The organism is Bacteroides cellulosilyticus DSM 14838 (genome assembly GCF_000158035.1).
In the GTDB taxonomy this organism is placed as follows: Bacteria; Bacteroidota; Bacteroidia; order Bacteroidales; family Bacteroidaceae; genus Bacteroides; species Bacteroides cellulosilyticus.
This window is the reverse complement of the sequence record NZ_EQ973490.1, coordinates 596,868-652,978: the sequence shown is the minus strand read 5'-3', so window position 1 is coordinate 652,978 and position 56,111 is coordinate 596,868. Positions and strand designations below refer to the sequence as shown.

Genomic DNA, 56,111 nt, shown 5'->3' with positions numbered 1-56,111 from the left:
GATTGAACACACCTTCGCTGGTGGTTCCTATCCACATGTGTCCTTTGTCTTCGAACATGCAGGATATTTCGATGTTTTCTCCTGCCATCTGGTAGTAAAGATCAAAGTTATCGGTTTGCTCATTATAGCGGTATATTTCATTCTTTTTCCCGATGAAAAGGCCGCTTTTATAATATATGCTATTGATGTTATCTTGCAGGAGGGTGGTGAAGCGTTGGGTAGTCAGGTCGAACTGGGCAACACCTTCGGTACAGAGCAGGTAGATTTTTCCGTTCTGGTCGCCTGCCATGCGGAGCACGGTGTTACAGAAAAGGCTGTAGGGATCGTTTTTGTTCAGTTTGTAAGTCTGTATATCGTTTCCATTGTAACGGTTCAAACCTTCGCGCGTAGCAATCCATAAGATACCATTTTCATCAATATACAAACTGTTGACACTAAACTGAGATAGGCCGTCGTCGGTGGTTAAATGATTGAAAGTGATATTCTGGCTGTGTACGTTTGCTGTAACTATGCTTACTAAAACAAGAAACAGCGTTCTGATAAACTTTTGCACTTTTCCTCCGGTATTTTAAGGTTTCAAACACAAATATAAGGCGTTTTGCTCAAAAGGGGGATGTTTATTGGCTGTTTTTTATGGTTATGTCTGTCGAAATGTATATTTTTGGGCGTTTGTCGGACGAATTTTGACTTTTGCTTTCATTCGGAAGGTGTATATTTGCATACCAATTTTAAATCTATTATAAAATATCATGAATAACCTCCAATCCATTGTATCCCATTTCAATACGAAGGGTACAGTTAACGAAATCCAGCCTTTGGGCAGCGGACTGATTAATGACACGTACAAAGTGACTACTTTGGAAGCCGACGCGCCCGACTATGTATTGCAACGTATCAACCACGCTATCTTCCAGAATGTGGAAATGTTGCAGACAAACATTGAAGCCGTTACCCGGCATATCCGCAAGAAACTTACGGAACAGGGAGCGGATGATATCGACCGCAAGGTACTTTCTTTTATTCCTGCCGATACGGGAAAAACGTATTGGTATGATGGCGAAAACTATTGGCGCATCATGACTTTCATTCCCAATGCAAAGACTTATGAAACGGTGGATGCGGAATATTCTTATTATGCCGGTGTTGCTTTTGGCAATTTCCAGGCGATGCTTGCGGATATTCCGGATACGCTGGGAGAGACGATTCCTGACTTCCATAATATGGAGTTTCGTCTGAAGCAGCTTCGGGATGCCGTAGCTGCGGATGCGGTGGGTCGGGTGAAAGAAGTGCAATATTATCTGGATGAGATTGAAAAGCGTGCAGACGAAATGTGTAAAGGTGAACGTTTGTATCGTGAGGGTAAATTGCCTAAACGTGTATGCCACTGCGATACGAAGGTGAACAATATGATGTTCGATGAAGAAGGGAAGGTGCTTTGCGTAATTGATCTCGATACCGTAATGCCCAATTTTATCTTTTCCGATTTCGGAGACTTCCTTCGTTCAGCAGCCAATACGGGCGCCGAGGATGATAAAGACCTGAATAATGTGAATTTCAATATGGCAATCTTTAAGGCGTTTGCAAAAGGCTATCTGGAGTCTGCAAAAGTCTTTTTGCTTCCAATAGAGATTGAGAACTTGCCGTATGCCGCTGCGTTGTTCCCCTACATGCAGTGTGTTCGTTTTCTGGCAGATTATATTAATGGTGATACTTATTATAAGATTAAATATCCGGAACACAACCTTGTACGTACAAAGGCGCAGTTCAAATTGCTTCAGAGTGCCGAGGAATATACACCGGAGATGAAGGAGTTTATAAAGGAATCATTGGTATAAGGTCTGTTTATAACAGGATGGAAAGGAATAAGACTCACCACAGATTACACAGATTCACACAAATTTATTAATCTAATAATCAGTAAAATAAAATCTGTGTCAATCTGTGTAATCTGTGGTGAATTAATTCATAACCGAAAAGAAATGAATTCTTTAATGCAATCAAAATATGAACAAAAGAACCCCTGCATACTTGGTGTTGAAATCAGCAGTCTTGTTTTTATCTCTGCTTTGTTTTTATCCCTTGTCTGCAACTAACCCCCAAAAGAAAGAAATGAAAGAGTTGAATGTAAAAAAAGTAAGTCTGGCTAATGTAGCAGTAGAGAATATTCCTGCTTTGTTGGATAAAGAAAAGGTGGCTTTTCAGTCGATCAATACGGTGAATTGGAAGGCATTCCCTTATCAGCCGGAGGTGCAGTTCCGTATAGCTCATACGGATGATGCGATTTTGGTTCATTACAAAGTAAAAGAAGCTAGTGTGCGTGCTGTAGCAACGGGAGATAACGGTGCTGTGTGGGAAGATGCTTGCGTAGAATTCTTTTCTATTCCTGCGGGAGATGGAATTTATTATAATGTAGAGTGTAACTGTGTGGGAACTTTGCTGATCGGTGCAGGTGGCGGACGTAGCAATCGCGAACATGCTCCACAAGAAGTAATGGATAAGGTGCAGCGTTGGTCTTCTCTGGGACGCGAATCTTTTGAAGAACGTGTAGGAGAGTGTAGCTGGGAATTGGCATTAGTCATTCCTTATTCTGCTTTCTTCAAACATCAAATCACCAGTCTTGACGGAAAGACGGTTCGTGCCAATTTCTACAAATGCGGAGATAAGTTGCAAACGCCTCATTTCCTCTCATGGAATCCCATTAATCTGGAAAAGCCTAATTTCCACTGTCCCGAATTCTTCGGCACATTGAATTTTGAGTAACTATTTCCAGTCTTTCAAATTATAGCTTGCTTCTACCGCCTTTTCTATATCATCGGGAAGGGCGGGGAAGAAGTCTATCCCTGTGATCCGCTCCACTTCGTCCACAGTGTTTACATAAGAGTCCAGCGGATTGTTCCCTTCATTATTTTTATAAATAAAGCCGATGGCTTTCGGTTTCTTGTGCAGAGAAAGTATCACTTTAAAGAAAGCATCCGGTACAGCTACTTTATGCTCACCTATAGTCTGTGGCTTTCGGTCATAGAAGATAGGGCCGGTTACAATGTAAAGACAACTGTCTTTTTTCACCCACTTGCGGCATTTCTGTTCCAGTTCGTTCCAGTCGCCCCGGTTTAGATTGTGGTGCTGGGGACAGATGTTGGTCATGTAGAAACTTTCTATCATGGCTTCACGGTCCCATTTGTTGTCACCTGCCGGACAAAGATGTCCGCGGTCCCAACCACTACCTTTATAGTCTTGTGTAGTGACGGCTTTACTTTTAGGCAGGTCAGGGTCAGGACGAAAGTTATTGATTCGCTCGGTATTTTCCTTTAAACGTTCGGGAGTCAGTTTCCAAGCTACCCAGTTGGCTATGCGGGTGTTAGAGTTATAGGATACGAGGTATCCGGTACGTTGCAGAAGAATTTCGGGAGTACCAGGGGTGGTCGTTTGCTTGATGTATATATCAGAATTCAGGGGAAGATTCTGAACGATGGTTTCTGTTTGCTCAGTACCAGTAACCTTTTCTTTAGAGTTCGTTGTTTGATAAGTGGTGACGATGCCGCATATGATCAGGATAATCAGGAGCGTCAGTTGTTTCTTGCTATTCGTTTGTTTTTTCTTCTTCTTTCTCATAACTGAATGGGTAAGGTGGTGCAAAGATAACAAAAAAGGCGGACGAGTAAACCCGACCGCCTTCCGAATAAGGAGTATTCTTTTATTTTACAATGCCTTTAGACTCGCGTACGAAGTTAAGGATATTGTGTATTTCGTCACTCATCGGCACTTGGTCTTCAATCTTTTGCAAAGCATCCTGTATGCTGAAGTTACCTTGGTAAATCAGACGGTAAGCATTTACAATATGACGCAGAATGCGGTCTGTTACCTGATGCTTGTGCTGTAGCACAACAGCATTAATGCCATGATAACCGGCCGGATTACCATTCATGATCACATAAGGAGGAACGTCTTTCGCAATGCGGCATCCTGACTGGATCAATACCCAGCTTCCGATGTGGCATTGTTGTTGCAAAATGACGTTACTGCTCAGAATGGTGCAGTCACTGATACGGCAATCACCGGCTACAATAGTCTTAAGTCCTAATACGCAGTGGTTACCTATCTGCACATCATGGCAAAGGTGTACACCATCCATCAGGAAGTTCTCGTTGCCGATACGTGTGGCATCTCCTTCATGTGTAGCACGGCTCACAACTACATTTTCGCGAATGTCGTTCTGGTCGCCGATGATCAGCAGACTCTTCTCGCCCGTATAATGGAAATCCTGCGGGACGGTACCGAGTACGGCGCCATGATGCACTTTGTTCCTTTGCCCCAAGCGTGTACCGTCGAGGATACGCGCACCGGACATGATAATACAATCATCTCCAATCTCTACATCGCCTTCGATATATGCAAAAGGCTGAACCGTTACATTCTTGCCGAGCTTTGCGGCAGGATCTACAAATGCTAATGGACTTATCATAGTAATTAGTTTTTAGTTATTACTTTCTGCCTCCTCCAAGCGCTTGGTACAGGCTGATAACAGCTTGCATGCGGTCGAAAGTGTCGGATACCTCGGAGGTTTGTGCACTGAGGTAAGATTGCTCAGCAGACAGAACTTCCAGATACGTTGACGTGCCTAAGTTAAACAATTCTTTTGTATCTTCCGCAGCTTTACGGGCTGAATTTACCTGAATCTCGCGAGAAATGGCTTTTTCGGAGGTCATTTGGTATTGATACAAGGCGTTGCTCACTTCATTTCCAGCTTTCAGCAAAGTGGTTTGGAACTGGATTTTGGATTGCTCTTCCTGTGCTTTGGCCTGTTTCAGACGGGCGATATTAGCACCGCGATAGAATAGCGGTTGTGTCAACGATCCTATGGCGGAAGCCAGTAATTTGCCTGGATTTACAATTGCAGAACCTGCACTGTTAGTCCATCCTGCCGAACCACTCAATGTAATTTGTGGATAGAAAGCTGCACGTGCGCTGTTGGTATCGTAATAACTTGCAGCAAGAGACATTTCGGCAGCTTTTACATCGGGACGGTTAGATAACAGTTGCAAAGGAATACCGGCAGAGAATTCTGTTGGTAATTGCTGGTTTTCCAATACCCCACGTTCTATTTCCTGTGCCGGTTGATTCAGCATCAGGCAAAGAGCATTTTCTGTTTCACGAATACTTTGACGCATACCGGGCAGAGAAGCCAGCACCTGTGCGTAGGCGGCACGGGTTTGTTCTACTCCGGCAGAAGTCGTATTGTATATGCCTGCGTCCTTCATTGCTTCTACGGTTTCCACATTCTTTTTAAGAATATCGGCAGTGGATTCTGTAATTTGCAACTGTCGGTCGAGCATCAACAATGTGTAGTACATATTGGCCACATTGGCAATTACCTGAGTTTGCACGGCTTGTTCATAGAACTGTGTCTGTTTCAGAGATACCTGTGCACCACGTTTCGGGTTCAGTATCTGACCGAAGAGGTCTATTTGCCAGCTTGCTGTGACAGGAAGCGAATAAGTTTGCGTAGCCTTTCCCTTATCCCAACTGCTTACAGTTCCCTGCGGAGACAGTGCAAGCGTGGGAGCATAAGCCAGGCGTGCAGACATCAGTGCAGCTTCCGCTTTCTTCACGTTCAGAGCGGCACTGCGCAAATCTGGATTATTGGCAAGTGCTTGTTCGATGAGCGCTTGCAACTGAGGGTCGGTAAATACTTCCCTCCAAGGCAGGTTACCGAAGTTTGCAGTATCCGCTGCCAGTGTATCGTTCACAGCTGTCGTGTCGCGATACAGTCCGGCAGCCGTAATATCTTCGGGTCTGTCGTATGATTTGTAGATATGGCAACTGCTTAAAAGAGCAGTTGCACACATCAGAGTTATAATTTGTTTCTTCATAATGATAAAAGTATTTATACCTAATACTTATTTAGTGTATTGCTCAATTTCAGGTTCTGCGTCAGAGTTATCCACATCTGTCCATTCCATCGGTTTAATCTTCTCCTGCAGGTATTGGAATGCAACGAACAGAGCCGGCACAATAAAGATCTGCAGAATCATACCGATTAACATACCACCGATGGCAGAAGTACCCAGCGTACGGTTACCATTAGCACCTGCACCGGATGCCAGCATTAACGGAATCAAACCGACAATCATGGCCAGTGATGTCATCAAGATAGGACGCAGACGGGCTGCGGCACCCAGTACGGCTGCCCACGTTATACTCATACCCATCTTACGACGGTCGAGAGCAAACTCAATAATCAAGATGGCATTCTTTGCCAACAGACCCATCAACATGATCAATGCAATCTGCATATAAATGTCGTTCGACATGGACCCCATTATCATCTTCAGAATGGAGATATTGCCGATAGCACTCATACCGTTGACGAACAAGAAGCTACCCAACAGACCGAACGGAATAGATAAAAGTACGGCAAGCGGCAGGATATAACTTTCATACTGTGCACTCAGCAACAGGTAAACGAATACGAAGCAGAGTACGAAGATTAATCCTGTGGTACTACCACTGGTTTCGGCCTCTTCACGTGCCATACCTCCCAATTCGTAAGCGAAACCGGCAGGCAGATTCTCTTTGGCAACCTCGGCGATAGCAGCCAGTGCCTGACCGGAAGTATATCCGGAAGCAGGAGCAACCATTACTTTCATAGAGGTATACAGGTTGAAACGACTGATAATATCAGGTCCGTATACCTTCTTGATGGAAACGAACTGAGTAATCGGGGCCATTTCATTGCCGTTGCGCACCTTGATGCTGGACAAAGATTCCAGATTCTTGGTTGCTTCGGGTTCTGCCTGAACCATAACACGGTACATCTTACCGAAACTGTTGAAGTTAGAAGCATACAGACCGCCGAAGTATCCCTGCATAGTGCTGAGGATGTCACTTGGACTGATTCCTGCTTTCTTACAAGCAGCAGCGTCAATGTCAAGCATGTACTGCGGGAAGTTCGGGTTGAAGCTCGTCTTTGCGGAGTTGATTTCCGGACGTGCTTCCAGTGCAGCATTGTAATCTTTTACTACGTCGAAGAAGTGGTTCAAGTCACCACCGGTCTTATCCTGCATGTTCAACTCGATATCGCTGGATGCAGAGTAACCCGGAATCATAGGAGGAGCAAAGAACAGTACCTGTGCTTCCTTGATAATCTTCTGTGCACGCATAAAGAGCGTGATATAAACAATGTTAGAGTTTTGCATTGTGGAACGTTCTTCCCAGTTCTTCAGCTTGATGATGATAGAACCGTAAGAAGGTCCTTGTCCACCGATGAAGCTATAACCGGAGATTACCGTACGTGATGCAACGGCTGGTTCAGCAGCTACCAGGCTGTCTACACGGTTTAATACTTCTTGCGCACGTTCCTGTGAAGTACCCGGAGGCAGAGTTACTACACCCATGATGGTACCTGTATCTTCATTAGGCACCATACCCGTCGGAGTGATCTTCATAAAGAAAATCAGCAATACGATAGAACCTGCTACAAGACCGAAACTCAACCATCTCTTCTGGATGAAGAACAATACATTATTCTTGTATTTCTTCAACATCTTGTCGTAAGCCACATTGAAGCCTGTATGGAAGCGACTGATAAATGTCGATTTCTTTTCACCATGTTCATCATGTGGTTTCAGGAAGATGGCACACAATGCCGGACTCAACGTCAAAGCGTTCAATGCGGAGAAACCGATAGCGATGGCCATTGTCAGACCGAACTGTCGGTAGAATGTACCTGCCGTACCACCCATGAAACTTACAGGGATAAATACAGACATCATGACCAGCGTAATAGAAACGATGGCACCACCCAATTCACTCATGGCATCGATGGAAGCGGCACGGGCGGACTTATACCCCTGGTCTAGCTTCGCATGGACACCCTCGACGACGACTATGGCGTCGTCGACCACTATCGCAATGGCAAGCACCATGGCCGAAAGGGTCAGCAAGTTGATACTAAAGCCGATTAGCTTCAGTACGAAGAATGTCGCAATCAATGCTACCGGAATAGCAATAGCGGGGATCAATGTGGAACGGAAATCCTGCAAGAAGATATATACCACAATGAACACAAGGATAAAGGCCTCGATCAAAGTCTTGATAACCTCATGGATAGAGGCGAACAAGAAGTCGTTGGCACTCTGTGCAATATTGATTTTCAGACCGGTAGGCAACTTTTCAGAGTATCCGTCCAATAGTGTTTCCAGGTCATTGATGGTTTGGGTAGCATTACTACCTGCCATCTGGAATACGATACAGCTGACGGCTTTATGTCCGTTTACGGTATTGTTGAAGCTGTAAGTCAAACGTCCCAATTCAAGTTCGGCAATGTCTTTCAGGCGGAGTATCTCTCCATTGTCAAGTGCCTTGATAACGATGTTCTCAAACTCCTCTGTTTGTTGCAGACGGCCTTTGTAACGTATCGTATATTGGAATGTCTGGTTACCACGTTCACCGAACTGTCCGGGAGCAGCCTCGATGTTTTGTTCAGACAGGGATGCTACTACATCGTTGGGGATTAATTTGTACTGTGCCATGACATCAGGCTTCAGCCAGATACGCATAGAATAGTCCACACCCATCACCATCGCATCACCTACACCGGCAACACGTTTTACTTCAGGGATAAGGTTGATGTTGGCATAGTTTTCCAGGAACTCGATGTTGTATTGGTCTGTCTCATCATAAATAGAGAATACCATCAACATGGAAGTCTGTCTCTTTTGTGTGGTCACACCTACCTTGGTTACTTCGGCGGGCAGCAGACCTTGTGCCATAGATACACGGTTCTGTACGTTTACGGCAGCCATATCCGGGTCGGTTCCCTGCTTGAAGTAAACGGAAATATCGGCAGAACCACTGTTGGTGGCATTGGAAGTCATGTACATCATGTTTTCTACACCATTGATCTGGTCTTCCAGCGGTGCAATAACGGAGTTCAACACCGTTTGAGCGTTGGCACCCGTATAGGTGGCACGCACCGATACGGTTGGTGGTGCAATGTCCGGGTATTGGGTGATAGGCAAGGTTGCCAGACCAATAAGCCCCAGGATTACTATCAGCACGGAGATTACCGTGGATAGTACCGGACGATTAATAAATCTATCTAATTTCATGTTATTTAGTGATTAGGGGTTGGTGATTAGTGATAAGTACCTGCGGCATAATAGCGCAGCCGCTGATCACTAATCATTAACCGTTAAACGTTAATTGAACGCAGTTTGGATATTGCCTTCTTTCTGGTCTTTCAGTGCTTTCTGATATTCAGCTTCTTTCTCGGCAGGAGTGATAGGAGTGATAGCTGCTCCATCTCTCAGGTTCTGCACACCTTCCATTACTACTTTGTCACCGGCTTTCAAGCCTTCGGTTACGTAGTAATACTTGCCGTCGTTCAGCTTAAACACCTTAATTTCCGTATTCTTCAGGGTGTTGTCAGGCTGCACTACGAATACGAACTTCTTGTCCTGTATTTCTGTAGTGGCCGATTGCGGTATCATAATAACATCTGTCATCGGATTGGGGAATACTACATTACCGGTACTTCCGCTACGCAGCACATTGTGCTTGTTGGGGAAGAGGGCACGCATAGTTACCGAACCGGTAGCCTGATCGATAACACCGCTGATGGTTTCTACGCGGCCACTGTCGGCATACATGGTTCCGTCGATGAGTTGTAATTGTACATCGGGCATTCTTTCCAGAATTTCCTTGATGCTACCACCCTCGCGAATCTGAGACAGCAGTTGTCTTTCGGTCATGGAGAAGTAAGCATACATTTCAGAAATATCGGCTACAGTAGTCAGCGGGTTGGCAACGGAAGGGCTAACCAAACTACCTACACGGTAGGGGATATTACCTACTACACCATCGCTGGGGCTGGTTACACTGGTATACGACAGATTGTTCTTGGCGTTTACTAATTGTGCTTCAGCTTGTGCTAATTGTGCTTTTGTTTGTGCCAGTTGATTCTCTGCCATCTGCAAATCATAGTTGCTGATGATATTCTTTTTGTTCAACTCACGCTTGTTGTTTACGGTAAGTTCCTGCGTGTTCACGGCAGCTTTGGCTGTTTCAACAGCAGCTTTGGCTGAGTTCACAGCAGCTTGATACTGTACGGGGTCAATGCTGAACAACACTTGTCCCTTGCGTACTACTGAACCTTCGTCTACATGCAGTTTGGTGATGAAACCGCTTACCATGGGGCGGATTTCTACATCTTGTTTACCTCTGATCGTAGCCGGATAGCTGTTCGTTAAGTTGGCAGTGGTTGTTTCCACTGTAATCACTGCAAATTCGGGTGCTTTACCCGTAGTTTTGTCACTTTGTCCGCAACTGAACAGTGACAGGCAACATGCCAATAAAATCAATCTACTCTTCATACTTGTAATTATTCTCTGTCTTTTGGTTTATTTTTTCATCTTGGTAAAAAAGGCTTTTTATGTTTTGTCATAGTTGGATAATACGGAGGACAAAGGGGAAAACTAAAAGCACTCTTCGGGTTTTCCGGCTGCAAAATTATCTATTTTTGAACAGATTAGTTCTATTTGCGTCTATTTTTAACTATGTTTCATACATATCTTATATATAAGTCTCCAATATGCCATTCTAATCAGCTTTTACCTCTCCGGTTTCTATATTACAGAAAGGAATAATATTCTCATTACGAGTGAAGCTATTTCCCATTACGACTGAAGCTAGCTCCCACTACGACTGAAGGTACTTCCCACTACGACTGAACTCGTGTTTCATTGCGACTGATTGTTGTGGAACACCCAGTGGATTGTCACACAGGTAGTTGCCCGCTTTCTCAGGGTCTTGCTAAAGTATCTTCTCTTTCATCCTCCCGATTGAACCTTTCCTTTGTTTTATCTGTTTTTACTGTCTTCTTGCTCTTTTTTGATTAAAATACTGTAAAGCATTCTGTTTATTAAGGGATAACCTTTATTTTTGCAGCATATTACGTAATAAATATTTAGATATGAAGTCTCTTTTCAATCGTCTGGCAGGTGTTGCCGTTGTTGGTGTCGTGCTTTATTCTTGCGCCAGCATCGGTCGTCCGGAAGGTGGTGCTATTGATGAAACCCCTCCACGCTTCGTAGGTAGTACGCCTGCGCCGGGCGCGCTTAATAATAACCGGAAGAAAGTTACGATTGAATTCGATGAATTCATCAAGCTTGAGAAACCCGGGGAGAAGATCGTGATTTCTCCACCTCAGGTGCAACAACCGGAGATAAAGGCGAATGGGAAGAAGGTGGTAATCACCTTAAAGGATACTCTCAAACCGAATACTACTTATTCGATAGACTTCTCGGATGCTATTCAGGACAATAATGAAGGTAATCCGTTGCCCGATTTCGGGTTTACTTTCTCCACGGGTTCCGTTATCGACTCGATGGTGGTTTCCGGTACCGTGTTGAATGCAGCCAATCTGGAACCGGTGAAAGGTATGCTGGTAGGTATGCATTCCAATTTAGCTGACTCGGCTTTTACTACGATACCTTTTGAACGTGTAGGTCGTACCGACAGTCGCGGACGTTTCACAATTCGGGGTGTTGCTCCGGGCGAATACCGCATCTACGGATTGCAAGATGCTGACCAAAACTTCTATTATAGTCAGCCCACTGAAATGATTGCTTTCGAAGACTCCCTGATTATTCCTGCCATGGATGAACGGACACGTCTTGATACACTTTGGAAAGATTCTCTGACGATAGATACGATCATGGAGAGAGCTTATACTCATTTTTCTCCGGATGACGTTATATTGCGCTGTTTTAAAGAACGGGTTTTGTCGCAACGTCTCATCAGGAGCGAACGTCCCGAATCCCGGAAATTCTCTTTCTATTTCTCTACTCAGGCTGACAGCCTGCCGTTGTTGAAGGGACTGAATTTCGATGAAACCAACGCTTTCATCGTGGAGAAGCCTACCGGACGCATTGATACGCTTCATTATTGGATAAGAGACTCTTTGATCTATAAGATGGATACTTTGAAGATGAGTCTCACTTACCTCTATACGGATACGCTCAACCAGTTGGTACCGCGTACGGATACTCTGAGACTTGTATCGAAAATTCGACCTAAGTCCGAGAAAGAACTTGAAAAGGAACGTGAGAAGAAAGAAAAGGAACTGGAAAAAGCCAAAAAGAAAGCGGAGAAAGAGGGTAAGGAGTATGTAGAACCGACGGTATTCTTACCTGTAGATGTATATGCACCGGGTACGATGGATATCTACGACTATATCTCTCTTACGTTTACTGAACCGTTGGCAACTGCTGCTGATGGTGCTATTCATCTGAAACAGAAAGTAGACAGTTTGTGGAATGATGTCCCTTACGATTTTGTTCCGGACTCTCTGAACCTGATGCGCTATAATGTTTATGCAGATTGGGTGCCCGGTGAAAGCTATGCTTTTGAAGTCGACTCGACGGCTTTCCATGGAATATATGGCCTTTTCACCGATAAGATAAAGAAAGAATTTAAGGTGAAGAAACCTGAAGAGTATGGGCAAATATTCTATAATGTGACGGGAGCGGATTCGATTGCTTTTGTAGAATTGCTGGACGCACAGGATAAAGTGGTACGTACAGTGCCGGTTATCGATGGTAAGGCAGATTTCTACTTCCTGAATCCCGGCAAATATAGTGCGCGCCTTATAAATGATACGAATGGAAACGGTGTGTGGGACACCGGAAAATACGAAGACAAACGGCAACCGGAGAAAGTGTATTACTATCCTCAGGTGATAGAACTGAAAGCTAATTTCGACTTGACCCAGGATTGGAACATACATGAAAAGCCGCTGGATAAACAGAAACCGGATGAACTCAAAAAACAAAAACCAGATGAAGACAAGAAAAAGAGAAACCAGAATAACCGCAGCTCCGGCAATAACCGGTAAGCGCGGATGGGTGTTCTGCCTGTTGGGAGCACTGTTACTTACGATGATGTCCACGCCTGCCAAGGCGCAATGTACTGCTCAAAATACCGCATTTCAGTCCGGCGAGCACGTGATGTACGATTTATATTTTAACTGGAAGTTTATCTGGAAGAAGGTGGGGCTGGCAAGTCTGACCACCTTCTCCACTACTTATCAGTCACAACCTGCCTACCGCTTCAACCTGCTTTCAGTAGGAAGTAAAAAGACCGATTTCTTCTTTAAGATGCGTGATACGCTGACTTGCTATGTCAGTGAAAAGCTGGAGCCGCTCTACTTCCGTAAAGCGGCCGAAGAGGGTGACCGCTATACGGTGGATGAAGCTTGGTTTTCATATAAGGATGGCGTATCCAACGTGAAACAGAGGCGTATCTGGCACAATCCGGTCCGCGATCCGCAAGAGATGGAATACAGTGACAGCCGTTGCATCTTCGATATGTTAAGTATCCTGGCGCAGGCGCGTTCTTACGATCCGGCAGATTATAAAATAGGCGACCGGATTCTTTTCCCTATGGCCACCGGACGTAAGGTAGAAGAACAGACGCTGATTTACCGGGGCAAAGAAGATGTAAAAGCCAATAATGATACGATTTATCGTTGCCTCGTATTCTCTTTTGTAGAATATAAGAAAGGAAAGGAAAAAGAAGTGATTACTTTCTTTATCTCAGATGATAAGAATCATCTCCCGATTCGTCTGGATATGTATCTTAACTTCGGGTCGGCAAAGGCTTTCCTGAAGAGCGTACAAGGAAATCGTTATCCGATGACGTCGGTAGTAAAGAAGAAATGAGATAGTTATAAGCTGAACGGCAGCGGATCCCCTTTTCTGAATACGCTGGACTCGAATGTAGCAATCAATTTTCCGTCTTGATTCGTGATATCTATCTGGTAATATCCGGTAGTACGTCCGATGTACCGTTCGCGTGCTTCGGCATACAGCGTGTCGCCCGGTCCGCTGGCGCGCAAAAAGGTGATATTGGAAGACAGGGAGAAAGCCAATGTACCATGTGAATTAGCAGCGGCGGCCAGTGCCAGGTCTGCAAGAGTGAAGATGGCTCCGCCTTGGGTGCGATGTCCTGCGTTAAGGTGATTCTCCGTGATAACGAGGCGTGCCTTACTATATCCTTCGCGTACTTCCAGTAGTTCTACACCGGTTTGTTCTGCAAAGAGATCTTTCTTGAAAAATTCTTGTGGAGTCATGTTTTCAATATGATTAAAAAGTTCAATCTGTATGATTTATGTGCAAATGTAACAATTTTGCTCTTTTCCTGTATAATTTAGGAGGGTCTTTTCTGTAAACCTGCGCTACTTTTGCTGACGAAAGAATACGAAACTTTAATAAACAAATCATTATTATGAAAACAATCCTCACGACATTGGGAATATCCCTCCTAGTTTTGGCGGGTTGCACAAGTCAGAAGCAGACCGAGAGCAACTTTATCCAAGAGAATATTGATAATGCGGTGGCGCAGGAGACCATTCAGACCGACATTATCGAAAAGTCAGGGAAAATTCTGAATCCAAGAACTATCAACAAAGACGGTAGCATTGTTTATGTACCCATTGATGACTGGTGTTCCGGTTTTTTCCCCGGTAATATCTGGCATATGTATGAGTTGACCGGTGATAAGAAATGGTTGCCGCTGGCTGAGAAGTATACAGAAGCGCTGGATTCCGTGCAATACCTGACCTGGCATCATGATGTGGGCTTTATGATTGGTTGCAGCTATCTGAACGGATATCGTTTTGCCGGTAAAGAAGAATACAAGCCTGTGATTATTCAGACGGCTAAGTCTCTTTCTACCCGTTTCCGTCCGGCGGCAGGCGTACTTCAGTCTTGGGATGCCGATAAAGGTTGGCAGGCAGAACGCGGTTGGAAATGCCCGGTTATTATAGATAATATGATGAACCTGGAACTATTGTTCGAAGCTTCCAAGCTTTCAGGCGATTCCACTTATTATAATGTTGCCGTGAAGCATGCCGATACCACCATGAAGAACCATTTCCGTGCCAATAACAGCTGTTATCACGTAGTGGATTATGATCCCGTAACCGGTGAGGTACGTAAGAAACAAACCGCACAGGGGTATGCTGACGAATCCGCCTGGGCACGCGGACAGGCATGGGCTATTTACGGATACACCATGTGTTACCGTTATACCCACGATCAGAAGTATCTTGATATGGCTGAAAAGATTTATAACTTTATCTTCAATAATCCGAACTTGCCGGAAGACCTTGTACCGTATTGGGACTTTAATGCTCCCAATATTCCGAACGAACCCCGTGACGTTTCGGCTGCTGCATGTACGGCATCTGCTTTGTACGAGTTGAGTACATACATTCCCGGCAAAAACTATAAGGAAACAGCAGATAAGATTATGGAAAATCTCGGTTCTCCGGCTTATCGTGCAGAAGTGGGCACAAACGGTAATTTCATTCTGATGCACTCTGTAGGCAGTATTCCTCATGGTGCTGAGATTGATGTTCCGTTGAATTATGCGGACTATTACTTCCTGGAAGGAATTATGCGCAAAAGAGACTTGGAATCAAACAAGAAGCTGTTTTAATTCACATGCTGAAGCTATAAATGATAATTTAGGGGCGTAGCGCCCCGGCAAAGTTTCCATTCGGTGTGATAGCAACAGTATCTCACCGATAAATTCCCATTTATAATTTCAACGTAATTTAATAAGAATAAAATGATAAATCGGTTTAGTTTGTTTTTGGGAGGCTTGGGTCTGTTTGCCCTGCAAGGCTGCAAAACTCAGCAGGGAGAGCAGGCACAACTTCCGAATGTAATTTATGTCTTCCCCGACCAGTACCGTAATCAGGCTATGGAGTTCTGGGGACAGGATGGGTTTCGCGACAAGGTGAACTTCCGCAATGATCCGGTGCATACTCCTAACTTGAATAGCTTTGCCCGTGAAGCGTTGGTGTTAAGTTCTGCCCAAAGTAACTGTCCGTTGAGTAGCCCTCATCGGGGTATGCTGTTGACGGGGATGTATCCCAATAAAAGCGGAATACCTTTGAACTGTAATTCAAACCGGCCTATCAGTTCCCTGCGTGCCGACGTGGATTGCATAGGTGACGTATTTAATAAATCCGGATATGACTGCGCTTATTTTGGTAAGTTACACGCTGACTTCCCTACACCGAACGATCCGCAACGTCCCGGTCACTATGTAGAAGATCGAATACCTGCCTGGGATGCCTATACGCCGAAAGAACGCCGTCACGGCTTTAATTACTGGTACTCCTACGGTACTTTTGATGAACATAAGAATCCCCGTTACTGGGATACGGACGGAAATCGTCACGATCCAAAAGAATGGTCACCGTTGCATGAATCCAAGATGGTGGTTTCTTATCTGAAGAACGAAGGGAATGTACGTGATCCGAAGAAACCTTTCTTTATAATGGTGGGTATGAATCCGCCCCACAGTCCGTACCGTTCATTGGATGATTGTATGGAAGAAGATTTCAATCTGTACAAAGATCAACCTCTGGACAGCCTTCTTATCCGTCCCAATGCAGATAAGAAGCGTGAAAAAGCAGAGAGCGTTCGCTACTACTTTGCCTCTGTTACCGGTGTAGACCGTGCTTTCGGACAGATCCTTGAAACACTGAAAGAGCAGGGTTTGGATAAGAATACGATTGTGATCTTTGCTTCCGACCATGGTGAAACAATGTGTAGCCAGTTCACGGATGATCCGAAGAATTCTCCTTATTCCGAATCTATGAATATACCGTTCCTGGTACGTTATCCCGGTCATATCCAGCCACGGGTGGACAATCTTCTGATGTCCGCGCCGGATATTATGCCGACTGTCCTGGGGCTGTGTGGTTTGGGCGATTCCATTCCGTCTAATGTGCAGGGACGCAACTGGGCACCTCTTTTCTTCGATGAAAAGGCGGAAATTGAACGTCCTGGTGGTGCTTTGTATATCCAGAATCTGGACGGAGAAAAGGATGCGGATGGTAAAGTGCAGACTTATTTCCCTTCTTCAAGAGGATATAAGACGGCACGCTATACTTTGGCTTTCTATATTGATAAGAAAGACCATAAGCTGAAGAAAAGCCTGTTGTTTGATGATGAGAAGGACCCTTATCAGATGAATAATCTTCCGTTGGAAGAAAATAAAGAAATCGTTGCAGAACTTTGCCGTGAGATGGGCAAGGAGTTGAAGGCGATAGATGATCCCTGGTATAAGGAACGTATTCTTTCCGACATGATACCTTACTAAAACTCTCTTTTCTAAATGAAACTGCCTCCCTCGATTCGCTTGGATCAGAGGGAGGCAGCTTTTTTATAGGGTAGTGGAGCTTATTTATTCAGCTTCCACTCGCAACCGTCTTTACCGTCTTTTATCTCAAAACCGAGTGCTGTAAGTTCATTGCGAATCTTATCACTGGTAGCCCAGTCTTTATTGGCTTTGGCCTTCATGCGCTCTTCCAGTAACATATCTACTACTTTACCGAAAGCAACTTCACGCTCTTCATTGGAATTGTTTTCTTCTTTCAGTCCCAGAATGTCGAAGCAGAAAAGATGGAAAGTTTCTTTCAGCTCTTTCAGATCATCGGCAGTGATGGTGTCGTTGCCTGCAATGATGTTGTTAATCATTCTGGCTCCGTCGAAAAGATGGGCAATGACTATCGGGGTATTCAAGTCATCATTCATGGCTTCATAGCACTTCTCACGCACTGCTTTTACATCTACGCTGGAAGTGGCGGACGGAGTGATCTTTTCCAGTCCGTTCACGGCATCCATCATTCGGGTTAATCCCTTTTCCGCTGCTTGCAAGGCTTCGTTACTGAAGTCTACCGTGCTGCGATAGTGAGCTTGCAGGATGAAGAAGCGGATGGTCATCGGACTGTATGCTTGTGTCAGCAACTTATGTGTGCCGTTGAAGAACTCGTCCAGATTGATGAAGTTACCGTAAGACTTACCCATCTTCTGTCCGTTGATGGTAATCATATTGTTGTGCATCCAGTAATGTACCATGTCATTGCCCTGTGATGCAACCGATTGAGCAATCTCACATTCGTGGTGAGGAAAGATAAGGTCCATACCACCACCGTGAATATCGAAATGTTCGCCGAGGTATTTCTTACCCATGGCCGTACATTCGGCATGCCATCCCGGGAAACCGTCGCTCCATGGAGAAGGCCAGCGCATGATATGCTCCGGTTGGGCACATTTCCATAAGGCGAAATCGGCGGGGTTATGCTTTTCAGCTTGTCCGTCCAGTTCGCGGGTGGTGTTCAGTACGTCATCCAAATTGCGGCCGGAGAGTTTTCCGTAATGGTAATCCTTATTGTATTTCTCTACGTCAAAGTAGACAGAGCCTTCACTGACATAAGCATAGCCATTCTTCAGGATCTCTTTCACCAGCTCTATCTGCTCGATGATGTGTCCCGAAGCGTGCGGTTCGATGCTGGGTGAAAGTACGTTCAGCGCTTCCATTGCCTTGTGGTAACGGTTGATGTAGTATTGCGCTACTTCCATCGGCTCCAATTGTTCCAGTCGTGCTTTCTTGGCTATTTTGTCTTCTCCGTCGTCAGCGTCATGTTCCAGATGGCCTACATCGGTGATGTTGCGGACATAACGTACCTTATATCCCAAATGGGTAAGGTAGCGGAAAAGCAAGTCGAAAGTAATGGCAGGACGTGCATGTCCCAAGTGCGCGTCACCGTAAACGGTAGGACCGCAGACATACATACCTACATGTGGAGCGTGCAGTGGCACGAATAGCTCCTTTTTCCTATCTAAGGTGTTGTAAATTGTCAGTTGATGTTCCATAACGTTTGAGTTTTAGTTTTTTAAAGAGCACAAAGTTACAACAAATAATTTATTAAACGGTTCTGTTGTCGGATTTAATGGCTTTTAGTACAGTAATGAAGAGGTTCTTTTCTTATTTCTTTCCAAGCCGGATACTGAGTCCGAACTTCAGGTTCAGATAGTTTCCCGGTCTCTCTTTTACTTCATATTGCTCTATGATTTCTTGGGTATATATATTGCTTCGCTGATAGTGGCCTGTGAACGTGCGTGGATATATGACTTGCTCCGTATCAAAGCCGTACTTTCTTCGGTCAGAGGTACTTCTGCATGGAGAACGTACGGAGCAAGTACGGCCCAGATACGTCTCGGATATGGATCGGATAAAAAAGTATCTGTAAAAAGGTTAACTTTAATAATAATATGTATCTTTGCCATTGATTATGGTGTCACCCGTCGCTTTCGTGGCGGGTGGTGAAAAGGGAATCAGGTGTAAATCCTGAACAGACCCGCTGCTGTAAGCTTCAAACAAAGTCTGAAGACGATACTCACGCCACTGTTTTCTGCATGAACGGGAAGGGAGTCATCAGATGAAGCAAGTCAGAAGACCTGCCATGATCTGGAATCAGGAGTTCTCTGGGATTAGAAATCCGGTCGTACTTATTTTTTATAGGGTTATCATTGATTACTCTTGGCAGAGGTTTGATACTCTCTTTAATACATGAAATCGAATGTATCATCGCATTTTATTGGCAGTGGTAATGCCATTAGTATGCTGTTGCGTGGATTTGTATGCTCAAACGGTAGACTCTACAAAGACTTATCATATAGAAGAAGTCTCTGTATCAGCGCAACGCATCCGTAAAGAAGTGATTCCGGTACAAATGCTTGCCGGAGAAGAACTTCAGAAATTGAGTGTCCATTCTGTGGCTGATGCAATCCGCTATTTTTCCGGAATCCAGATAAAGGATTATGGAGGAATCGGTGGTTTGAAAACCGTCAACATACGTGGACTTGGCACTCAACATGTGGGCGTATTCTATGACGGCGTTCAGTTGGGAAATGCTCAGAACGGACAAATCGATCTGGGACGTTTCTCGTTGGATAACATGGAGGCCGTTTCACTCTACAATGGCCAGAAGAGCGCTATCTTTCAATCGGCGAAGGACTTTGCTTCAGCCGGTTCTATCTACATGACAGCTCGTCATCCTTCTTTTGGCGAAGGACAGAACTATCGCCTGAAAGGAACTTTCAAAACCGGTTCTTTCGGTTTGGTCAATCCTTCCGTCCTGCTGGAGCATAGGCTGAGCAAGCAGGTGAGCGGTTCACTGAGTGCTGAGTATATGTACACCAGCGGGAAATATAAATTCCGTTACCGACAGAAAAACGGATATGATATAACAGAAACCCGTAAGAACGGTGATGTGGAGGCCATTCGTGCAGAGTATGGCTTATTCGGAGATATGCAAGGGGGAGAATGGAAAGCCAAAGCTTATTTATATAATTCCGAACGGGGATTGCCCGGTGCCGCTGTGCGTGAGACGGGTGACTTTGTGCATGAAGACCGCCAATGGGATACGAACTTCTTTTTGCAGGGCTCTTTCCGGAAACATTGGGGAAACTACAGTTTACAGACGAATGGTAAGTATGCTTACGATTATCTTCATTATCTGTCCGATCCGCGCTTGGATGTTACTACAATGTATGTGAACAATCATTACCGCCAGCATGAACTCTATTTTTCGGCAGCGAATATGCTGAATATTCTTCCTTTTTGGAGTGCGGACGTTTCGGTGGATTTTCAGTGGAATAAATTAAATGCCGACCTGGTGAACTTCGTCTATCCCTGCCGTTACACGGCACTTGTGGCGGCAGCTACGGCACTGCATTTTGAGCGATTCAAACTACAAGCCAGTCTGCTGGGGACATTTGTACACGAGACTACGAAGGTTCCCAACGCCGCAGCAGGTGATAAACATAAATATACGCCTACCGTCGTGGCATCTTGGCAACCTTTCAAGAACGAAGATCTGAATCTGCGTGCTTTTTACAAAAAGATATTCCGCATGCCGACGCTGAATGATCTTTACTATACCTTCATAGGAAACATTGACCTGAATCCGGAATATACCACACAATATGATATAGGTGTAACTTATTCCCGCAAATTCCGTGGAGGTTATCCTGCCCGGCTGGAGTTTCAGGCAGATGCTTACTATAACGAGGTCACCGACAAGATTGTAGCCATGCCTACTTCTAACCAGTTCCGTTGGACAATGGTAAATCTGGGCTATGTGGAGATGCGCGGGGTGGATGTGGCTCTGCAAACCGAATGGCATTTATTGAAAGACCTGAAGGCCAACCTGCGGGTGAACTATACGTATGAGAAAGCGCAGGATTTCACCGATGCAAAAAGTGACTATTACGGTGGACAGATACCTTATATTCCCTGGCACAGCGGTTCGGCTGTCCTTAATTTGAGTTATAGGGATTGGGACATGAATTACAGTTTTATCTATACCGGCGAGCGTTATGAATCGAGTGCCAACATTCCGGAGAATTATGCCAAGGAATGGTATACGAACGACCTTTCCCTTTCCCGCCGCTTGCATTGGAAAAAGATGTTGTGGAAACTGACCGCTGAAGTCAATAATGTCTTCAATCAGCAGTACGAGGTGGTACAATGGTATCCCATGCCGGGAATAAATTTCCGCTTTGTGATAAATGTAGAACTCTAAAAACCAAATACACGGCTTATGAAAAGAAGTAAATTATTACTGATGTGGCTTGCGAGCATGCTGATACTGTTGGTATCCTCGTGCCGTAGCGACGACGAAGAACTGGTACTTTCCAGTGTGACGAATGTGACACCGGGCGTACAGGTGACAGGTCCGGTCAAGGGATTTTTCCTGTTGAATGAGGGGAATATGGGAAGTAACAAGGCTTCTCTGGACTATTTCGATTACGCTTCGGGTAATTACTGTAAGAACATTTATCCGGAATTGAATCCTACCGTACAAAAAGCGCTGGGTGATGTGGGGAATGATATTCAGATAAATGGTGATAAACTGTTTGCTGTCATTAATGTATCCCACCTGGTGGAGGTGATGGATGTCAATACAGCAAGGCACTTGGCTGCCATCCCTATTCCTAACTGTCGCTATATCGTTTTCAACGGTCGCTATGCTTACGTCAGTTCTTATGCGGGTAAAGTGGTGATTGATCCCAATGCCAGACTGGGGTATGTGGCTAAAGTGGATCTGAATTCCCTGCAGGTGGTGGACACTTGTGATGTCGGCTATCAGCCGGAAGAGATGGTAGTGGTAGGGAATAAACTCTATGTAGCCAATTCCGGAGGTTATCGTGTACCCAATTACGATAATACCGTATCTGTGATAGACCTGAACACCTTTACCGAAATCAAAAAAATAACGGTAGGCATCAACCTTCATCGGATGGCAATTGATGCGCGTGGAAATATTTATGTTTCATCACGTGGTGATTATTACGACATACACTCCAAGGTATATGTCATAAACTCTCATAATGATATGGTGACTGATGTGCTGAACTTTCCGGCCAGTGAGTTTTGTCTGAGTGGGGACTCGCTCTTCTATTACAGTACGGAGTATAGTAAGTACACCGGGCAGAATACCATCAGTTATGGCATTTATGACACGCGGAAGAAACGTGTAGTGACTACGAACTTCATTACGGACGGTACGGAAAAGAGTATCGAGGTACCTTATGGATTGGCTGTGAATCCCGATACCAAAGAGATCTTCGTGACCGATGCCAAAAATTATGTTACCCCCGGAACACTCTATTGCTTCACGCCCGAGGGAAAAAAGAAGTGGAGCGTTACGACAGGGGACATCCCTGCGCACTTTGTATTTACAACGAAACGATTGCAAGTAACATTTTCTAATCAATAAATAGTATGTTTAAAAATCTGTATTTAAAACTATCGTTTGTCGGACTGTGCCTGTTTGCATTGGGTGCCTGTTCGGATGATGATGACGAAGCGGGGCTGGTTGGAGCTCCCGAGTGTTCGCTAAACTCCGATACCGGAGAGTATAAAGTAAAGATAGGACATGAGGTGACATTGCAGGTGACTGCGGAGAATGCCATCAATCCTGTGTATGCTTGGAAACGTGCAGGTAAGATTGTGTCTGAGCAGGAAACCTATCAGTTTAAAGGTGATCAGTTAGGAGAATTCTTTGTGAATTTCCGCCTGGATGCTGATAACGGAAGTGTGGAAAAGCAAGCCAAAATAACAGTCGTAGACCGTCTGCCGCCTGAAATTACGGTGAGTAGTTCGGCTGTGGGCTATTGCGATGTAGCTCTGAAGGTGGCTGCCGAAACCAAATACACGGACGAGAGTACCACTTTTGAGTGGAGCTATGGCGGACGTGTGGTAAGCCACGACTCCATCTATCAATTTAAAGAGAAGGAGATAGATGTTTATACGCTTGCTCTGAAAGTAACCAATGCCGATGGTGTGGATGTGAAGAACATTAATATCTCGGTGATACCGGAAGAAGAGCCGGTGTTGTTCTTTGATAACGGCCGCTATGTGGAACCTTCCACCATACATGATGTGCGAACTATGACTTGTCCTATTGGCAGAAGCCTTGTGTTGGCACCTGTAAGATTCTCAATCAGCGATGATGCGGTGTACGAATGGAGCGTGGACGGGAGTGTACAGAGCGAAACTTCCATTCATTTCAAGTTTACGCCTTCTGCTGAAGGCCAGATTTATGAAATAAAAGTGAAGGCTATCGACGGCGGTAAAACAGCCGAGGCTACCGTTAAAGTGGTATGTACTCCGCAAGAAGGTACCTATTTTAGGGCACCGACCGCAAAGAGTTATTGGATATCCAATCATTGCTTTGAGTTCACGCCTGCTCCGGGGCAGTTCGTTAATTTCTCTCAGGACAAGACCGCCGAAGATGCACGAATGACGATACAGAATGCACTGGATAATGGTGGTGGAACCGGTTGGATCGCTTCTCTTGGCGCATGGGGCGGTTATTTTATTTTGGGCTTTGACCACAGTGTAGAGGATGACGGTAAGGGTGAAGCAGACTTTGATATTGTTGGTAATCCGCTTGGTAAATATTGGTGTGAGTGTGGTGTCGTATGGGTAAGCCAGGATGAAAACGGAAACGGTATTGCTGATGATACTTGGTATGAACTTAAAGGTAGTGAAACAGGAAAGCCCGGAATCACTCAACGTTATGCTCTGAAGTATTATCGTCCTACGCAGGATAAGCAGGATGTACTTTCGATTGACAATGATGGTAACCTGACTTTCCTGAGACGAAATGCTTACCATCCGAATAGCGGTTATTTCCCTTGGTTCATGAAAGAGGAATACTATATCCTGACAGGAACTTGCTTGGGCGATCAGTTTAAAACGGAAGGTATTGAAACTAATTGGGGCTTTGACTGGGGATATGTGGACAATATAAATGATCCGACCGGATTCCGTATTGAGAACGCCATTCAGCAGGACGGCAGCCCGGCTAATCTGAAATACATCGACTTTGTGAAAGTTCATACGGCACAAATGGGACAAGGAGCAGCTGTAGGTGAGATTTCTACCGAATCTTCTGCTGCTATGGACTTGCGATTGAAACCTTGATTTAGTAATTTAAAACAAATAGAATCATGAATAAATATATCCTTGGGAGCATTTTGTTCGTATTGGCCTGTCTCACGGGCTGCGATGACAGCAATGATCCTTTTGAGGGAACTGATAACTTTATCACTTCCTTTACCCTGAAACAGGGAGACCAATCTCTTGTAGCCTCTTTCCGGGGGGACACCATTGTGATGAACATTCCGGAAGAAGTGATACTCAGTGATGTTAAGGCTCAAGTGGTGTGCAGCGAGAACGCTACAATCAAGCCGGACCCCGCTACAGTGTATAACTGGGAGGAGGAAATGTTCTTTACCGTGACTTCCCTTTCAGGCCAGTCACGCAAATACCTCTATACGCCTCGCAGAAGCAGTGTACCCGAAACCGGTATCATCTTGCTGAATACGCAGGAAGAATTGGATGCTTTCGGTGCAAAAGGTATTTCGTATCTGGATGGTAGTTTGATTATCGGACAGCAGTTGGGTACAGATTCCATTAAGTCTCTGGCAGCATTGTCAACCTTGAAGCAGGTGTCCGGTAGTATCACCATTAATACCCGTTACCGTGGGCATGAATTTGCCGGGCTGGAGAATCTGGAAGAGATAGGTGGTTCTTTCCAGATTATTTCGGCTGACAGTTTGTGGACCGTGGATTTGAATAAGCTGACTCATATAGGGGGTGATCTGGACATAAAGAGCGCGGCTGTGGGTGATATTTCCTGTTCTTCACTGAAGAGTGTGGGCGGTAACCTCTCGATGGAAGCTCCTTTTGTCTCTACGGAATTTTCCGCATTGCAACAGGTGAGCGGTAACCTTTCGCTGAAAGGTAAATCATCGGTAGAGAAAATGTCTTTCCAGTCTTTGAAGCATGTAGGAGGAAGTATTGAAGTGAGTATGTCAGCCATTCGTCTGGACTTCAGCGAACTGTTGTCCTGCAAAGACTTGAATGTGACCGGAAAAACTCTTCTGTTGCTCTATTGCCCGAAGTTACAGGATATTTCGGGGAAACTCAGCATTGCAGATAACCCGCTGTATGAAGTTTCTTTCCCGGCGCTGACTCATTTAGGTGAATTATCGCTTAGTTGCCCGAAAGTGAATCAGATGAATATGCCTCTGTTGAAGGCGATAGACGGTAATGCCAGTATTTCCATTGCCGGATTCAATCCCGAGCAGTTGGCTTCGCTGGAAAGTATTGGCGGAACTCTGAGTCTGACAGCTACCGGTAGCGTGAAGATGCCGGCTAAATTGAAGAAGGTGGGAAAGATCTCTTTAGGTTCAGGTATGAGTGAGATTGATTTGCGCGGTGTAGAAATGGAAGAATTACTGTTGCAGGGTTCGGACATGAGTACAACTGTCGTGAAGGGTGATGATGTGTTTGCCGGAAGCATAGTCATGTCCGGTCTCTCTCCCCAATTCCAGGGTTTTAAGGAAATCGGTTCTCTAAAGCTCAACTATCTTAGCAATAATGGTGGAACAACGAATATAGCTGGTATCAACAAAATCACTGGTGACTTTTCTTATTGGAATAATTCGAATATTCAGGAGATCATTATGCCCGACTTGCAAGAAGTGGGTGGTATATTCGACCTTTACTCTAATATTAAAGAGTTCCATTTCCCCGAACTGAAAACAATTGGTGGAGATACTCGGATATGTGTCAATACCACTGATGAACGTTCGTTCCCCAAGCTGGAAAAGGTAGGTGGAAATCTGCTTATTCAGACAGGTTATGAGCAATATGGCAATGTTTATGAACCGGTTCTTTACTATCCGCTACTGAAAACGGTGGGCGGGACGTTGTATCTTCGCCCTTATGGTTATAATGAAACCCAGAATATGCAGAACACTAAACTGACGGACTTGAACTTCCTTGTATCTCTGGAGAGTATCGGTGGCTTCAAAATAGTGAACCACAAGGCTCTGGCCTCTTATGAGGGATTGAAGAAAGCCATCAAGAGTTGTCCTGAAACGAACTGGATTGTTGAGGATAACCTGTATAATCCAACGTACAAGCAGCTGGCAGAGGATGGACTATGGACCCTGCCTGCCGAAGAAGAATAATCAAGTATAAAATAAAGAAAATATGAAACTAAAAAGTTTAGCATACATATTGATGATAGGCTTCATTTCGCTGCTGGCCGGTTGCGATGACGAAGACTCTGCTTTCTCCGGAAGCGAAAACTATATCACTTCATTCAGCCTGAAATTACAGGATGGAAAGGCCTATGCGGCCACTATTACTGAAGATGAACTGACTCTGTCTGTGCCCGAAGGTGTTTCGGTGCAGGGAGCCAAAGCTGAGGTTTTGTGTAGTGAGCTTGCCACGATTACCCCGGATCCGTCGAATATAACAGATTGGGAAGGAAATCAGACGTTGACTGTAACCTCTTATAATGGTAAGGAACGTACGTATCATTACTCTCTGAGCCGCACATTGATTGTCGGTGAGGGGGATGTGCTGCTGGAAACGGCTGAAGACGTAGAAGCTTTTGCAGCACGTGGTATCAGCCGCATAGAAGGAAATCTGATTATCGGTAAGGAAACGGGAAGCGTAAAGGAAGATTCGTTACTTTCTTTCGCTGCGCTGAGTGGTGTGAAAGAAGTATCCGGAACAGTGCTTATCAATCCTACTTACAAAGGTACTTCAGTTGCAGGACTGGAGAATCTGGAAAGGGCAGGAGCACTGAAGATTGCAGGCCGTATCGGTACGAACGGAGCGTTTGGTAACAAGGAACTGGAACACATCGAACTGTCTCAACTGAAGATGGTAGGTGGCGATCTGTATCTTTCGGCTGATACGCTTCGCACACTGAATCTGCCAAAACTGGAAAGTGTGGGCGGTACGTTGACCTTACAGGCAATCCACTTCAAACAGTTGGAATTCCCGGCTTTGGAGATTATAGGAAAGGATATCACCTTTACCGGACGACAGAACGGAACGCTTGAACTGACGGAAGAAGTTAGTTTCCCGGCTCTGAAAACGCTGGGTAATCAGTTGACTCTGAAAAGCTACAAGAAGGTGAAGAAAATAAACTTCCCTGCCTTGGTTTCCGCGGCTACTATCTCGCTTGAGTCGCTTTCGGATTTGGAGGACGTGTTCTTTAGTTCGTTGGAAGAAATATCATACAGCTTCTCATTGCAATATCCAATGAACAATCTGAATGAAGTGAGTCTCCCTAAACTGACGAAAGCCAACAGTATGCGCATTTATAATAATGGTGTCAAAAAACTGGATTTAGGCTCGCTTGCTTATGTAGGTAAAAACGGACTGACCATAGAACACTGTCAAAGCCTTGGAGAACTTAATCTTTCTTCATTGACTACTGTAGACGGTGCCGCTACTATATCTTATCTTGCCATTCCTGATATGGAGCCGTTGAAAAAGTTGAAGAGTGTAGGAGGAGATCTGAAATTGACCACATTATCGAATGTGAAACAACTGGACAATGCCTGTCCCGAATTGGAGACCGTAGGTGGCGGATTCTCTTTGGGGGGCTATAGTGAAGAGGCTACTGTTTTATCTGGATTCAATGCATTGAAGACTATCGGAGGGACATTCTCTTTGTCATCCATGCCAGGGGTTACTGATATAACAGGTCTGGGCTCATTGACTTCTGTCAGTCGGGTTTCAATGGAACAGTTGCCTAAGCTGGAGAAAATATCTTTCCTGAAGAATCTGAAAGGAGCGCATTTCTCTTATTTATCTTTGGGAAATGTGGCTGCTCTGAAAGAAATGGATGTTACAGGCTTGACCATTGACGAACTGAAATTGAGCTCTGTTCCTGAAGGTCTGCTATTGAAAGGTGATGACACTTTCACGGGAAAAGTGTCAGTGTCAGGTAGTAAAGGAATGCGTTTCGAAGGACTTGAGAATGCAGAGATCTCATTGGAATTTGCAATTGTGAAAGAGGAGGCGAACTTTACCTTCCCAGGTCTGAAGAAGGCTAAAAAACTGACGGTTACTCAAGGTTATAATGCCAACCTTGCCATAATCAGTTTTGAAGATCTGGAAGAGGTAACGGGGGCTATGAGTCTTCAGGAAGGTTCTTATGTGAACAATGTAGTGCAACCTGTTCAGTTTCCGAAGCTGGCCAAAGTAGGTAGCTTTACTTATGGGGGAGTACTTAAAACTCTGAGTTTGCCTGCTTTGCAGGAAGTAACAGGCGTGTGCAGCATCGGTACTTGTTTTACAAATGGAGTTCCTGCTATGCTGGAAAGTATTAATCTGCCTGCTTTGAAGCGTGTGGGTACTCTGAAACTAACAATAGGTGGTGCTACCGGAAGCAATCCTAATACAGTGATTACCAATCTGGATTGCTTTGAAAACCTGGAATCTGCCGAGTCGGTGTATATTGAAAAACAGATGGGACTGATTTCTTATAAGGGATTGGCAAAAGTTATTGCGGGCCTGAACGATGCTGAAGCATGGGAAGTAATTGGCAATGCTTTCAATCCTACTTTTGAAGAAGTGAAAGCCGGAAAACTGGAAAAAGAAGAATAAGATAGAGATTCTCTTCATCATAAGCGGGAGATGTACTGGAAGGTTGAAAGACTGGAAAGAACATTCTCCCGCTTCTTTATTGTATAATAAGTGCGACAGCGGCTGAACTTATTTCATATTACTGATGGGTGTAAGTTCACCACAGATTCATATATATGTTTATTCTTTGCCAGAGAAATAATTCTTATTTTTGTACTCATGAAGTCTGCTAAGCGTGTATTATTAGGTATGAGTGGAGGTACGGATAGTTCTGTTGCCGCCATGCTGTTGCAAGAGGCCGGTTATGAAGTAACCGGTGTGACGTTTCGTTTCTATGATTCGGAAGGCTTTGAAGAATCTTTGGATGATGCCCGTAATCTCGCTTCCCGTCTGAATATCCCGCACATCATCTATGATGCCCGCGAATTATTCCGTGAACGCATTATCCGCTATTTCGTAGATGAATATCTTTCCGCCCATACCCCTGTTCCCTGTACTCTCTGCAACAATGAACTGAAATGGCCGTTGCTGGCAAAGATTGCCGATGAAATGGGCATTTATTGGATTTCTACCGGACACTACGTACGTAAAGTTTTCCGGGATGGCTATTACTTTATAGCCCCGGCTGCCGACCGTGATAAGGATCAGACTTTCTTCCTCTGGGGACTGCAACAGAACATTTTAGAACGTATGCTCCTTCCAATGGGTGACTGGACTAAAAATGAAGTGCGTGCCTATGCTGCTAAGCGGGGCTTTGAACGGACAGCAACCAAAAAGGATAGTCTTGGTGTATGTTTCTGCCCGATGGATTACCGCTCTTTCTTGCAGCGTGAAGTTCCGCAGGATGCTTTGCCGGGAAAAGGACAATTTCTCGATGAAAGCGGGACTTTTTTAGGTTGGCACGAAGGATATCCCTTCTATACGATTGGTCAGCGCAGAGGATTGGGTATTCATCTGAACCGTCCTGTTTTCGTAAAAGAGATACATAAAGAGAGGAACGAAGTGATACTTGCGCCTCTGGCTTCTCTTTACAAAGAGGAAATGCTGTTGAAAGACTGGAATATTGTGGATACTTCCCGTTTACTGAATTCCGAGGATGTCATTGTCAGGATTCGCTATCGGAAGCAAGCTAATCACTGCACTGTCAGTATAACGGATGAGAATCTCTTGCATGTGCTATTGCGCGAACCACTGGAATCCATTGCTTCCGGACAGGCTGCGGCATTTTACGATGAGGCAGGTCTGTTGCTGGGAGGAGGTATCATCCTGTAATTTCCGTACAATCATTCTTTTATTTGTTTCTGAACAAAAAAATAGTTTACTCTGTTTGAAATACAAAGACGTCTTTGTTTTGCGGAACAATTAAAACGAATAACAGTATGAAACGTATATATTTAATGATACTATTTGCCACTTTGGCAACAATCGTCTCTGCCCAAACGGACGATAAGGGATATAAAGAAGGAGCTTGGGTACTGAAGGGTGTGACAGGTATAAATATGTCGCAAACTGCAATGACAAACTGGTCGGCCGGTGGTGAGAATTCTATTGCCGGGAATGCTTACCTGAATGGGTCACTGACACATAAGAGCGGAAACTGGCTATGGGTGACGAACCTGGTGCTGGATTATGGTCTTTCGAAAACCAAATCGCAAGGGATGAGAAAGAGTTCTGATAAAATAGGATTATCTACCCAGTTGGGCTATGCAGCCACTAAAGTTTGGTATTATACGCTTATGGCTGACTTGAATACTCAATTTGCCAAAGGATATAATTATCCGGACAAGAGTCACTATATATCTAACTTCTTTGCTCCCGCCTATTCTAATGTGGCATTGGGTATGGAATATCGTCCGAAGAGTAATTATTCTATATTCCTTTCACCTGTCTCCACAAAGATGACCTTTGTGAGCGATGATTATCTTTCTGATTTAGGTTCTTTCGGTGTTGATCCGGGGGATCACTTTAAGATCGAAGCCGGAGCTTTCCTGAAAGCCCGTGCAGAGCTGCCTGTCATGGAAAATGTGAATCTGATTACTACAGCCGATTTCTTCACTCCTTATAATAAAGACTTTGGTAATGTGGATGTCAACTGGGATGTGCTCATCAGTATGAAGATCAATAAAGTGCTATCAGCAACCCTGAATATGACACTGAAGTATGATAATGATGTGAAAACCTTTAATGATGAGGGCGTTGAAAGAGGGCCGAAGGTACAGTTCAAGGAGATACTGGGCATCGGATTGGCTTATAATTTCTGATAGTCTGGGATGACTGTTAGTTTCTCGGTGTGAAACTACTGGTTTCTCGGCGTGAAACTCGCAGTTTCAAGGCATGAAACTGTTGGTTTCAAGTAATGAAACTGTGAGTTTCAAGGCATGGAACAAAAATGGAAAAGGCCGCATCGGTTTTGTCTGATGCGGCCTTTCTTATTTATTATCGTATTGTCCTATGCTATTGCAGGAATCAGTTGTTCAGCTCCAGCATTTCCTCGATATATTCCCTTGTATTGCTGAGACGCGGAACTTTGTGTTGTCCACCCAACTTTCCTTTTTGTGCCAGCCAGTCATGGAATAGGTCTTTGCGGGCAACAATCACCTCCAGAGGTTGCAGGGCAATGTTTTTCTGTCGTTTTGCTTCATAATCGGAATTCACTTCTTTCAGTGTATCATCCAGTATTTTGGCAAAATTCTCTATACTGTCCGGTGCCTGTACAAACTCAATCAACCATTGGTGACGGCATTTAGCATTGGCATCCATAAATACAGGAGCAGCCGAATAATCGGAAATCAATGCTCCGGTAGCCTCGCAAGCCCTTGCCAAACCTTTTTCCGCGTTATCCACAATCAATTCTTCACCGAAAGCATTGATGAAATGCTTGGTACGTCCGGTGATGACGAATTTATATGGATCCTTTTGCGTGAACTTCACGGTGTCTCCAATCATATAGCGCCACAAACCCGCAGAAGTAGAGATAACCAATGCATAATTCTTGTCCACTTCCACTTCTTCCAGGCAGTAGATGCGGGGATTCTCTTTACCTACATCTTCCAATGGGATGAACTCATAGAATATACCGTAGTCGATCATCAACAGCATGGACGGATCATTCGGATCGTTTTGCGTACCGAAATACCCTTCGGAGGCATTGTACGTTTCTACATAATGCATTTTGGGTGATCGGATCACTTCTTTATATTGTTCACGATAAGGGGTGAAAGCAACACCACCATGGAAGAAGACTTCCAGATTGGGCCATATTTCTTCCAGCGATTGTTTACCGGTCTTTTCAAGGATACGCTTAATGAGTACTAACATCCATGAAGGAACGCCCGAAAGGCTCGTTACATCTTTTGATATGGCACTGTTGGCGATTGCTTCTATCTTCTTTTCAAAGTCGCTCATAAGAGCAATTTTCTTGCTCGGAACACGGACGCAGTTCACTAACGGATGTATATTTTGTATCAGGATAGCAGAAAGATCGCCTACAAGCCCGTGCCTGGAGTTGAGGTTGGGGCTGTGGCTTCCACCTAAAATCAAACCTTGTCCGGAGAAAAAGCGGCTGTCAGGATTCTGACCCAGATAGAGGGCAACCGCATCTTTACCGCCTTGATAATGTGTGTCATTCAATGCTTCTTTGCTGACGGGCAGGAACTTACTTTTATCGTTCGTTGTGCCCGAGGACTTGGCAAACCAGCGTATCTCCGAAGGCCAAAGCAGGTTTTGTTCTCCTGCACGCAGTCGTTCCACATACGGCTTTACCTCTTCGTAAGTCTGTATGGGTAGTCTGTTTCTAAAGTCTTCATAAGTATGAATGCTTTTATAATCATATTTCTTTCCCCATTCTGTATTTTCTGCCATGCGCACTAAGCGGTCAAGAACTCGGTGTTGAAGTTCTCCTGCGCGGTTAGCATAGAAGTCGATTTTTTTCAGGCGAGGGGCAAAATACACCTTATCCAGCAATGTTGTGATATTCATCTCTCTTAGTTAAAACTATTTTGTTGCGCAAAAATAATCTTATTTATCGGCTTCTCTATCTTTTTTCTCTTTTTTTTCTATCTTTACGGACCTAAAGAACAATAATTCAAACAAAAGTGTCATGAGAATCGGTATTTTGACTTCGGGGGGCGATTGTCCCGGCATCAATGCCACCATTCGTGGAGTGTGCAAAACTGCAATCAATCATTACGGGATGGAAGTTGTGGGCATTCATAGTGGCTTTCAGGGGTTGCTTACCAAGGATGTGGAGTCGTTTACTGATAAATCTTTGTCCGGTTTGTTGAATCAGGGCGGCACAATGCTCGGCACTTCCCGCGAGAAACCTTTCAAGAAGAACGGTGTGATATCCGATGTCAATAAACCGGCATTGATAGAACAGAATATCAAGGAATTAGGATTGGATTGTGTGGTTTGTATCGGTGGTAACGGTACGCAGAAGACTGCTGCCAAACTGGCTGCCATGGGATTGAACATCGTGTCTGTGCCTAAGACTATTGACAATGATATCTGGGGAACGGATTTCTCCTTCGGATTTGATTCGGCTGTAAGTATTGCTACGGATGCCATTGACCGCCTGCACTCTACTGCCAGCTCGCACAAACGGGTGATGGTGATCGAGGTAATGGGGCATAAGGCCGGCTGGATTGCACTGTATTCAGGTATGGCAGGTGGCGGTGATGTTATCTTGATACCCGAGATTCCTTATAATATCCATAACATCGGTGAGACTATTCTGAACCGACTGAAGAAAGGAAAACCTTATTCCATCGTGGTGGTTGCCGAAGGCATACAGACGGATGGCCGGAAACGTGCCGCTGAATACATTGCCCAGGAGATAGAGTATGAAACTGGCATTGAAACCCGCGAAACTGTGCTTGGCTATATCCAGCGGGGAGGTTCGCCCACGCCTTTCGACCGGAACCTGTCTACCCGCATGGGTGGGCATGCTACGGAACTGATTGCAACAGAACAGTTTGGCCGGATGATTACGTTGAAAGGGGATGAGATTTCTTCTGCACCACTGGAGGAAATAGCCGGAAAGTTGAAACTGGTGACAGAAGATAATGATCTGGTTGTTCAAGGGCGCCGGATGGGAATTTGTTTCGGCTGATAATGATGTGGGCGAAGGCTATTCGCCCTTACATTCGTCCGTTTCAGGATTTTCTACAGGCAGAATCGTTTCAAGATTTTCTTCAATCAGAGTCTCCTCTGTGAGTTCATCTGTTTCTTCTGTATTCTCAGGCAAATGATTCTGCGCTTTTGTGGCTTCTATTTGTTCTTTGAATGAAGCATCATTCTTTATTTTCTTCAGGGCAGCTTGTGCGGCATTCTGCTGAGACTCCTTTTTAGAGTATCCGGTTCCTTTCCCGGCCGAAATACCTTCTATGCGGATTTCGGTATGAAACATGGGGTTATAATCTTCATCAAGGAACTGCTCGATCAGCTCAAATGAAACCTCAACTTTGCTTTTTTGGCTCCATTCAATCAGCTTTGATTTGAAGTTGACCTCTTTGCGCGACATCTTGTCGAGGTCAATGTAATTCTTGAATATCTTTTCTTCCATGAACCGCTTGCAGCGCTCGTAGCCCTGATCCAAATAGATGGCACCGATAAATGCTTCGAAAGCATTTCCGTACATATAACTATTGTGCGAGGAAGAACGGGTGGAATATTTTACCAGCTTGTCCAGGCCTATTTCTACTGCCAACTTATTCAGAGTTTCCCGTTGCACGATTTTGGAACGTGTATTTGTGAGAAAACCTTCGCGACGGCCTTCGAAATGCTTATAGACAATATCTCCCACGATGGCGTCAAGAATGGCGTCACCCAGGAACTCCAGTCGTTCATTATTCAAAGGGCGTCCCTTTTCAGAGCGGATGGAGGTGGATTTGTGCAACAAAGCCTGCTGGTAGAGCTGAATGTTGCGGGGATAGAACCCCAGAATCTTATAAAAACAAAAATAAGACTCTTTGTCCTTACGGAATAAGAGCCTTATTTTGTCTATTTGATTACGTAACACGACTGATTATTCTGCGTATTTCTTGAAAATAACACATGCATTATGACCGCCAAATCCAAATGTATTGGACAGAGCTACGTTCACTTCGCGTTTTTGAGCTTTGTTGAACGTAAGGTTAAGGTCATAGTCGATGTTTTCGTCGTTATCACCCTCTTCGTGGTTGATAGTCGGAGGTACGATGCCATTCTTGATCGCAAGAATACTTGCGATGGCTTCTACCGCACCGGCGGCGCCCAGCAAGTGACCAGTCATAGATTTTGTTGAACTGATGTTCAATTCAAATGCATGTTGACCAAATACTTCTTTAATAGCTTTAGCTTCCGATATATCACCTACAGGAGTAGAAGTACCGTGTACATTGATATAATCTACTTCCTCGGGGTTCATCTCGGCATCTTCCAACGCATTTCTCATCACTAACTTGGCTCCAAGTCCTTCCGGATGAGAAGCGGTCAGATGGTGAGCGTCGGCAGACATTCCTACACCGGCAACTTCTGCATAAATCTTAGCACCACGTGCTTTGGCGTGTTCCAGCTCTTCAAGAACCAGACAACCGCCACCTTCACCCATCACGAAACCGTCACGGCTTGCGCTGAACGGACGAGATGCAGTTGTAGGAGATTCATTGCGTGTTGATAATGCATGCATAGCATTGAAACCGCCTACACCGCCAACGGTGATTGCAGCTTCCGAACCACCACTCACAATAACGTTAGCCTTGCCCAGACGAATCAGGTTGAAGGCGTCAGCAATAGCGTTCGTGGAAGTAGCGCATGCAGAACAAGTTGCATAGTTGGGACCGTGAAAACCATACATAATAGAAATCTGTCCGGCAGCAATATCCGAGATCATCTTGGGGATGAAGAACGGATTGAACTTAGGACCGTTTTCTTTGCCGGTCAAGGCATAGTTACCTACCTCTTCCTCGAATGTACGGATACCACCGATACCGGCGCCAAAGATGACACCAATTCTGTTTAAATCCTCATTTTCGATGTCAAGACCGGAATCGGTGACCGCTTCTTTTGCGACGGCGATGGCATATTGTGTATACAAGTCCATCTTACGGGCTTCTTTGCGGTCGATATATTTGGTAGCTTCGAAGTTTTTCACTTCGCAGGCAAATTGGGTCTTGAAAAGGGAAGCATCGAAATGAGTAATAGGTCCTGCTCCACTAACCCCATTCACAAGGTTTTCCCAAAAATCGGAAACATTGTTGCCAATAGGGGTAATGGCGCCGAGACCTGTTACTACAACTCTTTTTAATTCCATATTAAATTGATGGATAGGATTACTTAGCGTGTTCTTCGATGTAAGAAACGGCGTCGCCTACAGTACCAATCTTTTCAGCTTGGTCATCCGGAATAGAGATACCGAATTCCTTTTCGAATTCCATGATAAGTTCTACAGTGTCAAGAGAATCAGCTCCTAAATCGTTAGTGAAGCTAGCTTCGTTAGTAACTTCTGATTCTTCAACGCCTAATTTGTCGACGATAATCGCTTTCACTCTTGATGCAATTTCAGACATAACTTTAAGTTTTTAATTAATAATTAGTTTTATTTCTTTAAATTTGCGGGGCAAAGGAATAAATATTTATCGTCACTCGCAAATATTTAGGGAATTAAATGCAATGTTTTGCACATTTTTCACGGTTTTGTGCACTAAAAGGAAGAAATATGAGGAAAAATATCGCAGTATTAGCATCGGGAAGCGGCACAAATGCCGAAAATATCATCCGTTATTTCCGGGAAAAAAGTTCGGCTTGTGTGGCTTTGGTTTTAACTAACCGTCAGAATGCGTTTGTTTTAGAGCGTTCATGCGGGCTGGAAGTGCCTTGTTTCTATTTTCCGAAGAGTGACTGGGAGAATGGAGAGGCGATTTTATCGGTGTTGCGGGAGCATGATATTGATTTTGTAGTGCTGGCCGGTTTTCTGGCGCGTGTGCCGGATCTTATTTTGCATGCTTATCCTAATAAAATGATAAATATACATCCTTCGTTGTTGCCAAAGTTCGGCGGAAAGGGCATGTATGGCGATCGCGTGCACGAAGCTGTGATTGCTGCCGGCGAGGAGGAAAGTGGCATTACTATTCATTATACGAATGAACATTATGATGAGGGTGCCATTATTTGCCAGGTGAAATGCCCGGTGTTGCCGGAAGATACTCCTGATGATCTGGCGCATCGTATTCATGCGCTGGAATATGACACTTATCCCAAAGTGATAGAAAAGTTGCTTGAATCCGAAGGCTAAGCTACGGGGTTATTACGGAGAATGCTGTCTTTTCTCTCCGTAGCGGATAATCTCCTCTTAACTTTTCAAATAGTTCGGGATGAGCTCTCAACGCTTCGCAGTCTTTCCGCGGATCATACATTTTTAAATAGGCTTCTGTAGGGGTAGATGCTATGATGATCGGATTTTCCGGTTCGGGTGGAGCAATGTGATAGTCAGCTTGTATGCCGAAGTGTCGGCACAGGGAGTCCAGAGACATTCGTGTAGCATTTGCTTTTCCGTCTGCCGAGTATCCGGCGATATGGGGGGTACCAATGAATACCTTATATAATAAGGAGAGATTAATGTCGGGTTCGTTTTCCCATACGTCAATGACGGCATCGGAAATCAGACCGGTCTGAAGAGCTTTCAATAAAGCTGCTGTTTCTATTACTTCTCCGCGGGAAGTATTGATGATGATAGGAGAACGTTTGAGGGAACGGAAGAATGCTTCATCGGCCAGGTGGAAAGTTTTATATTTCCCTTCCTTATATAAAGGTACGTGGAAAGTGATAACATCACATTCTTCGGCAAGAAACTGTAAAGAGCAGAAGTTAGTACTTCCTTCTTTCTCTTCTCGTGGCAAGTCGTTCAGCAATACCCGCATACCTAATTCGCGAGCCACTTTAGCCACTTTGATGCCTACGTTGCCTACTCCGACAATGCCAATGGTCATTTCTGATAAGTTTTTTCCTTTCAGGAGATTTATTAATAAGAGTGTGGATTGCAAGTACTGTGCTACGGAAGCGGAGTTGCATCCCGGTGCATTAGTCCAGGTTATGCCCGCTTCGTGGCAATACTCCGTATCTATATGATCGAAGCCGATTGTGGCTGTAGCAATGAATTGTACCCGGCTTCCTTGTAGTAATTCGCGGTTGCATTGAGTGCGTGTGCGGATTATTAGTGCATCTGCATCTTTCACTAAAGCAGGGGCGAAGTCTTTTCCGGGGACATATATTACTTCGTCGGCTATTTTCCCGATAGCTTCCTTTATAAAAGGTATTTTATTGTCAACAATAACTTTCATGGAATTCTGTTTTTTGAATACAGGCAAATTTAGAAATTAATTATATGTATGGGGTCATGTTATAGTAATAAAGTATAGCTGGTTTCTATTTTCTTATGAAAGTTGCTTTGATTTGTTAACGTATTCTTCATACGAACCCTTTGATCTTATCTTATTGAAGGTGTTATGGGGTAGTAAAAATATGAAATAAATAAGGAAGAGGATATTTTGCTTTTAGAGCAAGATGGGAATAAAAAGTGGGGAACGGTTGCTTGTGTGGGAAATATTGCATAACTTTGTATTATTGTATAACTGTAAAGTTCGTTAAGATTATGGCATTTAGTAACCTTTGCAACAGCATTTTTGAGAAGTCAGTCGCGGATTATCATGTAACGGATAGCGTGGATGCGCCGATGAACAATCCTTACGAGTTGAAGACGATTGAGTATTATCTATATTTGAAGAATTGGATTGATGCCGTACAATGGCATTTTGAAGATATTATACGTGATCCGCAGATTGAACCGAATGCGGCATTAACTTTGAAACGAAGAATAGACAAGTCTAATCAGGACAGAACAGACTTGGTAGAACTGATCGATAGCTATTTCCTGGATAAATATAAAGATGTGAAACCGATGGCGGAGGCTACCATTAATACGGAAAGTCCCGCATGGGCGATAGACCGTCTTTCTATTCTTGCATTAAAGATCTATCATATGCAAAAGGAGGTGGAACGTACGGATACTACTCCCGAACATCATGCTCAATGCAAGGCTAAACTGGATATCCTTCTGGAACAAAAGAAAGATCTTTCGTCGGCCATTGACCAATTGCTGGCTGATATTGAATCCGGAAAAAAATATATGAAAGTATATAAACAGATGAAGATGTATAATGACCCGGCCTTGAATCCGGTGCTTTATGCAAAAAGATAACGAATGGCACGTATCCTCATTATCCGTTTCTCTGCGCTTGGCGATGTAGCCATGACGGTTCCGGTAGTGCATTCGCTGGCAGCCGAATATCCTCAGCATGAAATCATAGTGCTGAGTCGTACTGCATTGCAACCTCTTTTTCTGAAGTTGCCGGAGAATGTAAGCTTTTACGGTGCCGATTTGTCGGGAAAACATAAAGGATTACGAGGATTAAACAGTCTGTATGCAGAACTAAAAGGGCTACATTTTGATTATGTGGCCGATTTTCATGATATACTTCGCGCGAAATACTTACGATGGCGTTTTCGGTTGGATGGCGTGCCTGTAGCTGCAATATGCAAGGGGCGGGCAGGTAAGAAGAAACTGGTTCGCCGTCATCATAAGGTTTTTGAAAAGCAGGAAAGTTCTTTCCGGCGCTATGCTGATGTACTGGAAAAGCTGGGGCTTCCGGTTCAATTGAAGTTCACTTCCATCTACGGAGAGGGGAAAGGTGACTTCTCGCAAATAGAACCGGTGGTAGGACCGAAAGGGAATAATAAATGGATAGGTATTGCTCCTTTTGCTAAACACAAAGGTAAGATTTATCCGATAGAACAGCAGGAACGGGTTGTTGCCTATTTTGCTGCAATGCCGGATGTGAAAGTTTTCCTTTTGGGTGGAGGGAAGAGTGAAAAGGAGGTATTCGACCGCTGGACCGCTAAGTATCCTTCCGTCCTATCGTTGATTGGTAAGCTGAAAATGGATACGGAATTGAATCTGATGAGTCATTTGGATGTGATTCTTTCCATGGACTCCGCTAATATGCATTTGGCATCTCTGGTCAATGTGCCTGTTGTTTCTGTATGGGGTGCTACGCATCCTTATGCCGGATTCATGGGCTGGAAACAGTTGCCGGCCAATACGGTGCAACTAGACTTATCCTGCCGTCCATGTTCGGTTTACGGGCAGAAGCCTTGCTGGCGTGGCGATTATGCCTGCTTGAGAGAGATAAAACCTGAAGAGATTATTGCGAAGATTGAAGAGAATATAAGGTAAATGATGGATAAATATTTTAGAATGACGGGACCGTCTAAAAAGGTGAAGGCAGAGTAAAATATGAAAATAATAGTAAATCCTGCATACGAGCATTTGCGGAAATTTGTAGAAAGCATTCCTGATATCTTTGAAAGTGAGGGGAGGGTGATCTACTCTGGAAGAAACCTCATCAAAGTGATGACGGTGGATGATGGATTGGAGATCAATATAAAACGTTATGGAGTTCCGGCTTTGGTAAATCGGATTGCTTATTCTTTTTTTCGTGCCCCGAAAGGAAGGCGCGCCTTTTCATATCCCAATATACTGCTTCAGAGAGGTTTTGAAACCCCGGTTCCTATCGCTTATATCGAAGAATGTAAGTGGGGCTTGATCAAGTACTCTTATTTTATCAGTCTTCAATCTTCCTATCGAAGAAATTTTTATGAATTCGGCAATGCCGATGTTAACGATTGCCGGGATGTTGTTATAGCCTTTGCCCGTTATACGGCTCGTCTGCATGAATCTGATATTATGCACCGGGATTATTCTCCCGGAAATATTCTGTTTGATAAGATAGATGGTGAGTATCATTTTATGTTAGTGGATATTAACCGCATGAGCTTCGGTAAGATCAGTATTGATATGGGTTGTGCCAATTTTGCCCGTTTATGGGGACAGAAAGCCTTTTTTGAATTACTTGCCAGAGAATATGCACGTGCACGCAATACTGATGAACAATACTGCGTTGATAAAGTGCTTGCACACCGGAAGAAGTTCTGGATTTATTTTGCAAAGAAACATCAAGTGAAGTATAAACTGGAGCTATAGAGAGAAGTATGCGTATTGTCTTATTCTGTGAAAATAAGTATGCTGTTGATATATTATTGCCTATATATCAGGAAGCGGTAAAGTCGGAGACGAATCATATCTTGTGGTATGTGCATCTTCCGAAGATCCCGGTTTTCCCACTGGACGGAAAGGTCGTTTACACCTATTCGATGCAGGAGGTTTATGATTTTTCTCCGGAAGCTATATTTGTGCCGGGCAATATTGTTCCCTATTATTTGCCGGGTGTGAAGATACAGGTTTTTCATGGCTATGCGGCAGAAAAGAAAGATCATTGGGCCATTCGTCGCTATTTTGATACCTATTTCACCCAAGGTCCTTTTTTTACGAAAAAGTTTAAGGAATTAGCTGCCGAATATAAAGATTTTGAGGTCGTGGAGACCGGTTGGCCCAAACAAGATTGGATAAAAAATCATTGGCATGATTTTGACCGGGAACGTGAAGAACTGTTGAAACTGCATGGAAAAAGTCAAATTGTATTATATGCACCTACTTTTTCACCAAGTTTAACATCTCTTCCTGCATTAAAAGAGGCTTTGCTGCATTTAGTAAAGATGAGGGATGTCGTTCTGTTGTTGAAGTTGCATCCGTTGACTAAAAAAGAGTGGGTGGATGAATATAAACAACTGGCAGAACAAGAAGAACACATTATATGGGAAGACGGCTTTAATGTTACGAAGTATCAGTTAATGTCCGATGTCATGATAAGTGACACTTCCTCAACAGTATATGAATTCTTGCTTCTGGGACGTCCGGTAATTACTTATCGCACCATAGCGAAGGACATTTACTGGACTGACATAACGGATACGTCCCAATTGACAGACGCCTTTGAAAGTGTGCAGCATGATGAAAACGCTATTGCGAAAAGACGATGGGTGGTTGATAACTACGATCCGTATCTGGATGGAAATGTAGCCAGGCGAATGCTGGAAGCGGCTGAAGATTATATTCGCCGTCATGGTGTTCCGAGAGAACGGAAGTTGAACCTTTGGAGAAAATATACGAGTATAAAGACGTTCGGAAGGATAAAGAAGTGATGAAAAGTAATGTAGAACTATTAAAAAGCAGGAATATGAAATCTTATGTTTTTCCGGGAAATATAGAAGAGCGGATTCTTCGAATCGCAGGAGAACCTTTTCCGTATATGCGCACTGCTTTGTTTTCTGAAATTGTGAAAGATTCAGAGCGTATGTTGCTGGAACTGATACATTGTCCAGGCGGGCGTGTTATCTTCTATACTGCTTCAGGAACCGGTGCGATGGATGCTGTGGTTACCAATTATGTTTCCCTGAAAAAGAAAGCTTTTATTATAGCCGGCGGTTCATTCGGCTACCGTTGGAAGAGTCTCTGCGAGTACTATCAGGTTCAGAATGAAGTTTTTGAAGTTCCTTTTGCTCGTGATATTGATTATGCCCAGCTGGAAAATGCTGTGGCTGCTTCGCGTCCGGATGTGTTTTTATGTCAACATCATGAAACCTCTACCGGTCAACTGTTTGATTTAAAGAAAATTTCTGCTATTTGCAGGAAACATAATGTTTCGCTGGTTGTTGATGCTATTAGTTCTTTCTTGTCCGATGATTTGGATATGGAAGAGTTGAATATCGACATCTGTATTACCAGCAGTCAGAAGGGGCTGAATATAGCTCCGGGTTTGTCGTTTCTGTTTCTTTCGCCTAGAATCCTGCAGACTGATTTTTTGCATAAATCTTATTATTTTGATTTTGCTGAGAATCTGAAGAATCTGGAACGCGGTCAGACACCTTACAGTCCGGCCACCAGTTTGTTTATGCAATTGCATGCCCGTTTAAAGGAGAATGTAGTCCTTGGGGTTGACAAAATCATTGCTTCCGTGCGTGCTAAAGCGCTGTATTTTCGTGAGCTGTGCAGGCAGAATGGTTGGGAAATTCCAGCGGAAGTGCCATCCAATTGCATTACGGGGTTCTTTGTTCGCCAGAATGGAGATATTCTCTTTAATGAATTGTTGAAGCAAGACATATTCATTATGCCGGGTGGTACTCCTTGTTATTTCAGGGTTTCCCATTTGGGAGTTCAAAGTGAAGAGGATCTGGATGATCTGGCAATGAGAATTAAAGAAATAGAATACCGATAAATCTATATAGCATGGAAAGAAAGAAAATCAGAGTATTCACATCCGGTAGTTTTGACCTGTTTCATATCGGTCATCTGAACATATTGGAACGTTCGGCGGCATTGGGCGATGAACTTATAGTCGGCGTAAGCACAGATGAGTTGATACAGCATTACAAGGGAATGCCGCCTATTATTCCCTTTGAACAACGTTTCCGGATTATTTCGTCTTTGAAGTGTGTGACTAAAGCTGTGAAGCAAGTGAAGCTTACTGAGGTGGCACAATTACAGAGAGAGGATATTGATATAGTAACCATAGGGGATGATTGGATAAATAAGTATCTGGAGGGGCTTGAGTGGATGAAGCAACAGCCCGGTAAGGAAGTGGTGTATTTTCCTTATACTCCCGATGTAAGCACTACAGGCATTAAGAAGAAAATAATAGAGAGTACAAGTGAGATTATCAGGGCAGCGCTACAACGTGAGGCTGAATTAGATTATAATTGGCCGGAAGATCAGAAAAAATGAAGTTGAATTAAAGAATTGATACATGTTAGTCTCATTAATGATATCTACATATAATTGGAAGGAGGCCTTGTCCCTATGTCTGTACAGCGCTTTTGCTCAGACCGTGAAGCCCTGTGAGATTCTGATTGCAGATGATGGCTCACGTGACGACACCAAACAGCTGATTGATAAGATGCGGACAAAGACCGATATTCCTATTGTGCATGTATGGCACGAGGACAAAGGTTTCCGTCTTTCTGCCATCCGTAATCGCTCTATTGAAAGGGCGAAGGGGGATTATATTATCCAGATTGATGGTGATATCCTCTTGGATAAGCATTTTATTGCGGACCATCTGGAATTGGCGGAAAAAGGTTACTTTGTGTGTGGGAGTCGTGTACTTTTAGGAAGAATGGCTACTGCCCGATTACTTAGAGGAGTGGAAACTCATCCTGCACTTTTTAAACAAGACCTTAGCTTTTTATTGAACGCTTTTCGTTCACACACTTTACGTTTGTATTTGGCAAATCGTTATGCAAAGAATAGCATGTTGCGAATCCGGGGCTGTAATATGGCTTTCTGGAAAGAAGACTTATTGCGCGTCAATGGTTATAATGAGTCTTTGGAGATGTGGGGGCAGGAAGATGTGGAAATTTCCTATCGCCTTATCCATGCAGGTATTCAAAAGAAACAATTGAAGATGGGTGGAGTGCAATTCCATCTTTATCATAAATTTGCTTCACGAGAGAATTTGGAATATCACGAACAGGTGTTGAGGCAGGTTATTGCAGAGAGGATAGTTTGGTGTGAAAATGGAATCGTGAAAGAAGGAAGAAAGGTATAAAGAAAATAATGGATGAAACGAAAGCATTACCTTTAATAAGCATTATAGTACCAGTCTATAATGTAAAAGATTATGTGGAGAAATGTCTTGATTCTATCTGTGGACAGAGTTATACCAATCTGGAGATAATTGTGATGGATGATGGTTCTACAGATGGATCTGGAGAGTTGTGTGATGCTTATGCCCTAAAAGATCAAAGAGTTAAAGTGATTCATCGTGATAATAGAGGCGTAAGTACTGTACGGAATGAGGGACTTGATATAGCTCAAGGAGAGTATATTGGTTTTGTGGACGGTGATGATTGGGTAGATGGAGATATGTACGAATTCTTGTATGAATTGTTGATTGTTAATGAAGCTGATATATCAGTATGTTCACATTATATAGAAAGACCGAACAGGAGAAAAATCAAATATGTTTCAGATGAAGTATTGAATTTGACACCTCGCGACGCTATTCGTCTTTTGGTTAAAGATGATATTGTTAGGAATTATCTTTGGGATAAACTTTTTAAGAGGGAGCTTTTTGATGGCTTGCGATTTCCGCAGAATACCTGCTTTGAGGATATGGCTGTTATGTACCGAGTATTTTATAGAGCACGGAAAGTAGTAATGAAAGGTCAACCCAAATACCATTATATGATGCGCACTGATAGCTTAATAGGAAGTAAATATGATCCTAAAAAGGAATATCAGATGTTTCTAGCTGTATATGAGCAAAATCGTTTCATATTAGAAAAGGGGATATGGGATGAGACTCCTGTATTTGTCATTCGCTGTGGTATCCATCTTATAGATCACATTATGCTTGTACATCCATCTTCTGTTACAGAGGAAATAATAAAAAATGTACTTGTTATAATACGTCAATATGACGAGATTAAGTGGAGACAGATTGGAATAGCCTGTGCTGTAAAGCGTTGGGCTATTTATAAAAATCTTCCGGTATATCGTTTAGTCTATCGTTTTGTAAGATCCATATTAAAATCGAGAAATCATCGTTTCTAAGATAGTATTCTGTTTAAAGATAAAATGTGATGAGTATAGCAAATAAAGCAAGAGTTATAGCGTTTTATTTACCTCAATTTCATCCGATCCCAGAAAATGATAAGTGGTGGATGAAAGGATTTACTGAATGGACGAATGTAGGAAAAGCTCGTCCTTTGTTTGCCGGACATTATCAGCCAAAAGTCCCTGCAGATTTGGGATATTATGATTTAAGAGTGCCTGAAACTCGTAAAGCTCAGGCTGATATGGCGAGAGAGTATGGAATAGAAGGCTTTTGTTATTGGCATTATTGGTTTGGTAATGGGAAAAGATTATTGGAACGTCCTTTTAATGAAGTGTTAGCTTCGGGTGAGCCGGATTTCCCCTTTTGTTTGGCTTGGGCTAATGAATCATGGAGAGGTTTTTTTCATGGAGTTAAGACTAAGGAAACTTTAATAACCCAATTGTATCCAGGTAAAGATGACTATATTGAACATTTTAATGAAGTGCTTCCGGCTTTGAAAGACCATCGATATATTACGGTAGAGGGAAAGCCTATATTTGTAATTTATCAACCTTTTGATCATCCAGAAATGAAAGAGTTTATTGAACTCTGGCAGAATCTAGCAAAACAAAATGGATTAAAAGGTATTCACTTTATAGGGCATACCTATAATTTGGCAAAGGACAGGATTGAACTGATGAGGATGGGGTTTGATGCCATTAATGTGGTACGGTTATTTGATTTTGAGAAAAAAGCAAGGTTTACTTATGAATGTGCTAAATGGCGACATAAAATTTTTCGTACTCCTAAGATTGTGGAATATAAAAAAGCCAGTTCTTTTTTTGTTGGAGAAGAAGAATATGATAAAGAAATTATACCTACTATAATTCCTAACTGGGATCATTCCCCTCGTTCTCTTGGTAAAGCTTTGGTTTTAAACCATGCAGAACCGAGGTATTTTGAAAAGCATGTGAAGAATGTAATGATCCATATAGAAAATAAGCCATTTGAATGCCGCCTTGCTTTTGTTAAATCTTGGAATGAATGGGCAGAAGGAAATTATTTAGAACCGGATTTACGATATGGAAAGCGTTATTTGGAAGTGATGAAAGAATGTATTTTAAAAGAATGAGTAAATGCATGATATAAAGAATCCATTAGTTAGTGTAATTGTTCCCAATTATAACTATGCAAAATACTTGCCTTTACGTATAGAGACTATTATAAAGCAGAGTTTTAACGATTTTGAGCTAATTCTGTTAGATGATGCTTCTTCTGATGATAGTGTAAAAATATTAAGACTGTATCAGGAAGTAGATAAGAGGGTTAGTTGTGTTATGGTAAATGACTATAATTCTGGTAGCCCTTTTAAACAATGGCAAAAGGGTATAGAACTTGCTCGCGGAAAATATATATGGATTGCAGAGAGTGATGATTATGCAGATTTTTCTTTTTTGGCCAAAACAGTTTCGCTGATGGAGCAACATCCCACAGCTGCATATTGTTTTACTGGATCTTATATAGTAGATGAAGTTGGTAATATGCTTGATAAGGATATGGATCGTTGGACAAAAAAACAACAGAATAATCTAATGAAGTATAAACTATTTTCAGGGACAAACTATGCGGCAAAAAATTTATATTGGACTAATTATGTCTATAATGCAAGTGGTGTTCTTTTTAGGAAGAGCTCTTCTTTGAAAATATTCAATACTAGATGGGCTACAATGCGTTACTGTGGTGATTGGTGGTTTTGGACTTTTATGGCGTTACAAGGGGATGTTATAGAAGTTTATGAGCGTTTGAATAACTTTAGACAGCATTCGCAAAGTGTGACTATAGATTCAAAACAGGATGACGAAGCATATGGTGCATGTATAAAGGAATGCATAGATTTAACATGGACCCTTGAGAATTATTTGCCACTTAGTATATATAAACGTTTGCTTTGTTATGGTAATTATTATAAGGATATTAAACGTAAAAATATTAGGAATGAGATTAAACAGAATTTGTTAAATGAATTGGAGGAGCGGTGTTATATGATAAAAACTGCTTATTATTTAGAACGTGTAAATAAGGCTTTATCTGGTGTATTTCCATTTTTATGTAGAATTAAAACAGAGAGATGCTGTTGAATAGAAGAAATTATGTTGTCAATTATTATTTGTTCTGTACTGCCGGAACGTTTGCGAAAAATAAGTCAAAATATAGATGAGACTATAGGGGTAGAATATGAAATAGTTACTATCGATAATAGGGAGAAATGTTGGTCTATAGCTCGAGCTTATAATGAAGGCGCACGTCAAGCTAAGTATCCAAATCTTTTTTTTGTACATGAGGATGTAATGTTTCATTCACGGAATTGGGGCGTAATAATAGAAAATAAATTGCGAGAACCGGATTGTGGAGTCATTGGCTTTGCTGGCAGTAAAGTTAAACTCAAATGCTATTCTGGCTGGTTTCATAATAATGAATGGGAATGTACTTTCTTATATCAAAAAAAAGGAAACAAAACAAAACTTGAAGCATGTAATGTTTTTCTAGAATGCCCTTTCGAGGAAGTAGTTACTCTGGATGGGCTGGGTTTGTTTGTGAGAAAAGAGGTATGGAATTTGTATCCTTTTGATGAGAAATTACTGATAGGATTTCATTGTTATGATTTAGATTTTTCATTGCAGATCGCAGCTAGTAAACAATATAAAAATTATGTGTGTTGTTCTCATGAAGTTTTGGTAGAACATTTCTCGACAGGTACTTATGATCAAAATTGGTATAGAGATACTATTCGTTTACATAATCTCAAATGGAATAAGATTCTTCCAATGAAAGTTCATGGTCTTAATCTAAGTAAAAAGAAAGAGAAAAAAAATGAAGAAAAGTATCTTAACATTTTTTTACGATGCTTATTAGATACTAATTATCCAGAGAAAAGAACTGTATTAAAGGAATTCTTATTTTATCCTTTTTCTTGGAAACATTTGGGACATTGTATTTCAAATTTATATAAGTATATAAAATAGTAGTTTTAAATGACTCATTTTTTGTTTTGTTCAGACCAATGTGTAGAAGTTTGCAGATGATTAATATAATATCTTTCTTCTTCGGACGGATTAGCACTATCTATATACCAAGGTAGATGTTTTACTGAATATGGAAATCCAGTGCGTAGATATAAATGAAAGAAATCTATTATCTCTCCTTTGAAGTAAGGCTTATATACTGCAAAGGTAGTATCTATAGGTGCCTTGAAAATATTAGGTTCTATTTCTTTCTTCCAAAATTGGCTTTCCCATTTTTGAACCTGTTCTTTGTTGATATAGCAGTCAGGTAAATCATCTATGCAAATAGAGAACCCTACTTTTAGTGCTTTGGGATATTTTTTGAGTAAAAGAATGAATTTTTCCATAAAATCGTCTGGGCAATCTGGGTGAATTTCTAAGTCTGAATCTGTGTATGCGAAATATGAGTCAGTAAACTGCTTGTAAATGCCAGTTTCCCATATGGCCAAATGACCTATATTTTTGTTTAACATGTATATAGGGTAAGAGCAATCTTTGTAATACTCTAGTAATGGGGGATAGGTGGAGTTGTTGTCAATAATATATATATTATTATATCCCCGAATTTCTAGTCCATGAATCAATGTTATTAGTGTATTTACGCGATTAAAGTTGTTAATTACGATTGGAACACTTTTATAGGGCACTTCTTCTGTTTTGCTAAAGCGTCTTTTTAATTCAGGAATTACCCATTTCTTAAATCTTTTATATTTTCGTACAAGCTTTCTTCTCATTTAATTTATTTTCTTAATAAGTTTATCCATTGTTCGCCAATTCTATTCAATGTGTATCTATTAGATTTGAGCCTAGCCTTTTCACTAAGTGAATGTAGATATTTATTGTTAATCAATTCTTGTAGCTTGAGAAACATTTCGTTTGAATTTCTGTTTTTTATGATAATACCACCGGAATTTGATACTATTGAACGAACTCCTGCACTTATATCAAAAGTTAACGGTATGACTCCAAATCTTAAAGCTTCAATTAAACACATTGGAAACCCTTCGAAACTTGAAGTTAAGAGGATAATCTTTGCAGATTTATAGTATTCTTCAGGATGGTTGACTTGCCCAGTAAAACTAACTCTTTGTATTTGTTTATCTCTGACAGTTTGCTCTAATTTTTGGCGAATACAACCATCACCAATGATAACTAGATCCCAGTTTGTTATTTTCCCTATTCTCTCCCATATATCAAGAATGATGTGTATTTGTTTTTCTTCGGACAAACGACCGACAAAAATTACTTGATTTTTCTTTTGTGTCCATTCAATATTTTTTTGCTCGGAAAAGAGTGGTGATAATGGATTTTCTATTGCAATAACTTTCTCTTGGTACTTTTTCAGATGGTATTCATTTATGAATGGCTTAATGTATTCATTACATAGTACAATGATTTGATCACCTTTGATGCATGCTTTGCGATATGAGTCATAGAATGACCTGATATATCGTTTATATTTGTAATTCAATCCAATGTGGAATAGAAATCTTCTTTTTATTTGCTTCAGTTTATTTGCTTTAAGAATATGTGGTAATTGCCAATATTGTGAATTTTCATATTTGGGCATACCATGTAGAACGGAGATTATTTTTACATCCTTCTTTCTATCGGGGTTGAATATTATATTGGTTATATGAGGGTAGATACCTTGATTGATGATATGGGTAATGTTTCTTTCTTCAATAATTTGGTTGAATGTTTGGATGTTTTCTTCTTCATTGTCTGTTTTAAATTGAAATATTTCCGTGATAGCTGGTGAAGTAGGGGCATTGTTTACTGCGTTAAAAGATAGTGTATAAATGGTAAAGTCTTTACCTATATAATCAATGATGTTGTTTGATACGGTTTCTAAGCCTCCAACACCAGGGAAAATATTGAATATAAAAAGTATATTGTTACTCATCTTTTTTCTTATTATATGCAATATTCGATAAAATTCTTATTATATGCAAATGTTTTGTTTGAAACATTGAAAATGCTTTTAGAATTTCTCATTTGAAGAATTTAGAAAATAGTAGAATAAGTTTCTTTACTCGTTTCTGCGAATGTCTTTTTTTTTGCATAAGTGTAGGAATAATACTTCCAATTTCAGAACTTCTGATTTTGTCTAGTTCCATAAGAGCATCGTAAATTAAAGTGGGGATATTGTCTTTTATCCATTTACTTCGTTCTGATAATCCTAATGCTCTGTTGTTGGAGCTGATTCCTGTGGTATCAAAATCCGAAATTAGCAAGTTGATGTGCTTATAGCTGCATCCTTTTAATACAATGTTCTCCACCATATGTATCCAGTCAGATATAATTTTGTAATCAATGTTGTATTTTTGTTTGTTAAATAGTGAATGATGAATAAAGGATGCAGGATGAGGCAGGTAGCTTTTGAATAAGAATAGTCCATCTATTTCATTTGGAGGCACGACTTCTTCATATTGAGTCTCTGAATGGATAATTCTCATATTACCACATATATATTTTGTGCCGTCAAATGAAATGGAAGATAGTACAGTCGGATTAGAAAGTATATCACCTGAGTTTAAAAGATATATATATTCTCCTTGTGCATGCTCTATTCCTTTATTCATGCCGTCATAAATCCCTTTATCTGGTTCTGATACCCAATATGTTAAATGGGCGGTGTTTTGGGAATATTCAAGTATGATTTCTTTACTTCCGTCAGTAGAGTTTGCATCTATAATTATATGCTCATAATCTGTATATGTTTGAGACTTAATACTTTGTATTGTTCTTTCTAAGCCATTTCTGTTGTTGAAATTGACTGTAATAATACTGAGGGTTGGTTTTTTCATTTTACACTGATTATAGTTTATTTTAGAAAATCATTTAGAACTTTTTGATAGACCATTTCTGTTTTTTTGGCAGCTTCTTCCCAAGAATATAGTTTAAGGCGTTCTTTACCTGCAATAATCAGTCTTGACCGTTCTTCTTTATTGTTTATGACGGCCGTGATGGTGTCTGTTATTGCTTCTACTGAATACGGATCAAAATAGGCACCTGCATTACCTGCAATCTCTGGAAAACAGCTGGTATTACTTAATGCTACAGGGCAATTACAAGCGTATGCCTCTAAAATAGGAATACCAAATCCTTCATATAGTGAGGGATATACAAATAATAATGCTCGGCTATATAGCTCACTTAAATCTTCATCATTGACAGAAAATTGTAATGTTTGATTTTCTACGTGTAGCTTGTGGATTTGTTGTAGCTCCTCTGGGGAGAAAGGTTTTCCTGTGCAAATTAAATATAAGTCTTTTATGTTTTTATAAATGTTTGCAAATGCTTCCAATAATCGTTGAAAATTTTTATAACTGGTTCTATCACCAACAAAAAGAAGATATTTATTGGGTAATAAAAGCTTTTGTCTTCCCAATGGAGGCTGTATGCTGGTTCCATGATGAATAACATCAATTTTGGTAGGAGCTATGTTGAGTATTTCTACAATATCTTTTTTGGTGTTTTCACTAATTGCAATGATCCTATTTGCCTTAGTAATAATTTCTTTTTTTAGTTGTATGGTTCCTTCTGCGCCACTGAAATATTCAGGGAGTCGTTCATATGTCATATCATGTACAGTAATGACAAAAGGATTATCACCTATGTACTTAAGGAAAGTAAGATCATAATAAGTTGGGTGAAAGAGATATGGGGATGAACTCAATAGTAACTTCTTTGTTAATTTTTGATTCTTACGATAGAACTTATATCTAAAATGTTTAAATAGAAATCCTGGAATATGTAGGTGGTGCTTACATATCTTACTTTGTGCTAAGTAGTAATTTTCTGTATAATATAATGAAATATCATACTTGACATTTAGTCTAGAGATTATTTCGCAGAAGTATCGTGAAATACCTCCGAACTTTTGTAAATCAAATATGAGAGAATCGTACAAAATATATGGTTGATTCATATTTTGGGATTACTTTTTTCTATAAATGTTAGTAATAGAGAGCGAAATTCATTCTCAAATCGTTTTAAATTCCAAGTATTTTTTGAATATGATATGTTTTCCTCTATAATTTTATGGAACTCTTCCCGGGGAAGTGTAACTCCCCATTCAATGGCTTTGCTTATAGCTTCAACGGATAACTCGGGTAGCAGATATCCGTAATGTTCTATTTGGTCTATTGCTCCCCATTGAGAGGTGATAGGGATGACACCCATTTGCATCAAAGTTATGACGGAGCCAGGGCAACCTTCACTACCAGATGGAAAGATATTGAAAGCACAAAGATAGGCTAAGTTCATGAATTCTTTGGAGCTGGTATCGAGAAAATTGTAAAATGTTATATTGAGGCATTTTTCTATTTGCTTTTGATAGAACCTTATGAATTCCTCATCAAGTGGTCCGACTATATGCAAATTGTATTGAGGGTTCTCTATGAAATACTCTAAAACTAAATCTAAACCTTTCAAAATACTTCCACTGGAGCCAAACCACATGAAATCCTTCATTGAGACACTTTGCAATTTATGTTTTAGGTCACACTCTTGAACAAAATTGCTAGACTGATTAATTATATTAATTTTACTCTGCAATTTGGAAGGATATGTTTGGATAGTAAATGAGCTGCCTATTTGAAAAATAACGTCAGCTATCTCGCAACTGTTATGCGCATCCACTAAACGCGAATATGGTAAATGTGTTCCATGTTTTGTATTAAATAGGTCTGTCCTGTTTTTTACCATTGTGAGTTGATGTTTCCAATAAGCTCCTGTCGCATAGTATATTTTAAGAGCTTGTGGATTTCTTTGGCTCATAGTTACGAAGTTTGGTTCTAAACCAAATATGATATCATACTTTCGAGTATCGCATTCTTCAGGGGCATTAAAAAGCGCAATTTTAACGTTATATCCTAAAGAGTAAAAAATATCTCCAATAACCAAAGCTTCTCTCTTGTTTTGGTGGGATAGCATGTATTTCGTATTCTTTTTATTGTAGTATACATCGGGAATATATGAAATATATACCCATTTTCTGTTAAATAAGGAGTAGAGAATGTGGCGTTTCTTATTTCTTCTGAATATTCTGAGTCTCATGGATAAATTTGTTTTTAGAATATTTTTATTTAGATAAAGCTGAAGCCTATGTCTTATAAAGATATTTACATACTATAAATAAAACAGATCTTATTATATCTGAAGAACAAAGGTATAAAAAATATCAAATGATAATAGTGTATTTGTGACCTAAATCTATGTTGATAAAAAGAGTTTTTAAAAAAGATAAGAGATATTCATTTTTTGAGAAGCGTAAATATTATATTTGCAATATATTAATGTAGAAATATGAATATTGTTTGTGCCGCTGATAGTGGTTATGTTCAACATTGCAGTGTGATGTTGATTTCCTTTTTTGAGAATAATCCGGGAGAAGAGCATGCAGTTTATTTACTCACTGAAGGATTGGATTTGGATGATTTAGATTTTATTCAAAAGATTGTTCATTCATATAATGGACATTTCTTTTATTGTCAGGTTGATTTTAAATTTTTGGAAAAGTGCCCTATAAAGTCAACTGATCATTTATCTATTGCTACTTATAATAGGTTATTTATGGCGGATCTTCTTCCTGCTGACGTGAATAAAGTTTTATATTTGGATTGTGATATCATTGTTAATCAGTCTATAAAAGAACTTTGGGAAACGCCTTTGAGAGACAATTTTGTTGTAGCGGCCTTTGAAGAAAGAGGATGTTGCGCAGAAGATGTGTATGAAAGACTTGATTACGACTCTAAATATGGATATTTTAATGCAGGTGTATTATTGGTGAACTTGGATTATTGGCGTACACATAATATGACTCAAGCTTTTATAGAGTACATTGAACATAATTTTGAAAAACTTAGAGCGCATGATCAAGATGTATTAAATGCTTTTTTTTATGATAAGTCTGTGCATATTTCTTTAGCATGGAATGTCGAATTTATCTTTTATTATTATGGAATAATCAAGAAGTTTGGTTTTGACCGCGATTTGAGATTTATTTTAAGGCATCCGAAAATTCTGCATTTTACTTGGAAGCCAAAACCTTGGGAAACTTCTTGCCAACATCCTTTTCGAATAAATTATTATCGCTATTTGAAAAAGATAAAAAAGAATCCGCTTTCTTTTAGAGATACGCTACGCGCTCTTTGGGATAAGTATTATTTTTGCTTTTTAATTAAATGGAAAATAAAGGGGCATAAGTATTATAAACTTGTGTAAGTTTAAAATCTGTTTTTAGAAAGTTTTTAGTTGAGATTCTGAAAATCTATGATGTGAAAAATAATGTTGTTTCTATGCATTATTTAGCTTGTTGTCTATGTTGTTATTTAAAAATGTGTTGTATCTGTGCTTAGCTCTAAGGTCATATAAGGTAGGTGGCTTCAAATACTATGTGCGATTGCCATGTTTATAAACATGCTTTTAAAATTGGATAAAATGATGACATTTCTTACATTTGGTAAATGTTAATCTTTTAATGTGTACTATTATGAAGAAATCTTATTATTTATTAGGCTTTTTGCCTCTTTTCTATTCTTGTTCAGAAATAGAGGATTTACCAAATGTTGAATCTTCGGTATCAAATGTAACAACAAGGGCAGCTGGAGATGGAGTGTATGATGTATTAGGTTATGGTTATGATATAACCGATGACTACATGGGTGAAAATTCAACAAGGTTGAAAATCTTAGATGTGGAAGCATTTGTGAAAGCAAATCCGAACAGATTTGATAAGCAATTTTCAGGGGTAATTGATCAGAGATGTTTTGCAGGAGCAGATGCGCAATCTTTTTTATCTCAGATAATAACCGATACGAATTTTAGTGGTTCTGTAGGATCTTTACCTGAGAAAAAGGATAAAGAGGGCTTTTTCTCAGGGACTATAACGACGGGATTCAAAACAAGCTCAAAATATTTCTATTCTTCAAAATACTCATTTGCAAGAGCGGAGGTTTTTAAAAAGCAAAGGAGATATTTGCTGAATACAGATATTGAAACCTTATCTAAATACTTGTTGTCTTCTTTTGTTGAAGATTTAAATAAATATTCTGCGGATAAAATTGTGGAAATGTATGGAACGCATGTTTTAACTAATATAACAGTTGGAGGGAAATATACTGCATATTATAAATCTGCTATAATAGAAGAGAATAGTAGTACGGAAAAGACAGAGATTGTCAGTGCAGGGGCAAAATATAATTTGAGCAATATTGGGCTTGATGCTCACGGTTCATGGAGCAAAACGGAAGTAGAGGAGCGCAATAAGAAAAATTCTAATTGGGAATGCTATATTAAGGCTCTTGGTGGTTCTACCTCGGGTACTACTATTACGCTCGCGCCTGAGCAAGGACCAAGTTTTAGTATTAATTTGGGAGCATGGACAGAGTCAGTTGATGACCAGCATTCTAGATTATTTGATGTCAACTGGAATGCTACGTATCCTATTTATGATCTAATTTCTGATCCTATAAAGAAACAAGAAATGAAGGAGGCTGTGTTTAGGTATATTGATAGTAAAAAGATTGATGTGCTGGATTTGCATCCTTTGTATCAATTTGCTAAAGGGAGTAGTTTTCACTATAATACGGATCTTTATTCATTAGGTTGGGAAAGACAAGGGGTTATGTGTTATGTGCTACTTCAAAAAGGTAATGAAGATGCTATCCCTTTATATCAATTT

Annotated in this window: 46 protein-coding genes and 1 riboswitch; of the genes, 28 read left to right on the top strand and 18 right to left on the bottom strand. The window is 41.7% G+C overall.

All coding sequences use genetic code 11. The features are described 5' to 3' along the window. On the bottom strand, positions 1-553 hold a 553-nt coding region (locus BACCELL_RS07250), incomplete at its 3' end, for a ligand-binding sensor domain-containing protein (RefSeq protein WP_007211009.1). A 196-nt stretch (positions 554-749) separates the two neighbouring features. On the opposite strand from BACCELL_RS07250, the gene BACCELL_RS07245 reads away from it, so the two are divergent. Further along, positions 750-1,835, top strand: coding sequence for a phosphotransferase enzyme family protein (locus BACCELL_RS07245; protein ID WP_007211007.1), 1,086 nt, complete (start codon positions 750-752; stop codon positions 1,833-1,835). 169 nt (positions 1,836-2,004) lie between these two features. Continuing rightward, positions 2,005-2,760 (top strand): carbohydrate-binding family 9-like protein, encoded by a 756-nt coding sequence (locus BACCELL_RS07240; protein ID WP_007211006.1) that lies wholly within the window; start codon positions 2,005-2,007, stop codon positions 2,758-2,760. Here the strand turns inward: BACCELL_RS07240 and BACCELL_RS07235 are convergent, their stop codons facing one another. The 5 genes from BACCELL_RS07235 to BACCELL_RS07215 all read right to left on the bottom strand — a co-directional run bounded on the left by BACCELL_RS07235 (position 2,761) and on the right by BACCELL_RS07215 (position 10,373). Next, positions 2,761-3,612, bottom strand: coding sequence for a DNA/RNA non-specific endonuclease (locus BACCELL_RS07235; RefSeq protein ID WP_007211005.1), 852 nt, complete (start codon positions 3,610-3,612; stop codon positions 2,761-2,763). Positions 3,613-3,694: 82 nt separating this feature from the next. Then, positions 3,695-4,462, bottom strand: a complete 768-nt coding sequence (gene lpxA / locus BACCELL_RS07230) for an acyl-ACP--UDP-N-acetylglucosamine O-acyltransferase (RefSeq protein ID WP_007211004.1) — start codon at positions 4,460-4,462, stop codon at positions 3,695-3,697. A gap of 19 nt (positions 4,463-4,481) precedes the next feature. Beyond that, complete coding sequence (locus tag BACCELL_RS07225) at positions 4,482-5,870, bottom strand: TolC family protein (protein ID WP_007211003.1); 1,389 nt, start codon at positions 5,868-5,870, stop codon at positions 4,482-4,484. A 27-nt stretch (positions 5,871-5,897) separates the two neighbouring features. Further along, the gene (locus BACCELL_RS07220) at positions 5,898-9,110 is read right to left on the bottom strand and encodes an efflux RND transporter permease subunit (RefSeq protein WP_007211002.1); all 3,213 of its coding nucleotides are present in this window, start codon (positions 9,108-9,110) and stop codon (positions 5,898-5,900) included. A gap of 90 nt (positions 9,111-9,200) precedes the next feature. Then, positions 9,201-10,373 (bottom strand): efflux RND transporter periplasmic adaptor subunit, encoded by a 1,173-nt coding sequence (locus BACCELL_RS07215; protein WP_007211001.1) that lies wholly within the window; start codon positions 10,371-10,373, stop codon positions 9,201-9,203. Between the two features lie 599 nt (positions 10,374-10,972). Here BACCELL_RS07215 and BACCELL_RS07210 point away from each other — a divergent pair. Then, complete coding sequence (locus BACCELL_RS07210) at positions 10,973-12,895, top strand: Ig-like domain-containing protein (protein ID WP_007210999.1); 1,923 nt, start codon at positions 10,973-10,975, stop codon at positions 12,893-12,895. Positions 12,896-12,938: 43 nt separating this feature from the next. After that, positions 12,939-13,721, top strand: a complete 783-nt coding sequence (locus tag BACCELL_RS07205) for a DUF3108 domain-containing protein (protein ID WP_007210998.1) — start codon at positions 12,939-12,941, stop codon at positions 13,719-13,721. Between the two features lie 5 nt (positions 13,722-13,726). Here BACCELL_RS07205 and BACCELL_RS07200 read toward each other — a convergent pair whose 3' ends face one another. Beyond that, positions 13,727-14,131: a PaaI family thioesterase gene (locus BACCELL_RS07200; protein ID WP_007210997.1), complete on the bottom strand. Its 405-nt coding sequence runs from the start codon at positions 14,129-14,131 to the stop codon at positions 13,727-13,729. A 155-nt stretch (positions 14,132-14,286) separates the two neighbouring features. Here BACCELL_RS07200 and BACCELL_RS07195 point away from each other — a divergent pair, with 155 nt between their 5' ends. Both BACCELL_RS07195 and BACCELL_RS07190 read left to right on the top strand, forming a co-directional pair. Then, the gene (locus BACCELL_RS07195) at positions 14,287-15,501 is read left to right on the top strand and encodes a glycoside hydrolase family 88 protein (RefSeq protein ID WP_007210996.1); all 1,215 of its coding nucleotides are present in this window, start codon (positions 14,287-14,289) and stop codon (positions 15,499-15,501) included. Positions 15,502-15,633: 132 nt separating this feature from the next. After that, positions 15,634-17,178, top strand: a complete 1,545-nt coding sequence (locus BACCELL_RS07190) for a sulfatase family protein (RefSeq protein WP_007210995.1) — start codon at positions 15,634-15,636, stop codon at positions 17,176-17,178. 80 nt (positions 17,179-17,258) lie between these two features. On the opposite strand, the gene cysS is transcribed toward BACCELL_RS07190, so the two are convergent. Then, a complete protein-coding gene (cysS, locus tag BACCELL_RS07185) occupies positions 17,259-18,734 on the bottom strand; it encodes a cysteine--tRNA ligase (RefSeq protein ID WP_007210994.1) in 1,476 nt (491 codons plus the stop codon). Positions 18,735-19,137: 403 nt separating this feature from the next. After that, a riboswitch (cobalamin riboswitch) is annotated at positions 19,138-19,341 on the top strand. A 130-nt stretch (positions 19,342-19,471) separates the two neighbouring features. Here cysS and BACCELL_RS07175 point away from each other — a divergent pair. From BACCELL_RS07175 to BACCELL_RS07145, 7 genes are all read left to right on the top strand, one after another. Beyond that, positions 19,472-21,448 carry a TonB-dependent receptor gene (locus BACCELL_RS07175; RefSeq protein WP_229093665.1) on the top strand — a complete coding sequence of 659 codons (1,977 nt, stop codon included), beginning with the start codon at positions 19,472-19,474 and terminating at the stop codon, positions 21,446-21,448. 18 nt (positions 21,449-21,466) lie between these two features. Beyond that, positions 21,467-22,645, top strand: a complete 1,179-nt coding sequence (locus tag BACCELL_RS07170; RefSeq protein WP_007210991.1) for a YncE family protein — start codon at positions 21,467-21,469, stop codon at positions 22,643-22,645. Positions 22,646-22,650: 5 nt separating this feature from the next. Beyond that, a complete protein-coding gene (locus BACCELL_RS07165; protein WP_007210990.1) occupies positions 22,651-24,357 on the top strand; it encodes a PKD-like domain-containing protein in 1,707 nt (568 codons plus the stop codon). A gap of 26 nt (positions 24,358-24,383) precedes the next feature. Beyond that, on the top strand, positions 24,384-26,414 hold the full coding sequence (locus BACCELL_RS07160; RefSeq protein ID WP_007210989.1) for a hypothetical protein: 2,031 nt from the start codon (positions 24,384-24,386) through the stop codon (positions 26,412-26,414). 22 nt (positions 26,415-26,436) lie between these two features. Further along, on the top strand, positions 26,437-28,854 hold the full coding sequence (locus BACCELL_RS07155) for a DUF5018 domain-containing protein (protein WP_007210988.1): 2,418 nt from the start codon (positions 26,437-26,439) through the stop codon (positions 28,852-28,854). Between the two features lie 198 nt (positions 28,855-29,052). Beyond that, positions 29,053-30,105, top strand: coding sequence for a tRNA 2-thiouridine(34) synthase MnmA (gene mnmA / locus BACCELL_RS07150; RefSeq protein WP_007210987.1), 1,053 nt, complete (start codon positions 29,053-29,055; stop codon positions 30,103-30,105). Between the two features lie 107 nt (positions 30,106-30,212). Further along, positions 30,213-31,094: a DUF3078 domain-containing protein gene (locus BACCELL_RS07145; protein WP_007210986.1), complete on the top strand. Its 882-nt coding sequence runs from the start codon at positions 30,213-30,215 to the stop codon at positions 31,092-31,094. A 205-nt stretch (positions 31,095-31,299) separates the two neighbouring features. Here BACCELL_RS07145 and BACCELL_RS07140 read toward each other — a convergent pair whose 3' ends face one another. Continuing rightward, positions 31,300-32,811 (bottom strand): GH3 auxin-responsive promoter family protein, encoded by a 1,512-nt coding sequence (locus tag BACCELL_RS07140; RefSeq protein ID WP_007210985.1) that lies wholly within the window; start codon positions 32,809-32,811, stop codon positions 31,300-31,302. A 121-nt stretch (positions 32,812-32,932) separates the two neighbouring features. Between BACCELL_RS07140 and BACCELL_RS07135 the strand changes: the two genes are divergently transcribed. After that, positions 32,933-33,943: an ATP-dependent 6-phosphofructokinase gene (locus tag BACCELL_RS07135; protein ID WP_007216812.1), complete on the top strand. Its 1,011-nt coding sequence runs from the start codon at positions 32,933-32,935 to the stop codon at positions 33,941-33,943. 18 nt (positions 33,944-33,961) lie between these two features. On the opposite strand, the gene rnc is transcribed toward BACCELL_RS07135, so the two are convergent. From rnc to BACCELL_RS07120, 3 genes are read right to left on the bottom strand one after another with little or no spacing between them, the layout of a single operon-like run. Further along, entirely contained in the window at positions 33,962-34,852 is an 891-nt protein-coding gene (rnc, locus tag BACCELL_RS07130) for a ribonuclease III (RefSeq protein WP_007210982.1), read from the bottom strand. 6 nt (positions 34,853-34,858) lie between these two features. Then, entirely contained in the window at positions 34,859-36,124 is a 1,266-nt protein-coding gene (gene fabF, locus BACCELL_RS07125) for a beta-ketoacyl-ACP synthase II (RefSeq protein ID WP_007210981.1), read from the bottom strand. Between the two features lie 19 nt (positions 36,125-36,143). Further along, positions 36,144-36,380: an acyl carrier protein gene (locus BACCELL_RS07120; protein ID WP_004291965.1), complete on the bottom strand. Its 237-nt coding sequence runs from the start codon at positions 36,378-36,380 to the stop codon at positions 36,144-36,146. A 149-nt stretch (positions 36,381-36,529) separates the two neighbouring features. On the opposite strand from BACCELL_RS07120, the gene purN reads away from it, so the two are divergent. Further along, on the top strand, positions 36,530-37,105 hold the full coding sequence (gene purN, locus BACCELL_RS07115) for a phosphoribosylglycinamide formyltransferase (RefSeq protein ID WP_007210980.1): 576 nt from the start codon (positions 36,530-36,532) through the stop codon (positions 37,103-37,105). A gap of 1 nt (position 37,106) precedes the next feature. Here the strand turns inward: purN and pdxB are convergent, their stop codons facing one another. Beyond that, positions 37,107-38,150 carry a 4-phosphoerythronate dehydrogenase PdxB gene (gene pdxB / locus BACCELL_RS07110; protein ID WP_007210979.1) on the bottom strand — a complete coding sequence of 348 codons (1,044 nt, stop codon included), beginning with the start codon at positions 38,148-38,150 and terminating at the stop codon, positions 37,107-37,109. Between the two features lie 311 nt (positions 38,151-38,461). Between pdxB and BACCELL_RS07105 the strand changes: the two genes are divergently transcribed. The 11 genes from BACCELL_RS07105 to BACCELL_RS07055 are packed head-to-tail and all read left to right on the top strand — an operon-like array spanning position 38,462 to position 48,382. Continuing rightward, positions 38,462-39,067 carry a DUF4254 domain-containing protein gene (locus BACCELL_RS07105; RefSeq protein WP_007210978.1) on the top strand — a complete coding sequence of 202 codons (606 nt, stop codon included), beginning with the start codon at positions 38,462-38,464 and terminating at the stop codon, positions 39,065-39,067. Positions 39,068-39,070: 3 nt separating this feature from the next. Next, the gene (locus tag BACCELL_RS07100; RefSeq protein ID WP_007210977.1) at positions 39,071-40,102 is read left to right on the top strand and encodes a glycosyltransferase family 9 protein; all 1,032 of its coding nucleotides are present in this window, start codon (positions 39,071-39,073) and stop codon (positions 40,100-40,102) included. A gap of 60 nt (positions 40,103-40,162) precedes the next feature. Beyond that, positions 40,163-40,909 (top strand): lipopolysaccharide kinase InaA family protein, encoded by a 747-nt coding sequence (locus tag BACCELL_RS07095; RefSeq protein WP_007210976.1) that lies wholly within the window; start codon positions 40,163-40,165, stop codon positions 40,907-40,909. A gap of 8 nt (positions 40,910-40,917) precedes the next feature. Then, positions 40,918-41,967 carry a CDP-glycerol glycerophosphotransferase family protein gene (locus BACCELL_RS07090; RefSeq protein WP_007210975.1) on the top strand — a complete coding sequence of 350 codons (1,050 nt, stop codon included), beginning with the start codon at positions 40,918-40,920 and terminating at the stop codon, positions 41,965-41,967. A gap of 35 nt (positions 41,968-42,002) precedes the next feature. Continuing rightward, a complete protein-coding gene (locus BACCELL_RS07085) occupies positions 42,003-43,040 on the top strand; it encodes a pyridoxal-phosphate-dependent aminotransferase family protein (protein ID WP_007216820.1) in 1,038 nt (345 codons plus the stop codon). 11 nt (positions 43,041-43,051) lie between these two features. Then, positions 43,052-43,546, top strand: coding sequence for an FAD synthase family protein (locus tag BACCELL_RS07080; RefSeq protein WP_007210973.1), 495 nt, complete (start codon positions 43,052-43,054; stop codon positions 43,544-43,546). 22 nt (positions 43,547-43,568) lie between these two features. Beyond that, positions 43,569-44,369, top strand: coding sequence for a glycosyltransferase family 2 protein (locus BACCELL_RS07075; RefSeq protein WP_029426139.1), 801 nt, complete (start codon positions 43,569-43,571; stop codon positions 44,367-44,369). A gap of 8 nt (positions 44,370-44,377) precedes the next feature. Then, positions 44,378-45,376, top strand: a complete 999-nt coding sequence (locus tag BACCELL_RS07070) for a glycosyltransferase family 2 protein (protein WP_007210971.1) — start codon at positions 44,378-44,380, stop codon at positions 45,374-45,376. Between the two features lie 29 nt (positions 45,377-45,405). Further along, complete coding sequence (locus tag BACCELL_RS07065) at positions 45,406-46,491, top strand: glycosyltransferase WbsX family protein (protein WP_007210970.1); 1,086 nt, start codon at positions 45,406-45,408, stop codon at positions 46,489-46,491. A 4-nt stretch (positions 46,492-46,495) separates the two neighbouring features. Beyond that, positions 46,496-47,497 (top strand): glycosyltransferase family 2 protein, encoded by a 1,002-nt coding sequence (locus BACCELL_RS07060; RefSeq protein WP_007210969.1) that lies wholly within the window; start codon positions 46,496-46,498, stop codon positions 47,495-47,497. Positions 47,498-47,509: 12 nt separating this feature from the next. Beyond that, positions 47,510-48,382, top strand: coding sequence for a glycosyltransferase (locus BACCELL_RS07055; RefSeq protein WP_007210968.1), 873 nt, complete (start codon positions 47,510-47,512; stop codon positions 48,380-48,382). 14 nt (positions 48,383-48,396) lie between these two features. On the opposite strand, the gene BACCELL_RS07050 is transcribed toward BACCELL_RS07055, so the two are convergent. The 5 genes from BACCELL_RS07050 to BACCELL_RS07030 form a co-directional block, all read right to left on the bottom strand. Further along, positions 48,397-49,155: a glycosyltransferase family 2 protein gene (locus BACCELL_RS07050; protein WP_007210967.1), complete on the bottom strand. Its 759-nt coding sequence runs from the start codon at positions 49,153-49,155 to the stop codon at positions 48,397-48,399. Between the two features lie 5 nt (positions 49,156-49,160). After that, positions 49,161-50,327, bottom strand: a complete 1,167-nt coding sequence (locus tag BACCELL_RS07045) for a glycosyltransferase (protein WP_007210966.1) — start codon at positions 50,325-50,327, stop codon at positions 49,161-49,163. Between the two features lie 88 nt (positions 50,328-50,415). Next, complete coding sequence (locus BACCELL_RS07040; RefSeq protein ID WP_007210965.1) at positions 50,416-51,231, bottom strand: glycosyltransferase family 2 protein; 816 nt, start codon at positions 51,229-51,231, stop codon at positions 50,416-50,418. 17 nt (positions 51,232-51,248) lie between these two features. Beyond that, positions 51,249-52,355, bottom strand: coding sequence for a glycosyltransferase family 4 protein (locus BACCELL_RS07035; RefSeq protein ID WP_007210964.1), 1,107 nt, complete (start codon positions 52,353-52,355; stop codon positions 51,249-51,251). Continuing rightward, a complete protein-coding gene (locus tag BACCELL_RS07030; protein WP_007210963.1) occupies positions 52,352-53,485 on the bottom strand; it encodes a glycosyltransferase in 1,134 nt (377 codons plus the stop codon). The genes BACCELL_RS07035 and BACCELL_RS07030 overlap by 4 nt, the downstream gene beginning before the upstream one ends. A gap of 249 nt (positions 53,486-53,734) precedes the next feature. On the opposite strand from BACCELL_RS07030, the gene BACCELL_RS07025 reads away from it, so the two are divergent. Next, positions 53,735-54,652, top strand: a complete 918-nt coding sequence (locus tag BACCELL_RS07025; RefSeq protein WP_007210962.1) for a glycosyltransferase family 8 protein — start codon at positions 53,735-53,737, stop codon at positions 54,650-54,652. A gap of 268 nt (positions 54,653-54,920) precedes the next feature. Further along, on the top strand, positions 54,921-56,111 hold a 1,191-nt coding region (locus tag BACCELL_RS07020; protein WP_007210961.1), incomplete at its 3' end, for an MAC/perforin domain-containing protein.

Excerpts from the sequence above, each read along its gene's own strand:
- BACCELL_RS07245 (WP_007211007.1), top strand. The coding sequence starts at position 750 with ATGAATAACCTCCAATCCATTGTATCCCATTTCAATACGAAGGGTACA.
- BACCELL_RS07240 (WP_007211006.1), top strand. The coding sequence starts at position 2,005 with ATGAACAAAAGAACCCCTGCATACTTGGTGTTGAAATCAGCAGTCTTG.
- BACCELL_RS07235 (WP_007211005.1), bottom strand. The coding sequence starts at position 3,612 with ATGAGAAAGAAGAAGAAAAAACAAACGAATAGCAAGAAACAACTGACG.
- lpxA (WP_007211004.1), bottom strand. The coding sequence starts at position 4,462 with ATGATAAGTCCATTAGCATTTGTAGATCCTGCCGCAAAGCTCGGCAAG.
- BACCELL_RS07225 (WP_007211003.1), bottom strand. The coding sequence starts at position 5,870 with ATGAAGAAACAAATTATAACTCTGATGTGTGCAACTGCTCTTTTAAGC.
- BACCELL_RS07220 (WP_007211002.1), bottom strand. The coding sequence starts at position 9,110 with ATGAAATTAGATAGATTTATTAATCGTCCGGTACTATCCACGGTAATC.
- BACCELL_RS07215 (WP_007211001.1), bottom strand. The coding sequence starts at position 10,373 with ATGAAGAGTAGATTGATTTTATTGGCATGTTGCCTGTCACTGTTCAGT.
- BACCELL_RS07210 (WP_007210999.1), top strand. The coding sequence starts at position 10,973 with ATGAAGTCTCTTTTCAATCGTCTGGCAGGTGTTGCCGTTGTTGGTGTC.
- BACCELL_RS07205 (WP_007210998.1), top strand. The coding sequence starts at position 12,939 with ATGATGTCCACGCCTGCCAAGGCGCAATGTACTGCTCAAAATACCGCA.
- BACCELL_RS07200 (WP_007210997.1), bottom strand. The coding sequence starts at position 14,131 with ATGACTCCACAAGAATTTTTCAAGAAAGATCTCTTTGCAGAACAAACC.
- BACCELL_RS07195 (WP_007210996.1), top strand. The coding sequence starts at position 14,287 with ATGAAAACAATCCTCACGACATTGGGAATATCCCTCCTAGTTTTGGCG.
- BACCELL_RS07190 (WP_007210995.1), top strand. The coding sequence starts at position 15,634 with ATGATAAATCGGTTTAGTTTGTTTTTGGGAGGCTTGGGTCTGTTTGCC.
- cysS (WP_007210994.1), bottom strand. The coding sequence starts at position 18,734 with ATGGAACATCAACTGACAATTTACAACACCTTAGATAGGAAAAAGGAG.
- BACCELL_RS07175 (WP_229093665.1), top strand. The coding sequence starts at position 19,472 with ATGCCATTAGTATGCTGTTGCGTGGATTTGTATGCTCAAACGGTAGAC.
- BACCELL_RS07170 (WP_007210991.1), top strand. The coding sequence starts at position 21,467 with ATGAAAAGAAGTAAATTATTACTGATGTGGCTTGCGAGCATGCTGATA.
- BACCELL_RS07165 (WP_007210990.1), top strand. The coding sequence starts at position 22,651 with ATGTTTAAAAATCTGTATTTAAAACTATCGTTTGTCGGACTGTGCCTG.
- BACCELL_RS07160 (WP_007210989.1), top strand. The coding sequence starts at position 24,384 with ATGAATAAATATATCCTTGGGAGCATTTTGTTCGTATTGGCCTGTCTC.
- BACCELL_RS07155 (WP_007210988.1), top strand. The coding sequence starts at position 26,437 with ATGAAACTAAAAAGTTTAGCATACATATTGATGATAGGCTTCATTTCG.
- mnmA (WP_007210987.1), top strand. The coding sequence starts at position 29,053 with ATGAAGTCTGCTAAGCGTGTATTATTAGGTATGAGTGGAGGTACGGAT.
- BACCELL_RS07145 (WP_007210986.1), top strand. The coding sequence starts at position 30,213 with ATGAAACGTATATATTTAATGATACTATTTGCCACTTTGGCAACAATC.
- BACCELL_RS07140 (WP_007210985.1), bottom strand. The coding sequence starts at position 32,811 with ATGAATATCACAACATTGCTGGATAAGGTGTATTTTGCCCCTCGCCTG.
- BACCELL_RS07135 (WP_007216812.1), top strand. The coding sequence starts at position 32,933 with ATGAGAATCGGTATTTTGACTTCGGGGGGCGATTGTCCCGGCATCAAT.
- fabF (WP_007210981.1), bottom strand. The coding sequence starts at position 36,124 with ATGGAATTAAAAAGAGTTGTAGTAACAGGTCTCGGCGCCATTACCCCT.
- BACCELL_RS07120 (WP_004291965.1), bottom strand. The coding sequence starts at position 36,380 with ATGTCTGAAATTGCATCAAGAGTGAAAGCGATTATCGTCGACAAATTA.
- purN (WP_007210980.1), top strand. The coding sequence starts at position 36,530 with ATGAGGAAAAATATCGCAGTATTAGCATCGGGAAGCGGCACAAATGCC.
- pdxB (WP_007210979.1), bottom strand. The coding sequence starts at position 38,150 with ATGAAAGTTATTGTTGACAATAAAATACCTTTTATAAAGGAAGCTATC.
- BACCELL_RS07105 (WP_007210978.1), top strand. The coding sequence starts at position 38,462 with ATGGCATTTAGTAACCTTTGCAACAGCATTTTTGAGAAGTCAGTCGCG.
- BACCELL_RS07100 (WP_007210977.1), top strand. The coding sequence starts at position 39,071 with ATGGCACGTATCCTCATTATCCGTTTCTCTGCGCTTGGCGATGTAGCC.
- BACCELL_RS07095 (WP_007210976.1), top strand. The coding sequence starts at position 40,163 with ATGAAAATAATAGTAAATCCTGCATACGAGCATTTGCGGAAATTTGTA.
- BACCELL_RS07090 (WP_007210975.1), top strand. The coding sequence starts at position 40,918 with ATGCGTATTGTCTTATTCTGTGAAAATAAGTATGCTGTTGATATATTA.
- BACCELL_RS07085 (WP_007216820.1), top strand. The coding sequence starts at position 42,003 with ATGAAATCTTATGTTTTTCCGGGAAATATAGAAGAGCGGATTCTTCGA.
- BACCELL_RS07080 (WP_007210973.1), top strand. The coding sequence starts at position 43,052 with ATGGAAAGAAAGAAAATCAGAGTATTCACATCCGGTAGTTTTGACCTG.
- BACCELL_RS07075 (WP_029426139.1), top strand. The coding sequence starts at position 43,569 with ATGTTAGTCTCATTAATGATATCTACATATAATTGGAAGGAGGCCTTG.
- BACCELL_RS07070 (WP_007210971.1), top strand. The coding sequence starts at position 44,378 with ATGGATGAAACGAAAGCATTACCTTTAATAAGCATTATAGTACCAGTC.
- BACCELL_RS07065 (WP_007210970.1), top strand. The coding sequence starts at position 45,406 with ATGAGTATAGCAAATAAAGCAAGAGTTATAGCGTTTTATTTACCTCAA.
- BACCELL_RS07060 (WP_007210969.1), top strand. The coding sequence starts at position 46,496 with ATGCATGATATAAAGAATCCATTAGTTAGTGTAATTGTTCCCAATTAT.
- BACCELL_RS07055 (WP_007210968.1), top strand. The coding sequence starts at position 47,510 with ATGTTGTCAATTATTATTTGTTCTGTACTGCCGGAACGTTTGCGAAAA.
- BACCELL_RS07050 (WP_007210967.1), bottom strand. The coding sequence starts at position 49,155 with ATGAGAAGAAAGCTTGTACGAAAATATAAAAGATTTAAGAAATGGGTA.
- BACCELL_RS07045 (WP_007210966.1), bottom strand. The coding sequence starts at position 50,327 with ATGAGTAACAATATACTTTTTATATTCAATATTTTCCCTGGTGTTGGA.
- BACCELL_RS07040 (WP_007210965.1), bottom strand. The coding sequence starts at position 51,231 with ATGAAAAAACCAACCCTCAGTATTATTACAGTCAATTTCAACAACAGA.
- BACCELL_RS07035 (WP_007210964.1), bottom strand. The coding sequence starts at position 52,355 with ATGAATCAACCATATATTTTGTACGATTCTCTCATATTTGATTTACAA.
- BACCELL_RS07030 (WP_007210963.1), bottom strand. The coding sequence starts at position 53,485 with ATGAGACTCAGAATATTCAGAAGAAATAAGAAACGCCACATTCTCTAC.
- BACCELL_RS07025 (WP_007210962.1), top strand. The coding sequence starts at position 53,735 with ATGAATATTGTTTGTGCCGCTGATAGTGGTTATGTTCAACATTGCAGT.